Here is a 56,169-nt window from a genome sequence, read left to right on the forward strand (position 1 = left end):
CTTCCTGTTCCTTCAGGATGCCGATGATCTGTTCCTCGCTGAACCGGCTGCGCTTCATAGGTCCGTCTCCGTAGATGGCGGACTCTACCCAAATTTGGAGGAGTTTTCCGGTCGCAGGTCAAGCGTCTGCTTCGGGTCAGGAACTGCCGCTCCTGGGCGGCATCTTCGCGCCAGAAACGGACGCACCTCACGCATATCAATCAACCGGTACAGGGAGAAAGCCGTCCACACGGTTTTGGGCGGAGACGTGCAACCGGCGCCAACCGACGCCAGATGCAAGAGTTTTCGCACGTATTCGCATACCACTTTGCTGAGAACGGAAGGTATAATGAATGACAAAAGCGAATCGCTTTCCAAGGAGCAGTGTGTGTCACCCAAACTGAAATCATACGATAAAAAACGGTCGGCCCAAACGGAGCTCTTCCAGGAGGTCTCGTCAGCCAATATAGAACTTATTTTTACGTATAATTATGATCATATAGACGCATGTTTGTTCGGCGCCAAAGCCGTTTCGTACAAGACCGTCACAGGCAAGATTGAAGTGTTTTTCTTCTCGCAGGGCGCGGGCCGTGTCGAGAACAATGTCCATCATAGAGATGTATTCTCTACTATTTTATAGCTTGAACTCGAGTATCTGGAATTTAAGAGTTACCGAAAATTACTGGAGGTTATCGCAGAACTATACCCCACGAACCCTCCGGAAGTGTACGAAGCCGCTGAGAGGATATTTGCCTTCGCCTCAGGAGACCCAGATCTCGGACGCCGATTCGTAGATGAGGTTGTTAAATGCGGAGCATGGGATGATGCCTTTATCCCACTACTTGAACTCCCGGAACGGCTCGCAAATCTCTCAACTCTGGTTAAGCAGCGGTCAAATCACGAGCTAGAAGCGGATTTAATGTTCGGTTGGATTTTCGCGGCACAGGGCTATCAATTCAGCGCAAGAAAATCCGCATCGGGCTTGATCATAGAAAGCGCCGAAATAGACAGCTCGATAACTAGTTTGCAGAAAAAGCATCCTGATAGCGCAAATCCTGCCCTCTACAAGGAGATGAACGCTAGAGTGCTGTCTAAGATTTCGCCTAGCCTGAGGCGGTTCCGTGATATCGAAATACCGAGTGAATTTAAGGCAAATTGAGCATCCTCTCCATAGCGTCGGGGAATCTTGCTGATTGTCCTCCTTGGGGCGGGATCTGTCGAACCACTGGGAGGATGAATGACGACAAATTGATTGCCGGACGGGTTTCCGGATGAGATCGGCAATGGCAGCTCCTGGCGCGATGCGGAACACCGACCACTATACGCTTTCACCTCACCGGCAGAGAGATACCACGTTGGGCGCGTCCCCGCCCCCATGCAGAAACTGTCCGTAACGATCCGCTACCCACGACCGTCCAATGGACATCGGGTGCGGATTGGCCGCGCCGTCGGACGGAGAAAACGGACAATGTCCCTGACGATGCTGGAGAAGGAACTCGTAGCGGTGGCAGCCTCGGTGGCCGCGGGCTGCCGCCCCTGCACCACCTACCACCTCAAGGAGGTGCGGCGGGCTGGCGCCACCGACGCGGACATCGAGAAGGCGGTGGCCGGCGCCGTCTGCGTGCGCAGCAGCGCCACCGAAGGCATGCGCCGCCATGCCTTGGGCCTGGAGCCCGCGCAGGATGGGTGCGGCTGCGGAACGACGGACGCTCTGGCCGAACTGGTCGCCATCGGCGCCTCGCTGGCCGTCAACTGCACCGCCAACCTCGACAAGCACCTCGCCGCCGCAAAAGCCGTGGGCGTGCCACAGGCGCACCTCGACGAGGTGGCGGCTCTGGCGGCGATGATCCGCAGCAAGGCCATCCACCACGTCGAGACGGCGCTCGGCGCCCCAGGCGGGCATCCCGCGGCCGGCTGCGCGCCCACGGCCGCCCCCGCCGGCTGCTGCTGACCCCACCCATTCCCCACCCGGCCGCGCAACCCGGCCGACGGCGTCCGCACCCGAACGGTGCGGGCGCCGTCCGTGCTGCGCGTGGCCTGCCCACGGAGGCCCCCCATGTCCGACCCCATCCTGCTGGCCCACGCCGAGGCCGGCGTCGCCACCCTGACGCTCAACCGACCCGACGCCTTCAACACCCTGTCCCTCGCCCTGCTGGGCGAACTGGAGAACGCGTTGGCCGCCGTCGCCAATGACCCGGCGGTCCGCGTCGTCGTCCTGGCCGCCAACGGCCGTGCCTTCTGCGCCGGCCACGACGCGAGGGAGCTGCGCGCGCAGGAGGGGCGCGACGCGGTCGCCGCCCTGTTCGCCCAGTGCACGCGCGTGATGACCGCCATCGTGCGGCTGCCGCAGCCGGTGATCGCCAAGGTGCAGGGCGCCGCGGCTGCTGCCGGCTGCCAGCTGGTGGCGAGCTGCGACCTCGCCTGCGCTGCCACGACCGCCCGCTTCGCCACTCCCGGCATCAACCTCGGCCTGTTCTGTTCGACGCCGGGGGTGGCGCTGGCCCGCTCGGTCGGCCGCAAGGCGGCGCTGGAGATGTTGCTGACGGGCGAGCCCATCGACGCCGTCGCGGCCGAGCGCCTCGGGCTGGTCAACCGCGCGGTGCCGCCCGAACAACTGGACGGAGAGGTGGCGGCGGTGGCGGCGCTGCTCGCGTCCAAGTCGCCCTACGCCCTCAAGCTCGGCAAGGCGGCGTTCCACCGCCAAGTGGAGATGGGCCTGGACGACGCCTATGCCCTCGCCGGCGGCGCGATGACGGACAACATGCTGACCGCGGATGCGGCGGAGGGCTTCGACGCGTTCCTCGCCAAGCGCCCGCCCGTGTGGACGGGGCGCTGACGGCCCGGCCGGTCCCGGAGGGCTTTGGCCGTCCGGGACCGGGTGGGCGTCACTGGCAGAACGCTCCCCACCAAGCCATGGCGATGGCAGGCCCTTGGTGGAGCGTCCACGCCAGCGCGAGCACGGCGGCGCCCACGGCCGCCAGGGCCACGCGGACGGTCGTCCTCATGCCGTCGCCCGCGCCGGCGCGCCCGTCCGGATCGGCACGTTGACCACGGCGGCGACAAGGCTGAGGGCGATGGCCAGACCCCAGGCGCCGTCGTAGGAGCCGAGCCGGTCGTAGAGAACCCCGCCCAGCCAGCCGCCCAGGAACGCCCCGAGCTGGTGGGCGAGGAAGACCACGCCGCCCAGCATCGACATGTTGCGCACACCGAAAAGGTCGGAGACCGTTCCTTTGGTCAGCGGCACGGTGGACAGCCAGAACAGGCCCATCACGGCACCGAACGCGTAGGCGCTCCACTGCGTCACCGGGAGGAAGACGAAGGCGGCGATGATCACCGCGCGCGCCAGATACAGCCAGGCGAGCAGCATAGGCTTGCGCCAGCGCCCGCCCCACCGCCCGGCGAGATAGGCGCCGGCAATGTTGAACAGGCCGATCAGCGCCAGCACCGTCGAGCCGACCTCCACGGGAAGCCCCTGATCGTTCAGGAACGCCGGCACGTGCGTGGCGATGAACACCACCTGGAAGCCGCAGACGAAGAAGCCCAAGGACAGCAGCAGGAATCCCCGATGCCGCAGGGCTTCGCGGATCGCCGCGCCGGCCGTCTCACCCGCCGGCGCGGCGCCGACGGACTGTCCCCGTTCCGAGAGCGGGACGGCGAGCGGAACCATGAGGACCGTGGCCGCCGACAGGGCGAGCAGCGCCCCCGGCCAGCCCAGCAGGTCGATGCCGACCAGCGTGCCGGGCAGCATGACGAACTGGCCGAAGGCCGCCCCGCCCATGGCGATGCCGAGCGCCAGACTGCGCCGCTCCGGCGGGACGGCCCGGGACACCGCTCCCAGCACCAGCGGGTAGGTCGTCCCGCTCAGGCCTAGCCCGACCAGGACGCCCGCGCCGAGGACGAAGACGGTGGCTCCCTGCGGCTGCGCCATGACCAACAGGCCCAGCACGTAGAGGACCGTGCCGGCGATGATCACCCGGCCCGCGCCGAAGCGGTCGGCCGCCATCCCGGCGAAGGGCTGCGACACGCCCCAAACCAGATTCTGCAGGGCGATGGCGAAGGCAAAGACCTCGCGGCCCCAACCGCTGTCCATCGACACGGGCTGGAGGAACAGGCCGAAGGCGTGCCGGACGCCCAGCGAGACCGCCAGGATGGCGGAGGCGCAGACGAGCACTGCCAAGGCGCTGTGAGGGCGTCTGGGGCGGGGCATGGGATCTTCCGGGCGGGGAGCGAGCAGGGCTTTCGGGATCGGGACGTCCAGCGGCTCGGCGCTCATGGCGTGCCCCCCGCGCGGGGAGTGCAGGGCACGGCGTCACGGCCCAGGGCGAGGGAGCAGTGCCGCCCCAGCCGCTCGCGCAGGGCCGCCCGCGCCCGGTGCAGCAGCACCCGTGCGTTGCCGTCGGCGATGCCGAGTGCGGCGGCGACCTCAGCGTGGCTGGCGCCGCCGATGTCGTGAAGGGTCAGCACCTCCCGCTGGCGGTCGGGCAACGCCATCAAGTGGTCGGCGATGCAGGCGCCCATCTCGTCCTTCATCAGGGCGAGCACGACGTCTTCGTCCTCCGACGGCATCGACTCCAGCGCGTTCTCCTCGGCGCCAATCTCGCGGCGCGTGGCCGCGCGGCGGAAGTGGTCGCGCAGGACGTTGAGCGCAATGGCCGACAGCCAGGTGAGCGGCTCGGCGCGGCCGGCGAACCCAGCCGGCGAGGCGATGGCGCGCAGGAGCGCCTCCTGCACGACGTCGTCGGCGAGGTCGGCGTTGCCGACGACGCGCACGACGAAGCGGTGCAGAGCCGCCCGGTGCAGGGCGAGGTCGGGGGGTGGCGTTGGGGCTGTCATGCCGTCTGTCCTTCGTTGGTCCGGCGGGCCTGAACGGCACCGCTGTCCGTCAGACGGAATGGCGGGCCGTCCCGTTACACGGTCAGATCAGCCCCAGGGCCTGCAGGACGCATACGGTGGCCAGCGCGGCACATCCCTGGAGCGCTGAACCGACAGTGAGGACCCGCATCGCCGATACGTCATCCTTGCCGGCGAAGGCGTCCTGCCGGACCAGCCAATACAGGCTGTCGTTCGGCGTGATCGACACGAAGGCGCCCGCGCACATGGCCAAGGCCGCGGCTTCGGGCGACACCTGAAGCGACGGCAGCAGGGCGGAGACGATCCCGGTCGTCCCGGCGAACGTCGCCATGGAGGACCCCTTCAGCACCTTGAAGGTCGCCGTGAAGACGAACAGGGCCGGCAGGACGAGCCCGGTCGAGACGAGGGCATCGGCATAACGCGCCACCGGCAAGGTCTCGGCCAGCATCGCACCCAAGGCGCTTGCCGCGCCGATCGTCAGCAGCAACGGCGCGGTGCGCCGCATCCCGCTGTCCAGTGCCTGGGCGCGCTCGTCGCCCGACAGCGGCAGCAAGGAGACCACGGCGGCCATGAGCAGCGCCCCCTTGGGACTCACCAGGAAGCCGGGCAGCGGCGGCAACTCTCCGAAGCGGCCCAGGACGAGCCCCAGGGCCAGCAGCCCGAGGATGGTGGCGAGCGGCGCCAGGACGCGCCCACCCAGCCGGCCGGCGGCGCCCTGGGCACGATCGTCCGCCACCTCGAACCGCCGCGCGAAGAGCAGCCCGACGCCCCAGGCGACGAAGAACACCGGCACCGCCGCGACCGCCAGCCGCACGTCGAACCCGCCGAGCCCGGTCGCCACGATGGCCGGGCCGGCCGGCACCAGGAGCTTGAAGCCCGCGTAGGCGCCGAACAGCATCGACAACTTGCGCGTCCCCGCTACCGACGACAGCGCGGCGTAGGCCGTGTCCGGGCAGGCCATGCCCGCGCCCGCCAGAGGGGCCAGAAGGGTGATAGCGCGCCCCGACCCCGCCTGGACGCGCGAGCGCGACAGGGACGCCGCCAGGACGAAGGCGGGGATCAGGATCAGCGCGTACTCGGCCAGCGAGGCGCCGAAGCCGGCGTCAAGCGCGTGCAGCAGGGGCTTTCCGCCCAGCCCGGCCGCCATGCCCAGGGCCAGGGCGGCCAGCAGCATGACCAGCGGCAGCGGGACGGACAGCAGCGCCCCGATGGTGGCGGGTGACCGGCCTTCTGTGGCGACTTCGCTCATGGACGCGTCCTCGGTGCGGGGATAGGATCTGCCATGAGCTTAGGTGCCCGCGGACCGGCGCCAAAACGACTAAAGGCCACAGTCTTTATGAGTCCAACTCATGCCAAACCCGGCCAGCCGTCGCTTCTGGCAGTGCGTGCGTTCGAGGCGGCGGCCCGGTTGGGCAGTTTCACCCAGGCCGCCGAAGAGCTGCGGCTGACCCAAAGTGCCGTGAGCCGGCACGTCCGCACGCTGGAGGACTGGTTCGCCATCCCGCTGTTCACGCGGCGCGGCCGGCAGGTGGCGTTGACGGAAGCTGGCCGGGGCTATTTCGCCCGCGTCGCCGAGGGGCTGGACTGCATCCGGGCCGCCAACGACGCCATGCTGTCGCGCGGCCGGCGCGAGGATCAGGTGACCCTCTCGCTGCTGCCCTCGGTCGCCGCATTGTGGTTGGCGCCCAGCCTGCCCGACTTTACCGCCCGCCATCCCGGCATCGACCTGCGCATCCACGCCAGCCGGGCTCTCGCCGACCTGCGGCGCGACGGCATCGACCTCGCGATGCGCTATGGGCAGGGCGGATGGCCGGGCATGCAGGCCGAACTCCTCGCCCGCGAGATGCTGACGCCCGTCTGCACGCCGGCCTTCGTCGAACTCCACGGCATCACCGCCGACCCGGCGTCGCTGGCCGGCGTGCCCGTGCTGATGGACGACATCCCCAGCGGCTGGCCGAACTGGCTGGAGGCCGCAGGGCTTGAGGCGCCGCGGATGCGCTTCGGCACGCGCTTCGACGAGGGGGCGAGCCTTTACCGGGCCGCCGCGGCTGGGGTCGGGGTGGCGCTTGGCCGCTCGCTCCTGGTCGAGCGCGACCTCGCCGAGGGGCGCTTGGTGGCGCCCATCCCGATCCGCGTTCCCTCGGCCTGCGCCTACTGGCTGGTGCGCGCTGACGGACAGGTGCAAGGCCGGGCGGCGGCCATCCTGGCGGATTGGTTGCGGGAGCGCATGCGGCTCGCCACCGCCTGCGGGATTTGTTCCCCGACCTGAGAGGCCCACGGCCGCCGGTGGCGTCATCCGGCCTGGGCGACGGGAGGCGGGGCGTCGCCAAACCTTCATATTTCGACGCTTCTAGAAATGTCGATATTGAAGTAAGGTTTGTCGGCCATTCACACGACGCCTGGGACCGCACCCCGCCATGGACAAGAAGGACGCGCTTGCCGCGCTGACGGCCCTGTCACAGGAGACGCGGCTGGATATCTTCCGCCTGCTGGTCCAGGCCGGGCCGGAGGGGCGCCCCGCCGGGGCGATCGCCGAGGCCCTGGGCGTGGCGCCGGCCACGCTCTCCTTTCACCTGTCGAACCTCACGCACGCAGGCCTGATCGTGCAGCGGCGCGAGAGCCGGTCGCTGATCTACTCCGCCGACTTCGACCGCATGAACGCGGTCGTTGGATTCCTGGCGGAGAACTGCTGCGGCCGCGCCACCCCCGCCACCGTGTGCGAGCCGGCCTGCGCACCGGACACCGCCACCTCCCGCTGCGGCTGAAACGGAGACCACAATGACCGCGGACCCCGTCTACAACGTGCTGTTCCTGTGCACGCACAACAGCGCGCGCAGCGTCATGGCCGAATACCTGCTGAACCGGGAGGGCCGGGGCCGTTTCCGCGCCTTCAGCGCGGGCAGCCAGCCGTCCGGGCGCATCAACCCATACGTCCGCGACCTGCTGGAGCGGCTCGGCTTCCCGACCGCCGACCTCCGCTCCAAGACCTGGGACGCGTTCGCCACGCCGGACGCGCCGCGCATGGACTTCGTGTTCACCGTCTGCGACAACGCCGCCGGAGAGGTCTGCCCGATCTGGCCGGGCCAGCCGGTGACGGCCCATTGGGGGTTCCCCGACCCGTCGTCGGCCACCGGCACCGATGCCGAGAAGGCCGCCTTCACCACCGACGTGTTCCGCCAGATCGAGCGCCGCATCCAGGCCTTCGCGAGCCTTCCCATCACCTCGCTCGACCGCCTCGCCCTCAAACGCACGCTGGACGCGATGGGCCAATGACCAGCCTCGGACGGACCCCGGACATGACCGCTGACATCCACGCCGCCCCGGCGGCCCGCCCCGGAATGGGCACCTTCGAGCGTTACCTGAGCGTCTGGGTGGCGCTGTGCATCATCGCCGGCATCGCGCTCGGGCACCTGGTGCCCGGCGTCTTCCGGGCGGTGGCGGCTGCCGAGGTCGCCAAGGTCAACCTGCCGGTGGCCGTGCTGATCTGGCTGATGATCGTGCCGATGCTGCTGAAGATCGACTTCGGCGCCCTGCACGAGGTGACGGAGCACTGGCGCGGCATCGCGGTGACGCTGTTCATCAACTGGGCGGTCAAGCCGTTCTCGATGGCGCTGCTCGGCTGGCTGTTCGTTGCCACGCTGTTCCGCGGCCTGCTGCCCGCCGACCAGATCGACGGCTACATCGCCGGGCTGATCCTGCTGGCCGCCGCACCCTGCACGGCCATGGTGTTCGTCTGGTCGAACCTGTGCGGCGGCGAGCCGAACTACACGCTGAGTCAGGTGGCCCTGAATGACTTGATCATGGTCTTTGCCTTCGCGCCGATCGTCGGCCTGCTGCTGGGCGTCGCCTCCATCACGGTGCCCTGGAACACGCTGCTGTTGTCGGTGGTGCTCTACATCGTCACCCCCGTCATCGCCGCCCAAACCTGGCGCCGCAGCCTGCTCGCCTCGGGCGGTGAGGCCGCACTGAAGCGGACCCTGGACGTGATCCAGCCGATCTCCCTGGTGGCTCTGCTGACGACGTTGGTGCTGCTGTTCGGCTTTCAGGGCCAGCAGATCCTGGCCCAGCCGTTGGTCATCATGGTGCTGGCCGTGCCGATCCTGATCCAGGTCTACTTCAACGCTGGGATGGCCTACTGGCTGTCACGCCGGTTTGGGGTGGCTTGGTGTGTGGCAGCCCCGGCGGCGCTCATCGGGGCATCGAACTTCTTCGAGCTAGCGGTCGCCGCGGCCATCAGCCTGTTCGGGCTCGGGTCGGGCGCCGCGCTGGCCACCGTGGTAGGTGTGCTGGTCGAGGTGCCGGTGATGTTATCGGTGGTGCGCATCGTCAAAGCGACCAAGCCCTGGTACGAAAGCGCCCGCGGGGCCTGACGCCACTCCTGCCGGAACAGAGCGGTCGCGCGAGAGCAGTCAGGGGCCGGGCGGCGGCGCGGCGGAAAGGAGCACAATGGGAGGCACCGGACGGGATGGACCGCAGGCGGCGTCCGATTTTTCGGGCACCGGGAACCGTGTGGCCGGCAGTGGGAGAACGTCATGGCGTACCGACTGCCGCCACTGAATTCGTTGCGCCTGTTCGAGGCGGCGGGGCGGTATCTGAGCTTCAAGCTCGCTGCCAAGGAACTGCACCTCACACCCAGCGCTGTAAGCCACGGCATCCTATCGCTGGAAAGCTGGCTCGGCATCCCGTTGTTCGTGCGCGCTACACGGAGCCTGACGCTGACCGAGGCGGGCGCCATCTATTTGCGCCATGTCCACGAGGTTATCGAGCAACTCGCGATCGTGACCGACTCCCTTCCCGGAAGGCGCCCGAGCGACCGTCTGTCGGTCAGCGTTCCGCCCACCTTCGGGTTGCGCTGGCTGATCCCGAATCTGCCCGCCTTCAACGGCCGGCATCCCGACATCGAGGTGTCCGTCCACACCGGGCACCATCACGTGCAGTTCCCGCGCGACGGCTTTGATCTAGCCATCCGCATGGGGCGGGGCGATTGGCCGGATCTGCACGCCGAATGCTTGGTGATGGAAAATCTCGTCCCGGTCTGCGCGCCCGCACTTGCCGGTTCGTTGCGCACGTCGGAGGACCTCGCCGACGCCACTCTTCTGCACGTGGTGGAAGTGTCCGAGGATTGGGCGGCTTGGACACGGCTCGCCGGGTTGGAAGCTCCGCCGCTGGATCGCGGCATGCGGTTCGACACCGTCCACATGGCACTGGAAAGCGCGGCGCTTGGCTTGGGCGTGGCGATCGGCCGCCTGCCGGTGGTGGCGCAGGACATCGCCGCGGGCCGCCTCGTTCCCGTCCTCGGACCGCCGGTCCGCTGCTCTACGGGTTATTGGCTGGTGACCAGCGCCGACCTGCTGGCACGGCGGGAGGTTGCGGAGTTCCGCAAGTGGATTCACGAATCGGTTGGGCAGGCAGCTGCAGCGACGATTACTGCGCTATCTGAATGAATATAATTCACGCATAGGTGAATTCGTCGCGTTTGTCAGGCGGCGGCTCCTACCGGAAACTCACCACCCTACTTTCCGGAGCACAGGGAGTTCGCCGATGCCGGTCGCTGCGTCCCGCCTCACCCTTCTGATCATCAGCAGCAGCATCGTGCTGGGTATCGCGCTGGGCAGCCGACAGGCCTACGGTGTGCTGATCGGTCCTTACACGGCAATGCACGCGTGGCCGATCGGCGCATTCGCCTTCGTGCTGGCGCTTCAGAACCTGCTGTGGGGGGTGGTCCAGCCCTTCACATCTGCTATCGCCGACGAATGGGGCGCTCACTGGGTCGCCGCCGTCGGCGGACTGCTGCTCGCGCTCGGCCTCGCCACGACGGCGTTCGCCGACAGCCAGTGGGTGATGCTGGTCGGTTCCGGCATCCTGGTGGGTATCGGCCTGAGCGCTACGAGCTTCGCTCTGGTGCTCGGCGTCGTCGGGCGGGCCGCGCCGCCGGAACGGCGCGGGTCGGCAATGGGGCTGGTCGGCATGTTCGGATCCGGCGCCACCATGGCGATGTCGCCGATGGCCGACTTCGTCACCCAGCAGTTCGGCGCCCAGGCCGCTCTACTGGTCCTCGCCGGGCTTGGCTTGGCGATGGTGCCGATGGCGCTGCTGATGCGTGTCGGGGACGGTGGTGCGACCGCCTCGGTGGCCGTCAGCCGGCCCGGCCTGCGCCAGACGGTGAGCGATGCGTGGTGCCACTCGGGTTTCCGTTGGCTGACCCTGGGCTTCTTCGTCTGCGGCTTCCACGTGGCGTTCATCGGCATTCACCTGCCGGGCTACCTGTCGCTCTGCGGCATGCCGGCCGCCCTCGGCGGCATCGCGCTGGCCGTGCTGAGCGGCTTCAACATGCTCGGCAGCTGGGGATGCGGCGTGCTCGCCCAGCGGTACCGTCCGAAACAGGTGCTGAGCCTGCTATATCTGCTGCGCGCCGTGGCGATCATCCTGTTCGTGACGCTGCCCGTGTCGGTCGGATCCACGCTGGTCTTCGCCGCGGTCATGGGCATGATGTGGCTGGGAACCGTGCCGCTGACCAACGCCCTGATCGCGGGCGTTTTCGGCACGCGCTACATGGCCACCCTGTTCGGGATCGTCTTCTTCAGCCACCAGGTCGGTTCGTTCTTCGGCGCCTGGGCGGGAGGCGTTGCCTTCGATTTCACAGGGTCCTACGACGCCGTCTGGCACTTCAGCGCCGCCATCGGCGTGCTGGCCGCGGCGATCCACCTGCCGATCAAGGATGCTCCCTTGGCCGCCTACGCCTCGGCGTGAACGGCTGAACACAACATGAAACCGCGCAGGAGTGAATGATGACGGGCACCCCGACCGAGTGGTGGGCGAAGGGTCTGCTGTTCGAGAACTGCAACTGCCAAATCGTTTGTCCCGGACATTTCCATTTCAGCCAGCTCTGCACGTACGAGCGCTGTATCGGCTACTGGGGCATCAATTTCCGTGAGGGCGACTTCGGTGGTGTGCCGCTGGAGGGGCTGAACGCGATCATCATCTACGACACGCCGCAGCACATGGCATCCGGCAACTGGATCATCACCACTTACGTCGACCACCGCGCCACCCTGGAACAGCAGCGCGCCATCGAACGGATCATCAGCGGCGAGGCCAACGGGCCGTGGAAGATCCTGGCGCAGTTCGTCGCCGAGCGGAAGGAGACGCGGCTGGTGCCCATCGCGTTCAGCGACGAGGGCAAGGTCAAGACCCTGACCGCGGGCACCTTCTTCAAGAGCGCCATCTCCTGGCTCAAGGGCCGCGACCGGGAGAGCGACGTGCGCGTGGTGAATTCCTACAACCAGATTCACAACTCGACCCAGGTCCTGGACATGGGCAGTACCGAGTACACCGAAGCCCCCTACAACCTCGTCACCAAGAACACCCACTCTCTGCATTCACATTTCTCCTGGAGCGGGCAGTTCTGAGGCTGGAAGGGAGCAACGCGATGAGCATGGATATGGCGGTCGCCGTGCCGAAGCGGCGCTCTCTGGTGCTGAAGGCGCTGCTGGCTGCGCTCACAGTGACTGCCTGGGTTTACATAAGCCTGGAGGTTCTGGACGGCGTGAACGCACCGCCGGGGACGGCGGGCGCACACCATCACCACCGCACGGCGCATTGGGGAGCCCTGACGCTCTGGGGGACCATGTCGATGTGGATGGTGATGATGGTCGCCATGATGGTCCCAGTGGTGTTCCCATGGGTTGCAACTCTTGCCCGTCTTGACCGCGGCGCACCGTCAGGCGCCCGTCGTCCGGTGACTGCGGCGGCCTTCCTGGCCGGGTATTTCACGGCATGGCTGGGGTTCTCGATAGGCGCCACGGTGCTGCAATGGTACCTGTCCGTCACCGGGGTGCTGTCGTCGCAGATGATGGAGGACGGATTGGCGCGGGGGGCAGCGTTTATTTTGCTCGGCGCCTACCAGTGGAGCCCGCTGAAGAATTCTTGCCTTACCCACTGCGAATCACCCTTTACCTTCTTCCTGTCCCGCTGGCGCGACGGCCCATGGGGTGCCCTTCTCATGGGGGGGCACCATGGCCTGTATTGCATCGGCTGCTGCTGGCTGGTGATGCTGGGCATGGTCACCGTCGGCGCCATGAGTTTCCCGTGGATGGTCGGCTTCACGCTGTTCATTCTGCTGGAGATGTACGTGGCGGAACTGCGCTGGGTGTCGCGTGCCGCTGGCGCAGTACTGATCCTCGCGGGATTGGCTTCGGTGGCCGTTGCGCTGTGACGATGCTGCGAACCTTCCCGCACCCACTCCTTTACGGCAATGGAATCGAGTTCCGGCCGATCACGGAGGGGGACAACGAGGTTAGCGGGATTGGCTACACTGTAAATCGGCATCGGCTCAGCCCCCGATCAGCGTCCGTTTGACCCCGCCTGGGCTAACGAGTGCCTTTGGAATACAATAGCTTGGCGTGAATGACCCTCTGCCGAGGGAGGGTCATTGGGCCGCGCCGATTCACAGTCAGCTTGTGGCGCAAAGCGGAACACCAGCGGCTCCGGAATCGTCGCTCATCTTTTCGTGACACAGGGCCGCCAGCAACCAGCTGGTGGCCCTGTTCGCTTTTCTGAATGCGAAACCCAGACGTTTCCGCTTAGGTAACGTTACCCATAAAATGAGAACGGGCGGCACCTCGCGGCTCCGCCCGTTCTCATCTTATGTGTCCCAAGTCTCACATTATGGGTCGAACCACACCTGACACGACAGGAAGACGCCTACACGTCCAGGTTCGACACTTTCAGCGCGTTTTCCTGGATGAACTCGCGCCGTGGCTCGACCACGTCGCCCATCAGGGTGGAGAAGACCTCCTCCGCCTGATCGGCGTGGTTGACGCGCACCTGCAACAGCGACCGCTTGGTCGGGTCCAGCGTCGTTTCCCAGAGCTGCTCCGGGTTCATCTCGCCAAGGCCCTTGTAGCGCTGGATGGTCACGCCGCGACGGCCCAGTTCCATCACCACCTCGAACAGCGCCATCGGGCCGGTGACCGCGCGCAGTTCCTTCTGCTTCTCGAAGGCACGGCTCGGCTGCTCGAACGAGCGCTTGAGGTCGGCCGCCATAGCGTCCAGCTTGCGCGCTTCGGCGCTCTTCAGCAGGTCGCCGTCCAGGCGGTGGCGGTGGGTGACGCCGCGACGGCTGCGGATTAGGGTATAGCCCCCCTCCGGCAGCGCCTCTCCACGCCAGCCGCCCTCGGAATCCTGGGCGTTGAGACGGCCGGCAACCAAGCCGGCGACTTCCGCCGCCTTCGCGGCGTCGTTCACCAGCGCCACCGACAGGCCGCCGACGATGGAGGCCTGCTCGATGACCGCCAGATTGCCTGCCTTGCGGGCCAGTGTGTCGATGTGATGGCGGCCCGACCGCGCCTTCTCGACCAGATCGCGCAGCGGATCGCCGTGCAAGATCAAGCCGTCCGGCAGCGTCACCGACAGGTCGCTCAGCGCCGCCTCGATCAGGTATTCCTCGAGCGCCCGGTCGTCCTTCAGGTAGCGTTCCTTGGCGTTGCCGCGCTTGATCCGGTACAGCGGCGGCTGCGCGATGTACAGGTAGCCGCGCTCGATCAGTTCCGGCATCTGGCGGAAGAAGAACGTCAGCAGCAGCGTGCGGATGTGGCTGCCGTCCACGTCCGCATCGGTCATGATGATGATCTTGTGGTAGCGCGTCTTTTCGACGTTGAACTCGTCGCGGCCGATGCCGGTGCCGAGCGCCGCGATCAGCGTGCCGATTTCCGCCGAGCTCAGCATCTTGTCGAAACGCGCGCGCTCCACGTTCAGGATCTTGCCGCGCAGCGGCAGGATCGCCTGGAACTGGCGCGAGCGGCCCTGCTTGGCGGACCCGCCGGCCGAATCGCCCTCGACGATGAACAGCTCCGACGCCGCCGGGTCGCGCTCCTGGCAGTCGGCCAGCTTGCCCGGCAGCGACGCCATGTCCAGCGCACCCTTGCGCCGCGTCAGTTCGCGCGCCTTGCGCGCCGCCTCACGCGCCGCGGCGGCTTCGACCACCTTCTGCACGACGCGCTTGGCGTCGGCCGGGTGTTCCTCGAAATACTGGGCCAGCGCTTCGCCGACGATGGCCTCGACCACCGGCCGGACCTCCGACGAGACCAGCTTGTCCTTGGTCTGGCTGGAGAATTTCGGGTCGGGGACCTTCACCGAGAGGACGCAGGTCAAGCCTTCGCGGGCATCGTCGCCCGACAGGTTGACCTTCTCCTTCTTGGCGATGCCGGACTCGTTGGCATAGTTGTTGATCGCCCGCGTCAGCGCGCCACGGAAGCCGGCGAGGTGCGTGCCGCCGTCCTTCTGCGGGATGTTGTTGGTGAAGCAGAGCGTCGTCTCGTGGTAGCTGTCGTTCCACTGGAGCGCGCATTCCACGGTGACGGTGCCGCCGTGCTCGGTCTGACGCTCGGCCTTGATCGAGATGGCCGGCTTGTGCAACGCCACCTTGGAACGGTCGAGCCAACCGACGAACGCCTCCAGCCCGCCCTCGTAATGAAGGTCGATCACCTTCGGCTCGACGCCGCGGGCGTCAGTCAGCACAAGGCGCACGCCGGAGTTCAGGAAGGCCAGTTCGCGCAGCCGGTGTTCCAGCGTCGCAAGGTCGAATTCGGTGTTGGTGAAGGTTTCCTTGGACGGCAGGAAGGTCACTTCCGTGCCGCTCAGGATCTTGCCGTTTTCCAGCGTCGGAGCCGGGCCGACGTCGGCCAGCGGCGCGTCGGAGGTGCCATGGCGGAAGCGCATGGTCCACTCGCGCCCACCGCGCCAGATGCGCAGGTCGAGCACCTCGGACAGCGCGTTCACCACCGAGACGCCGACGCCGTGCAGGCCGCCCGACACCTTGTAGGAGTTCTGGTTGAACTTGCCGCCGGCGTGCAGCTGGGTCATCACGACCTCGGCGGCGGAGATGCCCTCCTCCGAGTGGATGTCGGTCGGGATGCCGCGGCCGTTGTCGCGCACGGTCACCGAGCCATCGGCGTTCAGCACCACCTGAACGGCGTCGCAGTAGCCGGCCAACGCCTCGTCGATGGCGTTGTCCACGACCTCGTAGACCATGTGGTGCAGGCCCGAGCCGTCGTCGGTGTCGCCGATGTACATGCCGGGGCGTTTGCGAACCGCGTCCAAGCCGCGCAAAACGGTGATCGACTCGGCGCCGTATTCCTCCTGCGGGAGGACGGGTTTCAGTGCTTCTTGTGCCATGGCTCGATTATAACAGAGATCGGTCAAAATATGGTGCTTTGCGGTGTGATTCGCCGCATTTTTTTGTGGTCCTACCCCGGCCTTACGTGCGCGTCTTCCACGCGAAAGCGTCGGGCGTCGTCGCCCAGGGGATCGAAGACGGCGGCGTCGGTGCCGGTCATCCAGGCCTGGCTGCCGAGCGCCAGGATCTCGCCGAACAGCGCCTCGCGGCGGTCGGCGTCGAGGTGCGCGGCCACCTCGTCCAGCAGCAGCAGCGGCGCCGCCCCGCGTTCCGCCGCCAGCAGGCGCGCGTTCGCCAGCACGATGGCGATCAGCAGCGCCTTCTGCTCGCCGGTCGAGCACAGGCCGGCCGGCATGTCCTTGGCGTGGTGGCGCACGGACAGGTCGCTCTTGTGCGGGCCGACCGCGGCGCCGCCGGTCTCGGCGTCGGTGCGGCGGCTGGCGCGCAGGCTGGCGCGCAGGGAATCCTCGGCGGCGAGCGCCGGGCCGTCGTTCAGCCACGCCTCCACCGCGCCCTCCACCGCGAGGTCGGCGCCGGGGAACGGGCCGACGGCGCGGGCGCAGGCCGAGCGCAGGCGCTGCACCACGTCGCGCCGGGCGGCGGCGACGGCGATGCCGGTGGTGACCATCTGGTCCTCCAGCCCCGACAGCCAACCATCGTCGAAGCGGCCGTCGCGCAGCAGCCGGGCGCGTTCGCGCAGCGTGTGCTCGTAGCGCGACAGGCGGCCGGCGTGCGCCGGATCGAAGCCGAAGACGAGGCGGTCGAGGAAGCGGCGCCGGCCGCTGGAGCCCTCCAGGAACAGGCGGTCCATCTGCGGCGTCAGCCAGACGATGGCGACGTGCTCGGCCAGCGCAGTCTGGCCCTTCACCGGATGATCATCGATGCGGACGACGCGGCGATCTCCCTCATGGGCGCCGTCGCGGCCGGTGCCGATGTCGACGCTGCCGCGCGGGGTCCGGACCGTCGCCGCCACCGCCCAGCCGGCATCCGGGGGCGAGCCGATGCGCTCGATTTCGGAGAGCTTGGCGCCGCGCAGGCCGCGGCCGGGGGCGAGGAAGCTGATGGCCTCCAGCAGATTGGTCTTGCCGGCGCCGTTGGGGCCGATGAGGGCGACGGGGCGGCGGTCCGGCTCCAGGCGCGCGTGCTCGTAGCCGCGGAACCGCGTCAACGTCAGACGCGTGACCGCCAAGGCTTCAGCCGCCGGCACTTCCTGAACCCGTCTTGCTTCGAGCACTGATCCGTTCCGTGAGAGGGACAGCGGCCTGCCCCTCTCTCAGGGTCAGACGCGCATCGGCATCAGCACGTACAGCGCGGTGCTGTCGGCGACGTCGCGGATGATGGTGGGCGACGCCGCGTCCGCCATCGTGAAGCGGGCACCCTCGCCCTCGATTTGTTGAGTGATGTCCAACAGATAGCGGGAGTTGAAGCCGATTTCCAGGGGGGTGTCCTGGTAATTGGCCTCCAGTTCCTCGGTGGCGCTGCCGGCTTCCGGGCTGGTCGCCGACAGGGTCAGCGTGCCGCGGCTGACGGCCATCTTCACCGCCCGGCTCTTCTCGGTCGAGATGGTGGCGACACGGTCCACCGCGGCGGCGAACAGGCGGGCGTCCACCTCCATCACCTTGTCGTTGCCGGTGGGGATGACGCGCTCGTAGTCCGGGAAGGTGCCGTCGATCAGCTTGGAGGTGACGATGATCTGGTCGAAGGCGAAGCGGATCTTGTTCTCCGACAGCGAGATCTCGATGCGGTCGCCCGCCTCGTCGATCAGCTTGCGGATCTCCATCACGGTCTTGCGCGGCACGATAACGCCGGGGATGCCCGAAGCGCCGTCCGGCAGCGGCATCTCGACCCGCGCCAGCCGGTGGCCGTCGGTGGCGACGGCGCGCAGCACCGGCAGGTCGCCGGTGGCGGCGGCCGTGCGGGCGGCGTGCACGTAGATGCCGTTCAGGTAATAGCGCGTCTCCTCGGTGGAGATGGCGAAGCGCGTGCGGTCGACCAGCGCGCGCAGGTCGGCGGCCGCCAGCGCGAAGCTGTGCTTCAGGTCGCCGCCGGAGAGCTGCGGGAAGTCCTCGACCGGCAGGCAGGACAGCTTGAACTGCGAGCGGCCGGAACGCAGCGTCAGGATCGCCCCGTCGCCGGACACGTCCAGTTCCACCTGGCTGCCGTCCGGCAGCTTGCGCACTATGTCATAGAGCGTGTGCGCCGGGGCGGTGGTGCCGCCGGGCCGGGTGACGGAGGCCGGGACGGTCTCCACCATCTCCAGATCCATGTCGGTGGCGGCCAGCGACAATTCGCCGTCCCTGGCCTTCAACAGCACGTTGGAGAGGATCGGAATGGTGTTGCGGCGTTCCACCACGCTCTGCACGTGACCGAGGGACCGGAGCAGGGCGGCGCGTTCGATGATGATGTTCATGCGGATCGTCTGTCTTGCGCGGGTCGAGAGATGGCGGATTGCCGGTGGCGAGACCGCACACCGGCCGTAAGATTCGGCCCGCAGCGGGCGCGCATGATACCACAACGCGCCGTGCGTCGAACCAAATTCGTCGCGAAAGGGGTGGTTCCGGCCTCGAACCTCATGCCATCCGCGCTTCGTACAGCCGCAGCAGCCCCACGAGATCGGCGCTCTGCCAGTGGCGGGAGCGGCCAAGCTCGACGCGGATGGCGTTGATCAGGCAATCGATAACGAACTGCGCCTCCGGCGCGATCTCCGCCTCGCCCTCCAGGTAATGGCGCACCACGCGTTGCAGGCCCTGGCTGACGGCACTGACCCACGGCGCCACGTCGGCGCCGAGCGCCCCCAGCAGCCGGTTGATGCGGACGATGTGTTGCATGCGCGCGGGCAAGGTCTCGTCGTCGTCCTCGGCCTTGGTGGCCTGGATGAAGGCGATGCCGGCGTCCTCGACGATGCGGGCCCTGGTCGTCGCGATCTCCGGGCTGGCGTAGCCGATGCCGCTCAGCGTGGCGCCCCAGGCCCAGACGAATTCCAGCAGCCACACCACGTCGTCGTGGTCGGGCGCCGGGGCATTGCGGGCCGCCGCCGCCGCGTGCGTGCGCTCGATCACCACCGGCAGCACCGTGACGACCAGCAGGCGCGTCACTTCGTTCAGCAGCGCGCGGACGCGCGGGCCGAGCAGCCGGGTCGCCATCAGGCCGCCGGCGCTCATGGCGGTCAGCGACTGCTCGAAGCGCCGGCTCGCCTCGTTCAATGTCTCGCGCACCGGACGCGACAGGGACAGCGCGTTCCCGTCGTTGACCGACATCTCGCCGAACACCGCGCGGACCAGATCGTTGATGGCGGCGCAGCAGGCGGAGAAATGGCCGAACACCGCCTGATGCAGCGGGTGGCTGTCGCTGACCGCCGGGCCGCCGTACTCGCGCACATAGCGCACCACCACGTCGTAGCGGCGCTTGACGTTGAGGGTCAGCAACGGCGGCAGCCAGACCACCGGGTCTTCGACGTTGCGGTCCGGGCAGGCCATGTGCATGCGGCGCATGAAGCCGACGACGATGGCCGCCTGCCCGTCCACCTCCGCCGCCGCGATGTCGCCGGAGGACGGCGTGTCGGACAGGTCCTGGCGCATCTGCTCCATGAGCGGCAGCACCGCCTCATTCTCCTCCAGCACCGAGCGGACGAAGGCGAGTTGCGTCACGTCGATCGGCGCCTTGTGGGTCAGGTGCGGGCTGCGCTGGCGGGCGTCGCGCAACGCCTCGCGGTTGGCGACGATCAGGAACTCCTCGGCGGTGCGGCGGGTCTTCAGCGCCTGTGTCAGGAAGCGCACCGCCTCGTCGCGCATCAGCGAGCGCATGACCATGGCGTCCTCCGACACCAGCACGCGGTCGAGCAGTTCCTCCTGCGACATCGCGTCCAGGCGTTCCTGCACCCGCATGGCGGTTTCCGGGAAGGCGAAGCGCGTCAGCGCGTGCCACATGCCGCCCATGTCCACCCGCTGAAGCAGGCCGGGAATGGGATCGCGGGCGCGGTAGAGGATGTGGTCGTCGATCAGCAGCGGCTCGAACAGGCCGGTGAACAGGCGCCGGGCCTTGAATGGGCGCAGCTTGTTGAACTGCTCCACCAGCGCGTCGCGCAGGGCCTGCGCGCGGGTGCCGTTCTGCGCGTTGGTGCTGTCGATCTCATCGATGACGGCGCGCAACGCGTATTTGGGCACGCGATTGACCAGTTCGTCCACCTGCTTGCGCAGATGGGCATCCTGGGGCTTTCCCTCGCCGTCTTGGGGCCGTTTGGTCATCCGCTCCTGTCGGTCGTCGCGTGGCATCGCGGCTGGCCTGTCACCTTATTATCGAACCTGATTATTATTCGTTCGTTACCAGAGCAAGCCCACGAGACGTTTGGTCGCAAATCGGTGGTGATACACAGTAATAATCATACCGTGTTGTGTCGAGAACGCCACAGGTGCATATATTGAGCGGGCTTTTGCGCACCCGATAACTTAGTTTGCGAACCATTGTGCAGTGCACATTTGAGGCGGCCTATGACCAAAGCAGAGCTGGGGTGGGACGACTCGTACAGTCTCGGCCTCCCGGAGATCGATGCCGAGCACCGGAAGCTCGACGCCGTGTACAACACGATTCGCGCTTCGCTGGAAGGCGGGGACGGCGTGGTGGACCTGCAGACGCTGTGCGGGGAGCTGCTGGCCTTCACGCGCGAGCACTTCGCGCGCGAGGAGGAGATGATGGCCGCCCACGCCTACCCGGACCTGGAGGCGCACCGCAAACTGCACCGAACGTTCCTCCAGCAGATCGAGGACATCTGGACCTTCGTCCGCACCGGCGGCGAGCCGGACGACTATCTCGGCCGCTTCCTGGTGCTGAGCTTCATCGGCCGGTGGTTGAAGATGCACACCATGGTCGTGGACCGGCGGTTCGGCGAATGGCTGGCCCTGCACGTCCGCAAGGAACTGCCGGAAGGGGTGGAGTGATGCCTCACCCTGCCTCCGCTTGCGCCTCCACCTGCGCCTTCAGGCCCTCGCGGTAGCTCGGGTACTTCAGCGCGTAGCCGAGCTTGCTCTTGATGCGCTCGTTCTTCACACGCCGGTTGTCGGCCCAGAAGCTCTTGGCCATCTCCGACAGCTCGGCCGCCTCGTACGGCACCAGCGGCGGCGGCTCGACGCCCAGCAGTTCGGCGGCGTAACAGATGACCTCCTGCGGCTCGGCCGGTTCGTCGTCGCAGACGTTGTAGACGGCGCCGGGGTTCATCGTCGCCATGGAAGCGCGCAGCGCACCGGCGATGTCTTCCACATGGATGCGGCCGAACAGGTGACCGGGCTTGTCGATTCGCTTGGCCTCGCCGGCGCGCACCTGATCGACGGCGCTGCGGCCGGGGCCGTAGATGCCCGGCAGGCGGAAAATGTGCAGCGGCGCGCCGTACTGGCGGTAAAGGGCGAGCCAGCCCTTCTCCGCCTCGACCCGGCGCTTGGCGCGCTCGCTGGTCGGGCGCAGCCAGGACGCCTCGCTCACCCACTCGCCCTTGCTGTCGCCGTAGACGCCGGTGGTGGAGAGATAGCCGACCCACTCCAGGCTGACCAGGCCGGCGATGTCCGCGGCGTGCACGGCGTGGACCGGGTCGCCCTTCTTGTCGGGCGGGACGCTGAGCAGCAGGTGCGTGGTGCCCTTCAGCGCCGCCTTGGCGTCGGGCAGCGGGTGCTCGCGGTCGAAGACGAACGCCTCGTAGCCCAGCGCCTCCAGCTCGGCACGCTTTTCCGCGCTCTGGCAGGTGCCGGCGATCCGCCAGCCCTCGGCCGCCAGTTGCTTGGCGAGCACGCCGGCTGTGTAGCCCAGGCCGAAGACGAACAGGCGGGGAGCGGCGGTCATGCGGGGCCTCTTGGCAGGCACCTCTTGATTGTCGGGTGCGCGATGACCGAGTGTAGAGCCACCATGATCCGACGCAAACATTTCCCTTGGGCTTTCAGCCCCTTCGTCGCCCTGCCGCTTCTGCTGGCCGGCCCGGCGCTCGCCGCCGCCCCGGACAGCGAAGAGCTGAAGGCGTGCCTGACGCTGGCCGAGGCGCAGCCCGACGCCGCCCTGGAGCGCGCCAAGGGCTGGGAGGACAAGGGCGGCGGCAACCCGGCCAAGCTCTGCTCCGCGCTGGCGCTGTTCCACCGCGGCGACTTCGCCGAGGCCGGGCGGCGGTTGGAGGACTTGGCCACGACGCTCGGGCATGAGGACAAGCGGGCCGGCGCCTCGCTCCTCGGGCGGGCCGGCTGGGCGTGGCTGCGGGCCGGCGACAACGCGCGGGCCGAGCGGCTGTACAGCGCCGCCCTGGAATACCAGCCCGGCGACGCCGATCTGCTGGTCGACCGCGCCATCGCGCGGGCGGAGGGCGAGCGCTTCTGGGACGCCATCGACGATTTGAACGCGGTGCTCGCCAAGGACCCGAAGCGGGCGGACGCCTGGATCTACCGCGCCGCCGCCCACAAGGCGCTGAGCAACAACCGCCAGGCGCTGGCCGACGTGGCGCAGGCGCTGGAACTGAAGCCCGGCGACCCCGAGGCGCTTCTGCTGCGCGGCAACCTCAAGGCGCTGATCGGCGATGGCAAGGGCGCCAGCGACGACTGGAAGCTGGTGGTGCGCGTCGCCCCGGACTCAAGCCCGGCCCGCGTGGCGCGCAGCAACCTGGAGGGCATAGAGCGCTCCGGCGGCGCTCCGAAGAGCGCGCCGGCCCCGGCGCCGAAACCTTAGATACAGTTTTCCGACCGCCCTGAAGCCCCTCCCCCCTCGCGGGGGAGGGGTTGGGGAGAGGGGAATAGCCGCCGGCAGGCGGCGGACGAGTCTTTATCTTCCGGCCATCCGGCCGTAACCACCCTCTCCCCAACCCCTCTCCCGTCAAGGGAGAGGGGCTTCACGAGGGAACGCAAACAGTCTTAGACCGCTCAAGCGGCCCGGCGCCGGCCGCTGAGCAGGTGCCAGAGCACCGCCGCCGGAATGCCCACGATGGCGAGCGCGCTCAGGCCCATCGCGAACGCCGCGCTCCAGGCGAAAACGTAGGCAAGCGCGCCGGTGACACCGCTGGCCTGCGCGATCAGCGAGACGAAGAAGTCGCTGGACAGCGGCAGCACGCACAGCAGCGTGTAGGCGATGAACGCCAGGGTGACCTTGGAAGGGCCGGCCGGCAGGCCGGCGTCGCTCATGTCATAGGTGTTGACGGTCATGGAAACTCCCGAGGATGCACATCTTTCTTTTGCCCCCTTGTCTCAGGGCACTTGAACAAAATCAAGAACACCCCTTGATCGAAGTCAAGGCAAATTGACGCGGCCCGTGCAGCGAGGCGTCAGCGGCACAGATGTGGAAGTGGTGTCGGAGTCCCGGCGCGGCAAGCGCCCGCCCGCGGCTTGTGACCGTCAGAAATCCAGATCGGCGTAGTGCCGGGGCGGCGGGACGCCGGGGACGGTGTCGGCCAGGAGTTGGCGGAAGCTCGGCCGCGACTTGATGCGGGCGTACCAGTCCTTGGCCTCCGGGCACTCGTCCCAGGGCACGTCGCCGATGTAGTCGACGCAGCTCAGCGCCGCCGCCGCCGCCAGATCGGCCAGCGAGAAGCTGCCCCCGGCCAGCCACGCCCGCCGCTCGGCCAGGAAGGCGATGTAGTCCAGATGGTAGTGGATGTTGGCGAGGCCGGCGCGGATCGCCGGGGCGTAGGGCTGGCCCTGGCCGGAGATGCGCTTCACCAGCTTCTCGCCGACGAGGTTCTCGATCACCTCGCGGTCGAACTTGCGCAGGAACCACGCGGAGATCCGCCGCACCTCGGCGCGGCCCGCCACTTCCAGCGGCAGCAGCGGCACGGCCGGATAGGCTTCCTCCAGGTACTCGATGAGGGACCAGCCATCGGCGATCACCGTGCCGTCGTCCTCGACAAGCACCGGCACCTCCCCGGCGGGGTTCAGCGCCAGGAAGTCGGTGCGCCGCTCCCACGGCTTCTCGTGGACGACGTCGAACTCCAGGCCCTTTTCGGCCAGAGCCAGACGCGCCAGACGCGACAGGGGGGAGAGGGGGTGATGGTACAGGGTCCGCATGCCGGGCTGGACTGTAGCGCAAGCTTACCGATGAAAACAGCCTGCTTTCGGGGGATTCAGTCGGCCTTGCGATAGAGGACGTGCGCCTCGCGGTCGTCGCTGGCGCCGGGCACGGGAATCCAGCCATTGTGCTCGTAAAAGGCGCGGGCGGCGGCGTTGCGGGCGGCGCAGGTGAGCTGGGCGCTGCCGCGCAGCTCGCGCAACGCCTCGCGCAGCAGCATTGTGCCGATGCCGCGCTGCTGCCAGACGGGGTCGACGAAAAGCGTGTGGATGAAGCGCTCGGGCAGGTCGATGGAGACGAAACCGACCACCTCGTCGTCCACCTCGGCGACGAGCACCAGTTCGTCCTCGACGCAGTCGTAATAGTCGTCCAGGCCGAAGCGGTCGGCCGGCTGCCAGGGGAAGGCCTTGCGCCGGGCATCCAGGAAAATGTGGGCACACCGCGAGCCATCCGTCACGGTGGCGCGCCGCATCACGATCCGCAGGCCCTTAGCGAACGGCATACCCCCGCTCCTTTCGTAGCGACTCGCGATCAAATTGCCCTATCAACCGTTCTGAATCGATATTATTCCGCATCCCCCCGCGTGAACAGGGCACCTGGGACATAGGCCGAATCGAAAACGGCGGCCCCGAGTAAACGGGACCGCCGTTTTGATTGCCTCGATCGTTGGCGGATTACTCCGCCGGGATCGCCTGCGGCATGGAGGTGACGGGCACCTCCAGGCGGCTCAGCATCTCCTTCGGCACGATCTGCCAGAACTTGGGAGCCACGCGCTCCCAGTCGTTCAGCAGCTGGGCGGCGAAGCGGCTCTGCGTCTCCTCGACGTGCTCCTCAATAAGGCGCTTGAGCTGGTCTTCGTAGTGCGCCACCTCGACGCGCTGGAAGATGATGCTCTCGTCGTTGACACACAGCGGGAAGCTGCCGTCCTCGTCGTAGATGTAGGCCATGCCGCCGGTCATGCCGGCGCCGAAGTTGTCGCCGACCTTGCCGAGGATCACCGCCACACCACCGGTCATGTACTCGCAGCCGTTGGAGCCGCAGCCCTCGACCACCACGCTGGCGCCCGAGTTGCGCACCGCGAACCGCTCGCCGGCCTGACCCGCGGCGAACAGCTTGCCGGCCGTCGCACCGTAGAGGACCGTGTTGCCGATGATCGTGTTCTTGTTGCTCTCCAGCGGCGAGGAGGTGGTCGGACGCACGACGATGGTGCCGCCCGACAGGCCCTTGCCGACGTAGTCGTTGGCGTCGCCCATCACCTCCAGCTTGATGCCCTGCACCGCGAAGGCGCCCAGCGACTGGCCGGCAGTGCCGCGCAGGCGGACCGTGATGTGGCCGGGCTGGAGCCCGAACATGCCGAACTTGCGGGTGATCATCGACGACAGCCGCGTGCCGATGGCGCGCTGCGTGTTCCGCGCGTTGTAGGCGAGCTGCATCTTCTCGCCCTCTTCGAACAGCGGGCGGGCGTCGGCGACGATGCGGGCGTCCAGCGTATCCGGCACCTCGTTGCGGCCCTGCATGGTGCAGTAGCGCGCGTTCTCGCCCGGATCGACCTGCGCCAGCAGCGGGTTGAGGTCGAGGTCGTCGAGGTGCGCGGCGCCGCGGCTGACCTGATGCAGCAGGTCGGTGCGGCCGATCACCTCGTTGAGCGAGCGGAAGCCCAGCGAACCGAGGATCTCGCGCACCTCTTCCGCCAGGAAGGTGAAGAGGTTGACGACCTTCTCCGGCGTGCCGGTGAACTTCTCGCGCAGGGCGGGGTCCTGCACGCACACGCCCACCGGGCAGGTGTTCGAGTGGCACTGGCGGACCATGATGCAGCCCATGGCGATCAGCGACGCCGTGCCGATGCCGAACTCTTCCGCACCCAGCATGGCGGCAATGACGATGTCGCGGCCGGTCTTCAGGCCGCCGTCGGTGCGGAGCCGCACGCGGTGGCGCAGCTTGTTCAGCGTCAGGACCTGATGCACCTCCGACAGGCCCATCTCCCACGGAGCGCCCGCGAACTTGATGGAGGTCTGCGGCGAGGCGCCGGTGCCGCCGGAGTGGCCGGAGATCAGGATGACGTCGGCGTTGGCCTTCGCCACGCCGGCCGCGATGGTGCCGATGCCCGAGCGGCTGACCAGCTTCACCGTGACCTTGGCCTCGGGGTTGATCTGCTTCAGGTCGTAGATGAGCTGCGCCAGATCCTCGATCGAGTAGATGTCGTGGTGCGGCGGCGGGCTGATGAGCATCACGCCCGGCGTGGCGTGCCGCAGCTTGGCGATCATCTCCGTCACCTTGAAGCCGGGCAGCTGGCCGCCCTCGCCGGGCTTGGCGCCCTGGGCGACCTTGATCTCCAGCTCACGGCACTGGTTGAGGTACTCCGCGGTGACGCCGAAGCGGCCGGAGGCCACCTGCTTGATGGCCGAGTTCCAGTTGTCGCCGTTCTTGTCCGGGCGGAAGCGCGCCGGGTCCTCGCCGCCCTCGCCCGAGTCGGACTTGGCGCCGATGCGGTTCATGGCGACGTTCAGCGTGCCGTGCGCCTCGGGGCTCAGCGCGCCCAGCGACATGCCCGGCGTGATGAAGCGCTTGCGGATGGCGGTGATCGACTCGACCTCGTCCACCGACACCGCCGGCTTCAGCTTGCGGAACGCCAGCAGGTCGCGCAGCTGCATCGGCGGCCGCTTGTGGACCATCTCCGAGTACTTCTTGAAGGTCGAGTAGCTGTCGTCCTGCACCGCCTGCTGGAGCGTGTGGATGACCCCACCCTCCCAGCCGTGCCGGTCGCCCGACTTGCGGAAGCGGTAGAAGCCGCCGACCGGCAGCGCCAGCGCGTCCTCGCCGTAGGCGATGGCGTGGTGCTCCAGCACCTTCTTCTGGATGCCGGTCAGGCCGATGCCGGAAATGCGGCTGACCATGGCCGGGAAGTGCTCGGCGATCAGGGCGCGGGACAGGCCGATGGCTTCGAAGTTGCAGCCGCCGCGGTACGAGCTGATGATCGAGATGCCCATCTTGGACATGATCTTCAGCAGGCCCTCGTCGATGGCCTTCTTGAAGCGGACGAGGCAGGTCTCCAGCGCGATGTCGCCGAACAGACCGCGGCGGTGGCGGTCGGCGATGCCTTCCTGGGCGAGGTAGGCGTTCACCGTCGTCGCACCGACGCCGATCAGGACCGCGAAGTAGTGCGTGTCGATGCACTCGGCCGAGCGGACGTTCAGCGAGGTGAAGGTGCGCAGGTTCATGCGCACGAGGTGCGTGTGCACCGCGCCGGTGGCAAGGATCATCGGGATGGCGGCGCGCTTGGCGTCCATCGCCTCGTCGGTGAGGATGACGTGGTTGGCGCCGCCGCGCACGGCGTCCTCCGCCTCCTGGCGGATGCGCTTCAGCGCGTCCTTCAGGGCGTCCGGGCCGCCGTTCACGTCGAACGTCGCGTCGATCTCCGCCGCGGTGTCGGCCATGTAGGCGCGCATGGCGCGGAACTCGGCCGTCGTCAGGACGGGGGATTCGAGCTGGAGCAGACGCGTCTGCGCCTCGTCCTCTTCAAGAATGTTGCCGAGGTTGCCCAGGCGCGTCTTCAGGCTCATCACCCGGCGCTCGCGCAAGCTGTCGATGGGCGGGTTGGTGACCTGGGAGAAGTTCTGGCGGAAGAAGTGGTGCAGGCCGCGGTACCGCTCCGACAGCACGGCGATGGGGCTGTCGTCGCCCATCGAGCCGATGGCCTCCTTGGAGTCCTCAACCATGGGATGGAGGATCAGCTCCAGATCTTCCATGGTGATGCCGAAGGCCATCTGGCGCTGGCGCAGCGCCGCCTTGTCGAGATCGGCCGGCTCACCCTGCTGCGAGGCCTTCTTGACCAGCTCGTCGAGATGCGTGATGTGCTTGACCCAGTTGCCCCACGGCTTCTGGGCGGCCAGCAGATCCTTGATGCCGTTGTCGTTGTAGAGCTTGCCGGTGCCGAGATCGACGGCGATCATCTGCCCCGGACCGAGGCGGCCCTTCTCGATGACCTGTTGCTCGTCGATCTTCACCATGCCCGTCTCCGAGCCGGCGATGATCAGGCCATCGGTGGTGATGGTGTAGCGCATCGGGCGCAGGCCATTGCGGTCCATGCCGCCGACCACCCAGCGCCCGTCCGTCATGGCGAGCGCCGCCGGGCCGTCCCACGGCTCCATGACCGAGTTGCAGTAGCCGATCAGCGCCTTGTGCGACTCCGGCGTGGTCTGCGAGCTGGTCAGCGCTTGCGGCACCAGCATCATCTTGACCATCGGGGCCGAGCGGCCGGCGCGCACCAGCACCTCGAACACGGTGTCGAGCGCACCGGAATCCGACAGGCCGACGCCGATGACCGGCTTGATGTCGGCCATGTGGGCGCCGAACACCGGATGCTCCATCCGCGTCTCGTGCGCCTTCATCCAGTTGACGTTGCCCTTCAGCGTGTTGATCTCGCCGTTGTGGGCGAGCATGCGGAACGGCTGCGCCAGCGGCCAGGTCGGGAAGGTGTTGGTCGAATAGCGCTGGTGGTAGATGGCGAAGTTCGACTCGAAGCGCTCGTCCGTCAGGTCGGGATAGAAGGTCGAGAGCTGCTCGGCGAGGAACATGCCCTTGTAGATCAGCGAGCGCGCCGACAGCGTGCAGATGTAGAAGTCGTTGATCTGCTCGCCCCGCACCGCCTTTTCGATGCGGCGGCGGATGACGTAGAGGTCCAGCTCGAACTGCTCGTCCGAGACGCCCTTGGAGTTGCCGACGATGATCTGCTCGATCTCCGGCCGGGTGGCGTTGGCCTTTTCGCCGATGATGTCGACGTTGATCGGCACCTGACGCCAGCCATAGATGTAGTAGCCGAAGTTCAGGATCTCGGTCTCGACGATGCAGCGGCAGGCCTCCTGCGCGTCGAGGCTGACGCGCGGCAGGAAGACCATGCCGACCGCGAGGTTGTTCTCCGGCGGGGTGTGGCCGATGATGCGGACGTGGTCCTTGAAGAACTTCTGCGGCACCTGGACGTGGATGCCGGCGCCGTCGCCGGTCTTGCCGTCGGCATCGACGGCGCCGCGGTGCCAGACCGCCTTCAGGGCCTCGATGCCTTTCTCGACCACCGAACGGCGGGGCTTGCCGTCGATCGCGGCGATGAAGCCGACGCCGCAGGCGTCGTGCTCCTCGACGATGTCGGCAAGGTCGGCAGCGGTCAGCCGATCCACGTTGGCGCGGTACTCGGCAACGAACTGCTCACCCTGGTTCAGCATCTCGGTCATCGGTGGACCCTTTCAGTCTTAAAGTCGCGGGGCCATCGGCCCCGGATGTCGTAGGTTGGGCCAAGCGCAACGCGGCCCAACACCGTTTCCATGGCAAGGTGTGTTGGGCCGGTTGGCCCAACCTACGCGTTATTCCGCCGCGTCGGCGTAGGCCACAGCCTTCGCCTTGCAGTAGGCGTGCATGGAGTCCGCGGCGTCGCGGCCGTCGCGGATCGCCCACACCACCAGGGACGCACCGCGGACGATGTCGCCGGCGCCAAACACGCCGTCGATGCTCGTCATCTTGGTGCGCGGGTCGGCGGTCACCGTGCCCCAGCGGGTCACCTTCAGGCCCGGCTCGTCGAACAGGTCCGGCAGGTTCTCCGGGTCGAAGCCCAGCGCCTTGATCACCAGATCGGCGTCGATGGTGAACTCTGAGCCTTCGATGACCTGCGGGGTCTGGCGGCCGGTGGCGTCGGCCACACCCAGGTGGATGCGCACGGCGCGGACACCCTTGACCACGCCATCACCGACAAACGCCTCGGGCGCTGCCTGCCAGATGAACTCGACGCCCTCTTCCTCGGCGTGCGCGACCTCGCGCTGCGAGCCGGGCATGTTCTTGCGGTCGCGGCGGTACAGGCACTTCACCGAATTGGCGCCCTGGCGGATGGCGGTGCGCACGCAGTCCATGGCGGTGTCGCCGCCGCCGATGACCACGACGTTCTTACCCTTGGCATTGAGCGAACCGTCGTCGTAGGCCGGCACCGAATCGCCCAGGTCCTTGCGGTTGGAGGTCGTCAGGTACTCCAGCGCCGGCACGATGTTGCCCAGGCTGGCACCCGGCGCATCGAGGTCGCGCGCCTTGTAGACGCCGGTGGCGATCAGCACGGCGGCGTGCTTGCGGCGCAAATCGGCCATGGTGGCGTCGCGGCCGACCTCGAAGTTGGCGTGGAACACCACGCCGGCATCGGCCAGCAGCTGCACGCGGCGCTGCACCACGTCCTTCTCCAGCTTGAAGCCGGGGATGCCGTAGACCAGCAGGCCGCCCATGCGGTCGTAGCGGTCGTAGACGTGCACCTCGTAGCCCTTGGCGCGCAGTTCCTCGGCGGCGGCGAGGCCGGCCGGACCGGCGCCGATGATGCCGACCGACACGTCCAGCTCACGCGACGGCGTGCGCGGCTTGACCCAGCCCTGCTCCCAGGCGGTGTCGTTGATGTAGCGCTCGACCGAGCCGATGGTCACCGCGCCGTGGGTCGACTGCTCGATGACGCAGTTGCCCTCGCACAGCCGGTCCTGCGGGCAGATGCGGCCGCAGATCTCCGGCAGGTTGTTGGTGGCCTGGGACGCCTCGTACGCCTCCTCCAGCCGGCCCTCGGCGGTCAGCTTCAGCCAGTCGGGGATGTTGTTGGAGACCGGGCAATGCACCTGGCAGAACGGAACGCCGCACTGTGAGCAGCGGTTGGCCTGCTCGTTGGCGCGCTGGTCGGTGAAGCGGGCGTAGATCTCGCGGAAGTCCTGGCGGCGCTCGGCGGCGGTGCGCTTGTCGGGCATGCGCTGTGCCGTGTGCACAAAGCCCAACATCTTCTGCTTCGCCATGACCCCTGCTCCTCGCGCTCGATCGGCGGCAGGGCCCCATGGGGGTGGCGCTGCCGCGGTGGAAATCATCGACCGCGGACAGCGCGGTCGTCTCGTCATATACCGTATGAAGACAGGACTCGCGAGCAAAAAATCGCCGATAGGTCATGCAAGCTGCCATATTTGTGGCATAACGATTCCACCCACCGGATTTCCGGAATCACGCTCGCGAAGGAGAAAGAAAATTAGTCCCAAACCGGACCTATAGCCTTCTTTGGGGTACCGAACCATCCCCATCGCCATCCGGAAAGCGCCCTGCTATAAGCCAACAGACGCCTGTGCACCGCACCATAGACGCGCACACGGGCACCCCATCTTGTGACCCCATCGAGCGCCAAAGCCCATGTTGCATGAATATTTGGATGCCACGATCCTCGGCCTCGTCGAAGGGCTGACCGAGTTCCTGCCCGTCTCCTCGACGGGACACCTGATCCTGTTCGACGATCTGCTGGGCTTCGAGGGCCCACCCGGCAAGGTGTTCGAGGTGGTGGTGCAGTTGGGCGCCATCCTGGCGATCGTCGTCCTGTATTTCAGCCGGCTCTGGAACGTGCTGATCGGGTTGAGGGACGATCCGCGCTCCTGGCGCTTCACCATCGCGGTGCTGCTGGCCTTTCTGCCGGCCGCGGTGCTGGGCGCCCTGCTGCACGGTTACATCAAGGCGGTGTTGTTCAACTCCACCGTGGTCAGCGTCGCGCTGATTGTCGGCGGCATTGCCATCCTATTGGTCGAGCGCTTCCTGCCGACGCCCCGCTACCATGAGGTGGAGCGCTTCACCGCTCCACTGGCGCTGAAGATCGGCTTCTGCCAGTGCCTGGCGATGGTGCCCGGCGTGTCGCGCTCGGGAGCGACGATCCTCGGCGCCCTGCTGCTTGGCGTGGACCGGCGGACGGCGGCGGAGTTCTCCTTCTTCCTGGCGATCCCGACCATGTTCGGCGCCACGGTGTACGACCTCTACAAGAACTGGAAGGTCATCAACCTCGACAGCGCCTCGCTGATCGCCGTTGGCTTCGTGGTGGCCTTTCTGGCGGCCATCGTGGTGGTGAAGGCCTTTGTGGACTTCATCGGCCGCTACGGCTTCGCCCCGTTCGGCTGGTACCGCATCGCCGTCGGCACGTTGATCCTCGGCCTGCTGTACCTGTAAGGACGATGCCCCAACGAAAAAGCCCCGGCCGAGCGGCCGGGGCTTTTTTCATGGGCGGATGCCCGCCGTATCAGGCTTCGTGGGCGCTGATGTCGCGGGGCGCCGGGTGATAGCGGCCACCGACGATGAAGCGGTGCAGATAGGTCGGCAGCACCACCTCGGGCGCGGTCGGCGCGATGCCCAGTTCCGCGAAGCCCGGCAGTTGGCCCGAGCAGACGTTGTCCGTCTTCAGCAGCTCGACCTGATCGCGGGTCAGCAGCGGGGCGATGAGCGGCACCTTCTCCAGAATGCTGCCCAGCGCCTCGGAAGCGCGCCAGGGGATCGGCAGCAGCAGGACGTGCTTGCGCTCGACCTCCTTCAGCATGAGCTGCATCAGCTCCTTGAAGGTGTAGGTGTTCGGCCCGCCCAGCTCGTAGACGCGGCCCTTGGAGGCGTCGCTGTTCAGCACCGCCTCGATGGCCTCGGCCAGATCGCTGACGCTCACCGGCTGGAAGCGGGTCTTGCCGCCGCCGATCAGCGGCAGCACCGGCGAGATCTGCGCCATCGCCGCGAACTTGTTGAAGAAACGGTCCTCGGCGCCGAACACGATGCTCGGGCGCAGGATGGTCGCGTCAGGGAAGGCCGCCAGAACGGCCTTGTCGCCGGCCGCCTTGGTGCGCGCGTAGGCCGAATCCGACTTGGCGTCGGCGCCCAGCGCCGAAACGTGCACGAGACGCTGCGCGCCGGCCTCTTTGGCCAGCCGGGCGATGCGCGACGGCGCGTCGATGTGCACTGTCTCGAACGACCAGGGCGCCGTCTCGTACAGCGCGCCGATCAGGTTGATGACGATGTCCGCGTCCTTGACCGCGCGCGCCACCGAGGCGTCGTCGCGCACATCCACCGCCCACGGCACGATCTGGCCGACCGCGCCGGTGGTCTTCAGGAAATTGGCCTGCGCGGGACGGCGCGAGGCGATCCGCACGATGGTGCCGGACTTGGCGAGGCGCCGGATGAGATGGCGGCCGATGAAGCCCGATCCACCGAACACCGTGGCAACCCGATAGCGATAGGACATCGACCTTCTCCCGTGCCGTTCCGACTTTGCGCCCACCCCTGGAAAACCATGAACGGGGGCAGGCTTTTGCTCCGACCGGCGATGCTTATATAGAAACCGCGCGCCGAGGGCTAGGCCCCTGGCGCGTCCGTGCGCAGCGTTGCCGACGGCCCAGTAAAAATTTCTGCTCGAAAGCGCAAAATCGTGTTGACGAGGGTTCGTCACAGCGATACATAAGCGGCCCACACCGAGCCCAGGTGGCGGAATTGGTAGACGCGCAGGTTTCAGGTACCTGTGGCAGAAATGTCGTGGAAGTTCGAGTCTTCTCCTGGGCACCAATTCGACGGCGACGCCGCGTGCTTCTTGCACCGCGGCGTTTGTCGTTTTTGGACCCCGCTTCGGGGTCCTGACCTGATCTGCGGAGGCTGGCGTGCCCATCGACCTTCATGACGGCGATCTTCCGGACGGACTCGATCTGAAGGCGGGCGCGCGCGGCGGCGCCATCGCCATCGACACCGAGACCATGGGCCTCAACCCGGCCCGCGACCGGCTGTGTCTGGTGCAGCTGTCGGCCGGCGACGGCGCCGTCCACCTCGTGCAGTTCCGCCGCGGCCGCTACGACGCGCCGAACCTCAAGCGGCTGCTGACCGACCCGGACGTGACCAAGCTGTTCCACTTCGCCCGGTTTGACGTGGCGGTGATGCAGGCCTATCTGGGAATCGTCTGCCAGCCGGTGTACTGCACCAAGGTGGCGTCGAAGCTGGTGCGCACCTTCACCGACCGGCATGGCCTCAAGGATCTGTGCAAGGACCTGCTGGGCGTCGATCTGTCGAAGCAGCAGCAGTCGTCGGACTGGGGTGCGGACGAACTGTCGCCCGAGCAGATGAAATACGCAGCCTCCGACGTGCTGCACCTGCACGACCTGAAGGAAAAGCTCGACGTGATGCTGGCGCGCGAGCAGCGCACGCACCTCGCCGAAGCCTGCTTCCGCTTCCTTCCCGCCCGCGGCGCTCTGGACCTGGGCGGCTGGGAAGAACCGGACATTTTGGCGCACTGACGAGGTAAGAATCCCGTCATAGGTTTGACCCGCAGCCCCTCCATCGGCATACTGCCGCCGCGAGCCGTTGGCCCGCGGGACGCTGGAAGGCCGGGTACCGAGACCGACCACGAGACCGAAAAGCAAGGGCGGCTGCAACCTTGAACAAACCGATCGATTGCCGGACCACCCAAGAGCCGACGGACACGCCGGCCGCGTCGCCGCTGTCCGGCGTTGCGTCCGGCCCCGCCTCCGACCGCGACTGCGCCAGCGCCGCCCGCGTGCTGCGGATGGAGGCCGAGGCGCTGATGACGTTGGCCGATGGCCTGAACGGTGCGTTCAGCGAGGCCATCGCGCTGCTGTCGGGCGTCACCGGCCGAGTCGTCGTCAGCGGCATGGGCAAGAGCGGCCACGTCGCGCGCAAGATCGCCGCGACGCTGGCCTCCACCGGCACCCCGGCGCTGTTCGTCCACCCCGGCGAGGCCAGCCACGGCGACCTGGGGATGATCGCCCGGCAGGACGCCGTCATCGCGCTGTCCAACTCCGGCGAGACGAGCGAGCTGAGCGACATCGTCGCCTACACCCGCCGCTTCGGCATCCCGCTCATCGGCGTCACCCGCCGCGCCGGCTCGCCGCTGGCCGAGCAGTCGGACGTGGCGCTGCTGCTGCCGGCGACGCCCGAGGCGTGCCCGCTGGGGCTGGCGCCGACCACCTCCACCACCATGATGCTGGCGCTGGGCGACGCCGTCGCCATCGCGCTCATGGAGCGGCGCGGCTTCTCGGCCTCGGACTTCCGCGAGATGCACCCGGGCGGCCAGCTCGGCCGCGCGCTGCTCAAGGTGACGGACGTCATGCACAAGGGCGACACCATGCCGCTCTGCCGCGAGGACACGCCGTTCAGCGAGGTCATCCTGGAGATGACCGCCAAGCGCCTGGGCTGCGTCGGCGTGGTGGACGATGCGGGGCGGCTGGCCGGCATCATCACCGACGGCGATTTGCGCCGCCACCTCGACCCCGGCCTGCTGGCGCAGCAGGCCCGCGTCATCATGTCCCCCAGCCCGAAGACGATCCGCCCCAAGGCGCTGGTCGCCGAGGCGCTGCGCATCATGAACGAGAAGACGATCACGACGCTGTTCGTGGTCGATTCCGAGATCAATTCCGGTCGCCCGCTCGGCATCGTGCACATCCACGACTGCCTGCGCGTCGGCGCGGCCTGAAGGACGGAGACACCGGGCATGCACGCTGACCATCTGGTTCGGGAGGAGCGGAAACTCTCCGCCAAGCCGCAGGACCGCGCGGTTCAGGCGTCGGCCCCGGTTTCAGACGTGCACCGCCGCCGCGTCACCCGCCCGGTCAGCCGCGCCTACAGCCGCATCGTGACGCTGATGAAGCTGACGCTGCCGGCGCTGGCGCTGGCGCTGGTGGCGCTGGTCGCCGCGTGGCCGACGCTGAACGAGCTGCCCAAGCCGCGCATCACCGCTGACAAGGGCCAGCTGGAAATGATCAATCCGCGCTACTTCAGCACGGACGAGAAGGACCAGCCCTACTCGCTCACCGCCAAGCGCGCCGAGCAGTCCTCCGACCAGCCGGGCATCGTTGTCCTCGACAAGCCGGTGGCGGAGATGACGGAGACCGCCGGCACCTGGGTGACCATGCGTTCCGAGCGCGGCTGGTACGACCAGAACACCGGCATCCTGAAGATGCGCGGCGCGGTCCACGTCCAGCGCGACGACGGCAGCGAGTTCACCACCGAGGAAGCCTATTCGGACGTCCAGAAGGGCACCGCCTGGGGCGACGTGCACGTGGAGAGCCAGGGTCCGCAGGGCGTCGTCCTGGCCGACGGCTTCCGCATGACCGAGCGTGGCCGAACCATGGTGTTCCTCAACTCCTCCAACGCCAACGTCCAGTCGGCCGAGACAGCGGGGAAGAAGAAGTGATGAAGCCGCACCTTCCTCCGGCAGCGCTCGCGCTGGCCGCGGGCCTGATCTTAGCGGCGGTTCCGGCGTCGGCGCAGATGCTGCCCGGCGGCCCCGGCGGCCAGCCGACCGACATCAACGCCGATCAGGCCATCGAGTGGCACCAGGACGTCAAGGCTTACGTGGCGCGCGGCAACGCCTCGGCGAAGCGCGGCGAAACCACGCTGTACGGCGACGTGCTGACCGCCTACTACCGCGAGTCGCCCGGCAAGGGCAACGAGGTGTTCCAGATCGTCTCCGACGGCCACGTGCGCCTGATCAGCCCGACCCAGCAGGTCTACGGCGACCATCTCGTCTACGACATGGACAAGCAGGTGGCCGTGGTCACCGGCAAGGATCTGAAGCTGATCACCCCAACCGACGTGGTCACCGCCCGCGACACGCTGGAGTACTACGAATCCCAGGGCTTCGCCGTGGCGCGCGGCGAGGCGGTGGCGGTGCGCACCGACCGGCGCCTGCGCGCCGACGTGCTGATCGGCCAGTTCTCCAAGGGACCGGACGGCAAGTCGCAGATGAACCGCATCGACGGCTCCGGCAGCGTGGTGGTCACCACGCCGACCGACGTGGCGCGCTCGGACAAGCTGGTCTACTCCGTGCCCGACAACACGGCGGTGCTGTTGGGCTCGGTGCACATCACCCGCGGCGACAACCAGCTCGACGGCGACGCCGCCGAAATGAACATGGCCACCAAGGTCAACCGGGTCATCGCCGGTCCGGCCACCGGCGGCCGGGTCAAGGGCCTGCTCATCCCCAACGATTTGCAGGCCGAATCCTCCCCGCCCGCTCCGGCAAAGTCCGGGGCGGGGCGGTGACTCAGCGGATCACGCATCCCATGGCGATCGACGTGGACGCCCGAACCGACGCGCGCATTTCCGGCACCGGCCCCGGCGAGGGCCGCGGCGGCGAGGAACAGCCCCAGCCGCAGGAAGGGCTGGTGGCGCTCAACCTGGGCAAGACCTTCAAGAAGCGCCCGGTCGTGCGCGACGTCTCGGTCAGCGTGCAGCGCGGCGAGGCGGTGGGCCTGCTCGGCCCCAACGGGGCAGGCAAGACGACCTGCTTCTACATGATCACCGGCCTGATCACCGCCGACGTCGGCACCATCCTGCTGGACGGCCAGGACATCACGGCGCTGCCCATGTACCGGCGCGCGCGCCTCGGCATCGGCTACCTGCCGCAGGAGGCCTCGATCTTCCGCGGCATGTCGGTGGAGAACAACATCCGCGCCGTGCTGGAGGTGGTGGAAAGCGACCGCGACGCCCGCGAGGCGATGCTGGACGAGCTGCTGGCCGAGTTCTCCATCACCCACCTGCGCCGCGCCCCGGCACTGGCGCTGTCCGGCGGCGAGCGGCGGCGCGTGGAGATCGCGCGGGCCCTGGCCTCGCAGCCGCACTTCATCCTGCTGGACGAGCCGCTGGCCGGCATCGACCCCATCGCGGTGGGCGACATCCGCGAGCTGGTCAGCCACCTGCGCGACCGCGGCATCGGGGTGTTGATCACCGATCACAATGTGCGAGAAACTTTGGACCTCGTCGATCGGGCATACATTTTGCACGATGGTATGGTACTAATGGAGGGCGAGCCGGCGGAGATTGTGGCGCACGAGGACGTGCGTCGGGTCTACCTCGGCGATCGGTTCAGCCTCTAGGTACACCCCGTCCCCGATGGCGATCTCTCAACGTCTCGACCTCCGCCAGGCCCAGACCCTGGTGATGACGCCGCAGTTGCAGCAAGCCATCAAGCTGCTGCAACTGTCGAATGTCGAGCTGTCCGATTTCGTCGACCGCGAGATCGAGCAGAACCCGCTGCTCGAACGCGACGACGGCGAACGGCCGGCCGGCGACGCCACGGAAGCCCGCGAGCGCGAGCCCGACGCGGATCCGCGCGAGTCCGAGTCCGCCGGTCCGCCCTCGGACGGGCGCACCCGCGACACGGTGGAGATGACCAGTTCGGAGACCATGGGCTCGTCCTCCGACGCGCCGCTCGACACGGATTTTGAGAACGACTACGCCGATGACCGCTTCTCGGACGGCAGCGACGGCTCCACCGACGTCTACGGCCAGTGGAACGAGCGCGGCGGGCGAGGCTTCGAGGAGGACGACAGCAACTTCGAAGCGCGGCTGTCCACCGACAAGAGCCTGCGCGACCACCTGATCGAGCAGCTCAACATCGACCTGCCGCTTCCCGCCGACCGCCTGATCGGTCTGGCGCTGATCGACATGCTGGACGAGGCCGGCTGGCTGGGCGCCGATCTGGAGGCGCTGGCCGGGCAGCTGGGCACCACGCAGGAGCATGTGGAGCGGGTGCTGGGCATCGTCCAGCGCTTCGACCCGCCGGGCATCTTCGCCCGCTCGCTGAAGGAATGTCTGGCGATCCAGCTGCGCGAGAAGAACCGCCTGGACCCGGCCATGGCGGCGATGCTCGACAATCTGGAACTGCTGGCGGCGCGCAACCTGCCGGCGCTCATCAAGGTGTGCGGCGTCGACGCCGAGGACGTCGCCGACATGCTGGCGGAGATCCGCAAGCTGAACCCCAAGCCGGCGCTCGCCTTCGACCACACGCCGGCGCAGCTCGTCACCCCCGACATCCTGATGCGCGCCAGCCCCGGCGGCGGCTGGCTGATCGACCTGAACCCCGACACGCTGCCGCGAGTGCTGGTCAACCACCGCTACTTCTCGCGCGTGGCCGGCACCGCCAAGACCAAGACCGACAAGGAATACATCACCGAGCGCTTCCATTCGGCCAACTGGCTGGTGAAGTCGCTGCACCAGCGCGCCACCACCATCCTCAAGGTGGCGACGGAGATCGTGCGCCAGCAGGACGCCTTCTTCACCCACGGCGTCTCGCACCTGCGCCCGCTGATCCTGCGCGACATCGCCGAGGCCATCGGCATGCACGAGAGCACGGTGAGCCGCGTCACCACCAACAAGTTCATGGCCACCCCGCGCGGCGTGTTCGAACTGAAGTACTTCTTCACCTCGGCGATCCAGGGCGCCGACGGCGGCGCGTCCCATTCGGCCGAGGCGGTGCGCCACCGGATCAAGCAGATGATCGACGCCGAGCCGGCCGACGACGTGCTGTCCGACGACAAGATCGTCGATATTCTGCAGAAGCAGGGCATCGACATTGCGCGCCGGACGGTGGCGAAGTATCGTGAGGCCATGCGTATCCCGTCATCGGTGCAACGCCGCCGTGCCAAGATGTCACGCATGTAGCCCGAATGCCCCAATTCGGGTTTCGTTGACAGCCCGGACGGCCCCGACTATGGTCCCGGTCCGCACGCGGCGGCGCGCCGCCAACACAGTCCCTTGCGGGCAAAAAATCGGAAACTTCCCAAGATGCAACTGACCGTCAAAGGCAAGCAGCTTGACGTTGGCGATGCCCTGCGCACGCACGTCGCTGAAAACCTGAACACCCTCGTCGGCAAGTACTTCACCAAGCCGATGGAGGCGACCGTCGTCCTCTCGCGCGACGCCCACCTGTTCAAGGCCGACATCCAGGTCCGCGTCGGCCGCGGCATCGTGCTCCAGAGCGTCTCGGAAGCCGGCGAGCCGTACCCCGCCTTCGACACCGCGTGCGAGAAGCTGCACTCGCGCCTGCGCCGCTACAAGGACCGCCTGCGCGGCCACCACGCCGCCGAAGCCGGCGCGGAAGAGCCGACCCCGGCCCGCTATCAGGTCCTGGAAGCCGAGCGCGACGACCACCAGGTCGAGGCCGAGGCCGGCAACGGCAAGGCCTACCCCATCGTGGTCGCCGACATGCAGACGCACATCGACACCCTGACCGTGAGCGAGGCCGTCATGCGCATGGAACTGGCCGAGGCGCCGGCGCTGATGTTCCGCAACCGCGGCAACGGCGGCCTGAACATGGTCTACCGTCGCGCCGACGGCAACGTGGGCTGGGTCGATCCGGGCCTGGAGAAGGCCGGCGCCTGATCCCGGGGCGCTGGTCCGCGGTTCCCAGGTCATGCACGACCTCATCACCCCGCAGTCCATCCTCGCCAACCTGAAGGCCGGCTCGAAAAAGCAGGCCCTTCAGGACATGGCGCGCCGGGCTGCGGAGCTGACCAATCAGCACGAGCGGGCGGTCTTCGACGTCCTCCTGGAGCGTGAACGGCTGGGCACCACCGGCGTGGGGCATGGCATCGCCATTCCCCACGGCAAGCTGGCCGGCCTGGAGCGCGTCCACGGCGTCTTCGCCCGCCTCGAACGGCCCATCGACTTCGACGCCATCGACGAGCAGCCGGTCGATCTGATCTTCCTGCTGATCGCCCCCGATCACGCCGGAGCCGATCATCTGAAGGCGCTGGCCCGCGTGTCGCGCCTGCTGCGCGACCAGAGCATGTGCGAAAAGCTGCGCGGCTCCGACAGCGCGGATGCGATCTACGCCCTGCTCACCCAGCAGGACCCAAACCACGCCGGGTGACGTGAGTGTCGGGAGGGCTGCAAGGCCCTCCCGAGCCCACGCTGGCAAAGTCGGCATGGCGATACAATCTGTGTTGCGGTACACTCACCGCATGCAGACCGCCTTGCGCAAGCCCTGGATCTCCCCTGAGGATTACCTGACGTACGAGCGTACGGCAGACGTACGCCATGAGTATGTCGATGGCGAAGTGTACGCCATGGTCGGCGCGACCCGGCGCCACAGCACCATCACATTGAATTTGGCCCGAAATCTCCAGCCATCAGCTCGCCGTCGCGGCTGTGAGGTTTATGCCACGGACGTTAAGGTGCGAGTCGAAGCAGCCAACGCCTTCTATTACCCGGATCTGGTCGCCACCTGCGACGCGCGGGACGACGACCCCTATATCGTCCAATCCCCTTCGCTGATCGTCGAAGTTCTATCGGCATCGACCGAGGCCATCGATCGGCGCGAAAAGCGCATGCATTACCAGACGATCCCGAGCCTGCGCGAATTCCTGCTCGTGGCTCAGGACGAGCAACTCATCGAGGTCTACCGCCGCACCGCGTCGGGATGGATCTGCGAGATTGTCCGCGAGGGCGAACTAGTGCTGGAAAGCGTCGGCGTGGCCGTCGCCCTGGACGACATTTACACCTGAGTGCCAGACATTGGGCCGCCCTTCGGATGACCTAATCCATTGAAACTGCGCAAAAACTCCGTTGCCTAAGGAATTGTGATGCGGCGGATTGTCTTAGTGCATTGCGCCTTGCTGGCCTTGCTCAATGGCGGCCTTGCGCTTGCGTCTGATCTAGGCGGTGATTGGCAAAAGGATGCAAGGTTGCGCCAGGTGTTTCCCCCCAAGGTTCACCTCGGGTGGGGCGCGGGCTTCGTGTTCGCACTGGAGACCTGCGGCTTTTCGGAAGAGGGCGGAAAGCTTCGCACCGATATCGAAAAGAGTTTGGACCGCTGCATTGGAGATGTCGGACATCGCGAGGAACTCATACCGAAGGCGCTTGATGTCTTCCATCAAGCGCCTTCGGTTTAAACCCGACAGCTCAATGCATAGCATTGAGCGAAAGGGTGATACGGCCGGCCGATCATGGAAGCATTCATGCGCCGGCCGTATCAGATCCTTTTTTCGCGATGAATTGGAGAAGGCATCCGCCCATCTCCGGAAGGCAATACTCAACGACGACGGGGCTAACGCGAAAATAAACGCGTCGTGCCAGAGCGCAGAATTGACAAATATCATCGAAATTTTGCAAATAATGCAGGAACCCGATTGCAAAGATTTTGGACTTAGGTAGCTAGCACCAATCAGCGGCCGCAGTTCAACAACCTCTTGCCCTGCGCCAACCCTCCCCCGTGAGGCGGGGAAGGGAACTCCGTTGCGTGCCGGGAAAGCCCTCCCCTGCACAGAGCAGAGGGCAGGTGGGGGCACGTGTCCCCGTTACACCTTCTCCGCCCAGCCCAGATAGTTCACGTCCAGATCCTTGGCGTTCAGGCGGAAGCTGTCGCTGAACGGGTTGTACGTCATCCCCATCAGCTCCTTCACCGCCAGCCCGTGCGCACGTACACCCTGGGCAATTTCCGACGGACGCAGGAACTTGCGCCAATCGTGCGTGCCGGGCGGCAGCCAGCGCAGGATGTACTCCGCGCCCACGATGGCCATGGCGTACGACTTGGGCGTACGGTTCAGCGTCGCGAAGAACAGCACGCCGTGCGGCTTCAGCAACGCCGCGCAGGACTTCAGGAACAGGTCCACATCGGCCACGTGCTCCAGGATCTCCATCGCCAGCACCACGTCGAAGCGGCGGTCCTCGGCGGCCAGCGCCTCGGCGGTGGCGACGCGGTAGGTCACGTCCGTGCCGGTCTCGGCGGCGTGGGCGGCGGCCGTCTTGACGTTGCGCTCCGACGCATCCACGCCCAGCACGTCGGCCCCCATGCGCGCGACAGGCTCGGCCAGCAAGCCGCCGCCGCAGCCGATGTCCAGCACGCTCACCCCCTCCAGCGCCCGCGCCGTCTCCGGGTCGCGGCCCAGGCGGTGGCAGACGGTGTCGCGGATGTAGGCGAGGCGCACCGGATTGAACTTGTGCAGCGGCCGGAACTTGCCCGTCGGGTCCCACCATTCGGCGGCCATGGCCGAGAAGCGGGCGATCTCGTCCGAATCGACGGTGCCGGCGGTCGCGTTCATCACTGTGTCCTTTGTGCTCTCAAGCCGAATCAAGTGCGGGGCGACCTTGCTTCGCCCCGCCCGAACGGAGTATGGATACGCCGCCCCGCGCCGGCAACGGTCGAGCGGGGGGATCGGCATGCCGGGCAAATGCGGCGGCGTCAAGATGGTGTGAGGTTATGGCTCGGATCGTCCTCAAGTTCGGCGGCACGTCGGTCGGTGATATCGACCGTATCAAGAACGTCGCCCGCAAGGTCGAGCAGGAGGTCAAGGCAGGCCACCAGGTGGCCGTCGTCGTGTCGGCCATGTCCGGCGTGACCAACCAGCTCGTCAAATACTGCAACGATATCGACAAGCTGCACGACGCGCGCGAGTACGACGCCGTCGTCGCCACCGGCGAGCAGGTCACCACCGGCCTGCTGGCCGTCGCGTTGCAGGCCATCGGCATCCAGGCGCGCTCGTGGGCCGGCTGGCAGCTGCCCATCCGCACCGATGAAACGCACTCCAAGGCGCGCATCGTCTCGATCGACACCACCGAGATCGAGAAGCGCATGGCCGAGGGCGAGGTCGCCGTTGTCGCCGGCTTCCAGGGCGTCGCGCCCAACGGCCGCGTCACGACGCTGGGCCGCGGCGGCTCCGACACCTCGGCGGTGGCGCTGGCGGCGGCGCTGAAGGCCGACCGCTGCGACATCTACACCGACGTGGACGGCGTCTACACCACCGACCCGCGCATCGTGACGAAGGCCAAAAAGCTCGACAAGATCACCTACGAGGAGATGCTCGAGCTGGCCTCGCAGGGCGCCAAGGTCTTGCAGACCCGCTCGGTCGAGATGGCGATGAACCATCGCGTGCGCGTGCAGGTGCTCTCGAGCTTCGAGGAAGCCCCCGGCAGCGCGTTGCCCGGAACTCTGGTTGTTGACGAGGACGAGATCGTGGAAAAGGAAGTTGTGAGCGGCATCGCCTACAGCCGCGACGAGGCGAAGATCACGCTGATCGGCGTGGCCGACCGGCCGGGCGTGGCGGCCAGCATCTTCGGTCCGCTGACCGACGCCGCCGTCAACGTGGACATGATCGTCCAGAACGTCTCGGAAGACGGCAAGTCCACCGACCTGACCTTCACCGTCGGCAAGGCGGACATCGCCCGCGCCGTCAAGGTGCTGGAGGACGCCAAGGACCACCTGAACTACCAGCGTCTGGCGTCGGACGCCAACGTGGTGAAGGTATCGGTGATCGGCGTCGGCATGCGCAGCCACGCCGGCGTGGCGCAGCGCATGTTCAGCGCCCTTGCCGACAAGGGGATCAACATCCAGGTCATCTCCACGTCGGAGATCAAGATCTCGGTGCTGATCGCCGAGGAGTACGCGGAGTTGGCGTTGCGCGCGCTGCACACCGTCTACGGCCTGGACGCCGCCTGAGCGGCCTTGAGGGAGAGCCGGTCATGACCGCATCACCGGCACGGACCCGGCTCGACCAGTTGTGGAGGCGCGGCTGCGCCTTCCTGGGCTCGGAGACGGCCGTCATGGGCGGCGCGATGACCTGGGTGTCGGAGCGCCACCTCGTGTCGGCTATCTCCAACGCCGGCGGGTTCGGCGTGCTGGCCTGCGGCTCCATGGGGCCGGACCGGCTGGCGGAGGAGATCGCGGCGACCCGCGCGCTCACCGACCGCCCGTTCGGCGTCAACCTCATCAACATGCACCCCGAGCTGGAGCGGCTGGTCGATGCCTGCCGCGAGCAGGGCGTGGGCCACGTGGTGATCGCCGGTGGCCTGCCGTCCGGCCCGGTCATCAAGCGCATCAAGGACGGCGGCGCCAAGGCCATGGGCTTCGCGCCCGCGCTGGTCGCCGCCAAGCGGCTGATCCGCCACGGCATCGACGCGCTGATCATCGAGGGCTCGGAAGCCGGCGGCCACATCGGCCCGGTTGCCACGTCGGTCCTGGCGCAGGAGATCCTGCCGGAGGTCCGCGAGATCCCGGTCTTCGTGGCCGGCGGCATCGGCCGCGGCGAGGCCATCGTCTCCTGCCTGCAAGCCGGCGCGGCCGGCGTGCAGCTCGGCACCCGCTTCGTCTGCGCGTCGGAATCCATCGCGCACGCCAATTTCAAGCAGGCGTTCATCCGCGCCTCGGCGCGCGACGCACAGCCGTCGATGCAGATCGACCCGCGCTTCCCGGTCATTCCCGTGCGGGCGCTGGCCAACGCCGGCACCCGGCATTTCGTGGAGATCCAGCGCGAGCTGATCGCCAAGGTGGACCGCGGCGACCTGAGCAAGGACGCGGCGCAGCTGGAGATCGAGCATTTCTGGGCCGGCGCGCTGCGCCGCGCGGTCATCGACGGCGACGTCGAGAACGGCTCGCTGATGGCCGGCCAGAGCGTCGGCCTGGTAACCTGCGAGCAGCCCACCGCCGAGATCATCGCCGAACTGCTGGCCCAGGCCGAAACCGCGCTGGGCGGGCGCCTGCCCGAGGCGTTGTGGCAGGTTCCGGCCGCCGTGGTCTGAGGGCTGTGGCTTAACAGCCTGGATCAGGAACCCACGGCGCGATTTGGCCGTAAAGCTTGCATTCGACGCGCCATCCATACGACTCTTGCACTTGCCGCCGTTGGGCAGAATTGAGCGCGCCATGGACACGACCGAGCGAGAGACGATCGCAACGTTCGAAGGAGCGGATTCCCGCCGCCTTCTGGCGCGCCTGCGCGACGTCATGGCGGCCGGCGGATCGGGGCAGGACCGCCTGAACGAGATCGTCGGGATGATCGCCTCCGAAATGGGCGCGGACGTCTGCTCCTGCTACGTCATGCGGGCCGGCGAGGTGCTGGAACTGTTCGCCACCAAGGGCCTCAACCAGTCGGCCGTGCACAAGACGCGCCTGCGGGTCGGCGAGGGCATCGTCGGCGACATTGCCGCGCACGCCCGCGCCATGGCACTGGACGACGCGCCGTCGCACCCCAGCTTCGCCTACCGCCCGGAAACCGGTGAGGACCCCTTCCAGTCGCTGGCCGGTGTACCGATCCTGCGCGGCGGCAAGGTGCGCGGTGTCCTGGTGCTCCAGCACAAGGAGCGCCGGCACTACGCCGAGGAGATCGTCGAGACCTTGCAGACCGTCGCCATGGTCGTGGCCGAACTGGTCGCGGCCGGCGAACTGGTCAGCCCGCAGGAAATCTCGTCGCAGGGCGACCCGGTGCTGATGCCGGCGCGCCTGTCGGGCGTCGGGCTTAACCCCGGCCTCGCCATGGGCGTGGCGGTGGTGCACCGGCCGCAGGTGACCATCCGCCAGATGATCGCCGAGGACGAGGGCTGCGAGCAGGAGCGCCTGACCGAGGCGCTGGCCGCCATGCACAGCGCCATCGACGACCTGCTGGCCGCCGCGGCGCTGGCCGGGCTGGGCGAGCCGCGCGACATCCTGGAAACCTATCGGATGTTCGCCGAGGACCGCGGCTGGCTGTCGCGCATCCGCGAGGCGATCCGCATGGGTCTGACCGCCGAGGCGGCGGTGCAGCAGGCGCAGAACGACACCCGCGCCCGCATGAGCCACATGACGGACCCGTACATCCGCGAACGGCTGGCCGACCTCGACGATCTGACCAACCGGCTGCTGCTGCACCTCGCTGGCAAGAAGTCGGAGGCCGACGGCGTCGCGCTGCCGGACGATCTGGTGCTGGTGGCGCGCTCGCTCGGGCCCGCCGAGCTGCTGGACTACGACCAGCGCCGCCTGCGCGGCGTCATCGTCGAGGAGGGCTCGCCCTCCAGCCACGTCTGCATCGTGGCGCGCGCGCTGGACATCCCGGTGGTCCAGATCTCCGACGCGCTGAACCGCATCGAGGCGGGCGACCCGCTGATCGTCGACGGCGACCACGCCACCATTTTCGTGCGCCCGGCCGAGGACATCCAGGACGCCTTCACCGAGAGCATGGTGCTGCGCGCCCGGCGCGAGGAGATGTACGCGCAGACCCGCGCCCTGCCTTCGGTGACGCGCGACGGCGTGCCGATCTCCATCCAGCTCAACTGCGGCCTGCTGATCGACCTGCCGCACGTGCATGCCAGCGGGGCGGAGGGCATCGGCCTGTACCGCACCGAGATCCCGTTCATGGTGCGCGCCACCTACCCGGACGTGGGCGTGCAGACCGACCTCTACGCCCGCATCATGGACGAGGCGGCCGACAAGCCGGTGGTGTTCCGTACGCTGGACGTCGGCGGCGACAAGATGCTGCCCTACATGAGCTCCGGCGAGGAGGAGAACCCCTCGCTGGGCTGGCGCGCCATCCGCATCGGGCTCGACCACCCCTCGCTGCTGCGCCAGCAGCTGCGCGCGCTGCTGTGCGCGGCGGCCGGGCGGCCGTTGTCGGTGATGTTCCCCATGGTCGCCGAAGTGGCCGAGTTCGATGCCGCCCGCAACATCCTGAACCTGGAGATGGAGCGTCTGGTCGAGCACGGCCGCGAGCCGCCAAGCAGCCTGCGCGTCGGCGCGATGATCGAGGTGCCGTCCTTGCTGTTCCAGTTACCGGCGCTGCTGCCGCGGGTGGATTTCGTCTCGGTCGGCTCCAACGACCTGACGCAGTACGTGTTCGCCGCCGACCGCGGCAACCCGCGCACCGCCACCCGCTACGACCCGCTGTCGCCGCCGATGATGTGCCTGCTGCGCCGTCTGGTCGAGGCGTGCAACGAGGCCGAGGTGTCGCTGTCGCTGTGCGGCGAGATGGCCGGGCGCCCGCTGGACGCCATGGCGCTGATCGGCATGGGCTTCCGCTCGCTGTCCATGGCGCCGCCCTCGGTCGGCCCGGTGAAGACCATGCTGCGCTCGCTCGACGTGGCGGCGTTGCGCCAGTACATGCAGGGCCTGTTCCTGCGCCCCGACCACAGCCTGCGACCGAAGCTGAAAGCCTTCGCCAAGGACCACGGGGTTTTGATCTAGCACCAGATAACATTGCCATCCCCGACGCCGTTTTGTTACTAAGGCTCAGGCTGGAGGGCGTGTATAACGCCGACCGACGCAGTCTCCGGCTGCTGCACGCACGATACGGCTGATCCCATGGGCGAACGCAAGCAAACGGTCTCCACCGCAACCGAGTGGGACGGCACCGCCGATCCGGCCAGCGTCGCCGCGACGTTGCGCACGGCGCGCGAGCACCTCGGGGTCGAGCTGCGCGACGTCGCATCGATGCTGCGCATCCGCTACGTCTACCTCCAGGCGATCGAGGACGGCCGCTTCGACGAGCTGCCGGGCACCGCGTACGCCACCGGCTTCCTGCGCTCCTATTCCGAGTACCTGGGCCTCGACCCCGAAGCCGTCCTGCGCCGCTACAAAGACGAGGCGGCCGGCCGCGTCGGCAAGCAGGAGTTCTACCTTCCGACCCCCGTCGCCGAGGGCCGCGTGCCCGGCGGCACGGTGCTGCTCGGCACGCTGGTGCTGGCCGGCATCGTCTATGGCGCTTGGTATTATCTGTCGGCGACCGACCGCTCGGTGGCCGACATGATTCCGGTGCTGCCGGACCGGCTGGTGTCGCTGCTCGACAATCTGCCCTGGAACTCCAACAGCCAGCCGCAGACCGCGGCCACGGCCGAAGCGCCGGCAACTCCGGCCGCGCCTGCGCCTGCACCGGTGACGGTGACCCCGCCGGCCACGGTCGCCGCGGCGCCGATCGTCGCCCCGCCCGCGCCGGGCGGCACCTCGGCCAGCCCCACCCCACCCCCGCCGGCCGCAGCCACCCCGGTACCGCCGCCCGCCCCGGTCGCCGCCCCCGTCCCGCCGCGCCCGCCGGCTGTCGCGCAGCCGGCCCCGCAGACGGCTCCACAGACGGCCATGATCCCGCCCTCGCCGCACGGCGAGGAGGACGAGGCCGACATGGCGACGCAGCAGCCGACCCCGCTGTCGCCCACCGCTGCACCGGCGGCCGCGCCCCAGCCTCCGGCGACGCAGGCCGACGCGAACGGCAAGGTCTACGGCAGCCAGAACACCAACGCCCGCATCCAGGTGCGCGCCGTTCAGGACAGCTGGATTCAGGTGCGCGACTCGCAGGACATCATCTTCACCCGCGTGTTGAAGGCGGGCGACACCTACCGCGTGCCCGACCGGCCCGGCGTCCGCCTGCGCACCGGCAACGCCGGTGGCTTGGTGATCGTCGCCGATGGCGTCGCCGGCCAGCCCATGGGCTCGGTGGGGCAAGTGCTGCGCGACGTGCCGCTGGACGGCACGAGCAAGCCGGCGCGCTGACGCGCTCTTGAATCCGGGGCAGCCGACCGCACTTCAGGCGTGAAGCCCGTTCCAGCCCGCGAAGGCCCAATTCCATGACCGTGCGTTCCTACCGCCAGATCCAGCGCCGCCCCTCCCGGCAGATCCGCGTCGGCAAGGTGCTCGTCGGCGGCGACGCGCCGATCTCCGTGCAGACCATGACCAACACGCCGACCACGGACGTGAAGGCCACCGTCGAGCAGATCCAGGCGGCCGAACGCGTCGGCGTCGACATCGTGCGCGTCTCCTGCCCCGACCAGGAGTCGGCGCTGGCGCTGAAGGAGATCGTGCGGCAGGTGGACGTGCCGGTCGTCGCCGACATCCACTTCCACTACAAGCGCGCCATCGAGGCGGCGCAGAGCGGGGCCGCCTGCCTGCGCATCAACCCCGGCAACATCGGCTCGGCCGACCGCGTGCGCGAGGTGGTGAAGGCCGCCAAGGATTACGGCTGCTCCATGCGCATCGGCGTCAACGCTGGCTCGCTGGAGCAGGATCTGCTGGAGAAGTACGGCGAGCCCTGCCCCGAGGCGATGGTCGAGAGCGCGCTCAACCACGCGCGCATTCTGGAAGACCACGATTTCCGCGAGTTCAAGATCTCGGTCAAGGCGTCGGACGTGTTCCTCGCGGTGGCCGCCTACCAGGGCTTGGCCGAGGCGTGCGACTACCCGCTGCACATCGGCATCACCGAGGCCGGCGGCCTGCGCGCCGGCACGGTGAAGTCGTCCATCGGGCTCGGCATGCTGCTGTGGTCGGGCATCGGCGACACCATCCGCGTCTCGCTGTCGGCCGAGCCGGCGGAGGAGGTGCAGGTCGGCTATGAGATGCTGAAGTCGCTGGGCCTGCGCCGGCGCGGCGTCACGGTGATCTCGTGCCCGAGCTGCGCGCGGCAGAACTTCAACGTCATCAAGACGGTGGAGGTGCTGGAGCAGCGTTTGGCGCACATCACCACGCCGCTGACGCTGTCGGTGATCGGCTGCGTCGTCAACGGCCCCGGCGAGGCGCGCGAGACCGACATCGGCCTGACCGGCGGCGGCAACAACACGCACCAGATCTACCTGTCCGGCGTCACCGACCACCGCCTGAAGGACCAGGACATCGTCGACCACCTCGTCGGTCTGGTCGAGAAGAAAGCCGCCGAGATCGAAGCCGCAAGGGCCGCGGAGTCCCAGGCGGCCGAATAACAACCAAGGACACACGGATTGGGCCACGGATTACACGGATGGATTTGAAGAATGAGAATCCGTGCCATCCGTGCTTAAATCCGTGAAATCCGTGTGAATGTTGTTGTTCGCCGAAAGGCTTGGAGCTGCCCAAGCGTGACCGCTTTCTACCTCGTCATCGGCGCCAGCCACCGGACCTGCTCGGGCTCGCTCCGCGACTGGCTCGCGACCGAGGAGGCCGAGGTGCCGGACATGCTGGCGCACCTCAAGGCGGCAGGCTTCGAGCAGGCGCTGTGGCTCAGCACCTGTGATCGCGTCGAGGTGCACGCCGTCCACCCCCGCCCGCTGGAGGCGGCGCTGGACGCCGCCGCGGTGATGGCGGAGCGCTTAGGCGTCAGCGCCGAGGATCTCGCCGACCAGCTCTACACCTATGTGGGCGACGTGGCGGTGCGCCACATCTTCGCGGTGGGCTGCTCGCTGGACAGCCAGATCGTCGGCGAGCCGGCGATCCTCGGCCAGCTCAAGGCGGCGCACCGGCACGCGGTCGCCGCCGACATGACCGGGCCGGAGATGGAAGCGGTCCTCCAGGCCGCCTACACCGCCGCCAAGCGTGTGCGCAGCGAAACCCCCATCGCCGAGGGCGCCACCTCGATCATCGCCGCGGCGGTGCAGGTGGCGCGTGACCTGCACGGCGACCTCGGGCGCTGTTCCGGCCTGCTGATCGGCCTGGGCGACATGGGTGCCCTGGTGCTGGACGGGCTGAAGGAGGCGGGCCTGGGCCGGCTGACCGTCGCCGCCCCGGTGGACCGCCGGGCCGAGGCCATGGCCCGCCGGCAGGGCGGCCACTTCGTCCCATGGGCGGAATTGGACGGGGCACTGGCCACCTCCGATATCGTGGTGACCGCGACCGGGCTGGGGCGCTATATCCTTTCCCGCGACACGGTGAAGGCGGCGCTGAAGAAGCGGCGCTACCGGCCGGTGTTCGTGGTGGACGCGGCGATCCCCGCCGACGTCGACCCGGCGGTCGCCAAGCTGGACGGCGCGTTCACCTACGACCTCGCCGATCTGGAGCGGGTGGCGCTGGAGGGGCGGGCCGGGCGCGACGCCGCGGTGCGGTCGGCCTGGGACATCGTCGAGGAGGCGGTGACCGGCTTCGCCCGCGACCGTGCCGCACGGGCCGCGGTGCCGGCGGTGGCGGCGTTGCGCGCCCACTTCGAGCAGGAGCGTCGGCGCCTGCTGGCCGAGCACGGCGGGCTGGACGCCGGGGCGGCGACGCGGCTGCTGATCAACCGGCTGCTGCACCACCCGTCGGAGGTGCTGCGGGCGATGGCGGCGGATTCCGACGGCGGCGGGCTGCCGGAGCACGCCGCGGCGGAACGCCTGCTGTTCCAGCTGTTCCGGCTGGACGAGAATGCCAAGACCGAGCCCCTGAAAACGGGGCCTCTGGAGACTAAGGAAGAGCGAACGTGAGCCTGGACGAGAAATTCAAAAGGGTGCTGGCCCGCCATGACGAGCTGCGCGACGCGCTGGCGGCGGGCACGGCGGACTCCGGCGCGTTCGCCAAGCTGTCCAAGGAATACTCGGACCTGGAGCCGATCGCCGCCGCGATCGCCGAGCTGAAGAAGGCCAGGGCGGAGGCCGCGGATCTCGCCGCGATGATCGCCGATCCGGCCGGCGACGCCGAGATGAAGGCGCTGGCCGAGGAGGAGTTCCAGGACCTTTCCAAGCGCGTCCCCGATCTGGAGCGCCGCGTCCAGGTCTCGCTGCTGCCCAAGGACGAGGCGGACGAGAAGAACGCCATCCTCGAAGTGCGCGCCGGCACCGGCGGCGACGAAGCCGCCCTGTTCGCCGCCGAACTGTTCGAGATGTACCGGCGCTACGCGTCCTTGCGCGGCTGGCGGTTCGAGGTGATGGACGTCAGCGAGTCGGCCATCGGCGGCTACAAGGAGGCCATCGCCAACATCACCGGGCGCGGCGTCTTCGCGCGGCTGAAGTTCGAATCGGGCGTGCACCGCGTGCAGCGCGTGCCGCAGACCGAGACTCAAGGGCGCATCCACACCTCCGCCGCCACCGTCGCCGTGCTGCCCGAGGCCGAGGAGGTGGACATCCACATCGACGACAAGGACCTGCGCATCGACGTGTACCGCTCGTCGGGTCCGGGCGGCCAGTCGGTGAACACGACCGACAGCGCGGTGCGCATCACCCACCTGCCGACCGGCCTCGTGGTCATCCAGCAGGACGAGAAGAGCCAGCACAAGAACAAGGCCAAGGCGCTGAAGGTGCTGCGCTCCCGCCTCTACGACCAGGAACGCGCCGCCAAGGACGCCGTCCGCGCGGCGGACCGCAAGAGCCAGGTCGGCTCCGGCGACCGCTCGGAGCGCATCCGCACCTACAACTTCCCGCAGGGCCGGGTGACGGATCACCGCATCAACCTGACGCTCTACAAGATCGACAAGGTGATGGCCGGCGAAGCGCTGGACGAGCTGGTCGAAGCGTTGATCGCCGAAGATGAGGCCGCAAGACTGGCGGAACTGGGGTGACGACGACGCTGCGCACCCTGCGCCGCGCCTGTGAGGCGCGGCTGAAGGATGCCGGCGTGGACACGCCGGAACTGGACGTACGCCTGCTGATCCAGCACGCGTTGGGCGTCAGCCGCGAGCAGATGCTGTTCGACGCCGACAATCCGGTGAGCGACCAGCAGTCCGCCGCCGTGCACGCCCTGATCGCGCGCCGCGCCACGCGCGAGCCGGTGTCGCGCATCCTCGGCGAGCGGGCGTTCTGGAGCCTGGAGCTGTCGCTCAACGCCGACACGCTCGACCCGCGGCCGGACACCGAAACCATCGTCGAAGCAGCCCTGGAGGCCATCTCCGACCCAACCGCGCCGCTTCGCATCCTCGACCTCGGCACCGGCAGCGGCTGCATCCTGCTGGCGCTGCTGGCCGAACTGCCGAACGCCACCGGCCTGGGCATCGACCTCAGCCCCAGCGCCGTGGACGCCGCCGCCGGCAACGCGGTGCGCAACGGGCTGGCCGACCGCGCCCGCTTCCAGACCGGCAACTGGGGCGAAGGGCTGGCCGGGCGTTTCGACCTCGTCGTCTCCAACCCGCCCTACATCCCCAGCAGCGACATCGCGTCGCTGGATCCGGAGGTGCGCGAGCACGACCCGCTGCGGGCGCTGGACGGCGGTGCCGATGGCCTGGACGCCTACCGCGCCATCGCCGCCCAGCTGCCCGGCCTGCTGGTGCCCGGCGGCGTTGCGGCGCTTGAGGTCGGCATGGACCAAGCGGCCGCCGTGGCGGCGCTGATGGAAACGCACGGCGTGCGCGTGACCGGCGTGTTCCGCGACCTCGGCGGTATCGAGCGGTGTGTCCGGGGCCGTAACGATCGGTGAGGACCGGGTGATTCCGGGGACACCCACAAAAAAGCAGTTGGATTGACGGTCTTTCCTCGCTAGGGTGCGGGACAGCGACGATCCGTGGGTCGGCGGGCGAAGGCCCGGCCGATGCGACCGAGCAAGGTCCCGGACGCCGCGTTCGAATCCCCGAAACCGATCCGCGGCCCTTTGCTGCGGCGGACCCGGCGGCCGGAATGGCGGCCGGCGCGTTGAGGGGGATGCGCTTCTCGAACATGGGGCCACAAGACCCGAATGAGACAAGGACCCAACAACCGACGTTCGCGCGGCCGTGGCGGCAGTGGTGGTGGTAGCGGCGGTGGCGGTGGCGGCGGTGGAGGCGGCAACAACAATGCCGGCCGGCGCCAGAATGTCCCGTTGCGTCACCAGACCTTCGACAGCAACGGCCCTGATGTGCGCATCCGCGGCAACGCCTGGCAGGTCAACGAGAAGTACCTGGCGCTGGCCCGCGACGCCGCGACGTCGGGGGACCGCATCCAGGCGGAAAACTACCTCCAGCATGCGGAGCACTATTTCCGCATCATCACCCAGATCCAGGAATCCGAGAACCGTCAGCGCGACGGCCGCAGCCCCGGCAATAGCCAAAGCCAGCCGCACCAGGGCATGCAGGATCAGGACGAGTACGAGCAGCCCGAGGTCGAAGCCGACTCCGAGGGCAACGAAGAGCGCGCCGCGGCCAACGCCTGACCGGCACGCTCTTCCGATCTATCCCAGTTCGACCGCGTCACCGACGGCCACCCGGCCGCCGGTGACGACGCGCGCGTAAACGCCGCACTGCGTGTGGCCAAAGCCGCGGCGCAGGGCCTGCAACAGGTTCAGCGCCCGCGAACCGCCCTCCGGCGAGCCGGACGGCGCCACGTCGATGGCGGCGCAACGGCCGATGGGCTTCACCACCTCCAGCGTTGCCCCGCCGATGGTGAGCGTCCGGCCGATCCACTCCCGCTCGGCCCAGGGGGCCAGACCGTCCAGCCAGAGGTTGGCGCGGAAGCGGCCGGGATCGACCGGCTCCTTCGTCACGCGCTCGATGTCGTGGACGCTGGCGAGGTTCAGCAGCGAGACCAGCGGCGCCTGGGTGTCGGTGTAGGCTAAGCCCTGGCCTTCGGCGATCTTCGGCGCGCCGGGGGCGGCGCCCGCCATGTAGGCGGCGAAGAACTGCTCGATCAGCATGTGCCCCATGGGCTGGTCCAGCCGGCCGCGGGCGACCTGCCGTCCGTTGCGGCGGATGGTCAGCGTGCGGGTCGCCTCGTCGAATTCGGTTTCCAGCGCAGCCAGCTTCTCGTTGCGCAGCAGGGTGAAGAACTCGGACTTCGGCCGCCAGCCTTCGTGCTCCACCTCGGCGGCGGGGCCGTGCAGCAGCGCGTAGGCGCGATCGAAGGGCAGCGTCTGCCCGGCCGTGAGATCGACGGACGGGAGTTCCTCGGCGCTCAACCCCTTGACGGGGTAGCGGCGGATGGCGGCAACGGTGGTCATAGCCTAGTATCTGTTGCGGCTTACCCGCCTCTGTCAACCGCGCTGCAACATAAGAATCACCAGCGCTCCGCCAAAGGCACCAGACCGCGGTACTCCGCGAGCCGCCGCAGCGTCGCCGCCGTGGTGCCCTCCGGCAGCCGGTCGAGCGGGAAGAACGCCACGTCGAGGATCTCGAACCCGTCCGCTTTCGGCGTGCCGCTCCAGCTCTCGGCAACGAAGAGCGCCACGTGGTCGCTGGCACCGCTGCCGAGGCGCGCGTACATGCCCAGCGGCTGCGCGGCGCTCTCGACGGTCAAGCCCACTTCCTCGCGCACCTCGCGCTTCATGGCCTGGACCAGCGTCTCACCCTTGTCGACGCCGCCGCCCGGCAGATGCCAGCCGGCGATGTAGCTGTGCCGGATGAGCAGCACGCGGTCGCCGTCCACCCGCCGGTCAATGATGATTGCCCGCACGCCCATGGTGAGCGGCCGCGCCACCCGGTGCCACGCGTTGCGGGCGCGCCAAGCGATGCGGAGCGGGTTCAGCGGGTTTGGCATGGCGCGGGTCGGCAGCGGGATGTCGGTCATTCCGGTAAGGCCGTGTCGATCGCTTGGCGGAACGCGTCCAGGTCGGCGCGGAGCGCAGCCAGGGCGCCGGGAACGGCGTCGGCGATGGCGAGCACCCGTTCCTCGTCGAGATCGCCAACGTAGCTGTTCCGTTCGCGGTGCCGGAAGGTGCGCAATCGATCGAGTAAGGTCACGGTCGGCGCAGACAGAAAGGCGGGGCGCAGGTCCGGCAGGGGTACCCCCATTCGCATCAAGAGCGTGCGGTGCCAGGACTCGTCCTTCGGAACGGAGCCGTCGATGGAGCTGGCCACCAGCTTCATCATGCGCTCGGCCCCGGAATAGACCTTCTCGATGCCGGAGGCGATGGCGCCGACGCCCATCCAGCGGCCGACGCGGTCGGCCCGCATGCCGGAATCGCCGCGATAGCGCTGCACCGCGGCGGCAAGGAGCTGCCCCTCATCGTCCACGCGCTGCCATTCCAGGTCGAGGTCAACGAAGATCGGGTGCACGCACGGCCTCCGCCAACACCCGCTGCCGGAACGGCTCCCGCAGCTCGTCGAGGTAGACGACGTCGAAGGGCAGATCCTCCATGCAGGCCTCGACCCCGCCCTCAAGGGCGTAACGCAGCGCGCGCGGACAGGACAGCACCAGGAAATCGACGTCCGAATGGTCGCGGAAGGTGCCGCGGGCCAGCGATCCGATCACCGCCGCCTCGACCCCCTGCCCCGTCAGCCAAT

Annotated in this window: 53 protein-coding genes, 1 tRNA gene and 1 pseudogene (1 of these 55 only partly in view); 36 read left to right on the forward strand and 19 right to left on the reverse strand. The window is 68.0% G+C overall.

The features are described from left to right. The 4 genes from ACSVDD_RS22590 to ACSVDD_RS22605 all read left to right on the forward strand — a co-directional run. On the forward strand, positions 1 to 619 hold a 619-nt coding region (locus tag ACSVDD_RS22590; RefSeq protein ID WP_448191658.1), incomplete at its 5' end, for a hypothetical protein. A gap of 84 nt (positions 620 to 703) precedes the next feature. After that, a complete protein-coding gene (locus ACSVDD_RS22595; protein WP_448191659.1) occupies positions 704 to 1,138 on the forward strand; it encodes a hypothetical protein in 435 nt (144 codons plus the stop codon). Positions 1,139 to 1,447: 309 nt separating this feature from the next. Next, complete coding sequence (locus ACSVDD_RS22600) at positions 1,448 to 1,930, forward strand: carboxymuconolactone decarboxylase family protein (protein ID WP_448191660.1); 483 nt, start codon at positions 1,448 to 1,450, stop codon at positions 1,928 to 1,930. Positions 1,931 to 2,035: 105 nt separating this feature from the next. Beyond that, positions 2,036 to 2,815, forward strand: a complete 780-nt coding sequence (locus ACSVDD_RS22605; protein WP_448191661.1) for an enoyl-CoA hydratase — start codon at positions 2,036 to 2,038, stop codon at positions 2,813 to 2,815. A gap of 165 nt (positions 2,816 to 2,980) precedes the next feature. On the opposite strand, the gene ACSVDD_RS22610 is transcribed toward ACSVDD_RS22605, so the two are convergent. From ACSVDD_RS22610 to ACSVDD_RS22620, 3 genes are all read right to left on the reverse strand, one after another. Further along, a complete protein-coding gene (locus ACSVDD_RS22610; RefSeq protein ID WP_448191662.1) occupies positions 2,981 to 4,252 on the reverse strand; it encodes an MFS transporter in 1,272 nt (423 codons plus the stop codon). Continuing rightward, entirely contained in the window at positions 4,249 to 4,812 is a 564-nt protein-coding gene (locus ACSVDD_RS22615; protein ID WP_448191663.1) for an RNA polymerase sigma factor, read from the reverse strand. Before ACSVDD_RS22615 ends, ACSVDD_RS22610 begins: the two co-directional genes overlap by 4 nt. 82 nt (positions 4,813 to 4,894) lie before the next feature. Further along, positions 4,895 to 6,079 carry a GntT/GntP/DsdX family permease gene (locus ACSVDD_RS22620; RefSeq protein WP_448191664.1) on the reverse strand — a complete coding sequence of 395 codons (1,185 nt, stop codon included), beginning with the start codon at positions 6,077 to 6,079 and terminating at the stop codon, positions 4,895 to 4,897. Between the two features lie 87 nt (positions 6,080 to 6,166). Here ACSVDD_RS22620 and gcvA (ACSVDD_RS22625) point away from each other — a divergent pair, with 87 nt between their 5' ends. From gcvA (ACSVDD_RS22625) to ACSVDD_RS22660, 8 genes are all read left to right on the forward strand, one after another. Beyond that, positions 6,167 to 7,099 (forward strand): transcriptional regulator GcvA, encoded by a 933-nt coding sequence (gene gcvA / locus ACSVDD_RS22625; protein WP_448191665.1) that lies wholly within the window; start codon positions 6,167 to 6,169, stop codon positions 7,097 to 7,099. A gap of 148 nt (positions 7,100 to 7,247) precedes the next feature. Next, complete coding sequence (locus ACSVDD_RS22630; protein ID WP_448191666.1) at positions 7,248 to 7,595, forward strand: ArsR/SmtB family transcription factor; 348 nt, start codon at positions 7,248 to 7,250, stop codon at positions 7,593 to 7,595. 13 nt (positions 7,596 to 7,608) lie between these two features. After that, on the forward strand, positions 7,609 to 8,103 hold the full coding sequence (locus ACSVDD_RS22635; protein WP_448191667.1) for an arsenate reductase ArsC: 495 nt from the start codon (positions 7,609 to 7,611) through the stop codon (positions 8,101 to 8,103). Between the two features lie 23 nt (positions 8,104 to 8,126). Beyond that, positions 8,127 to 9,200 carry an ACR3 family arsenite efflux transporter gene (arsB, locus tag ACSVDD_RS22640; RefSeq protein ID WP_448191668.1) on the forward strand — a complete coding sequence of 358 codons (1,074 nt, stop codon included), beginning with the start codon at positions 8,127 to 8,129 and terminating at the stop codon, positions 9,198 to 9,200. Positions 9,201 to 9,362: 162 nt separating this feature from the next. After that, positions 9,363 to 10,274 (forward strand): transcriptional regulator GcvA, encoded by a 912-nt coding sequence (gene gcvA, locus ACSVDD_RS22645; RefSeq protein ID WP_448191669.1) that lies wholly within the window; start codon positions 9,363 to 9,365, stop codon positions 10,272 to 10,274. A gap of 97 nt (positions 10,275 to 10,371) precedes the next feature. Then, positions 10,372 to 11,580 carry an MFS transporter gene (locus ACSVDD_RS22650; protein ID WP_448191670.1) on the forward strand — a complete coding sequence of 403 codons (1,209 nt, stop codon included), beginning with the start codon at positions 10,372 to 10,374 and terminating at the stop codon, positions 11,578 to 11,580. A 38-nt stretch (positions 11,581 to 11,618) separates the two neighbouring features. Continuing rightward, positions 11,619 to 12,239, forward strand: coding sequence for a DUF1326 domain-containing protein (locus tag ACSVDD_RS22655; RefSeq protein ID WP_448191671.1), 621 nt, complete (start codon positions 11,619 to 11,621; stop codon positions 12,237 to 12,239). Between the two features lie 20 nt (positions 12,240 to 12,259). Further along, a complete protein-coding gene (locus ACSVDD_RS22660) occupies positions 12,260 to 13,045 on the forward strand; it encodes a DUF2182 domain-containing protein (protein WP_448191672.1) in 786 nt (261 codons plus the stop codon). A gap of 488 nt (positions 13,046 to 13,533) precedes the next feature. Here the strand turns inward: ACSVDD_RS22660 and gyrB are convergent, their stop codons facing one another. From gyrB to ACSVDD_RS22680, 4 genes are all read right to left on the reverse strand, one after another. Further along, the gene (gyrB, locus tag ACSVDD_RS22665; RefSeq protein WP_448191673.1) at positions 13,534 to 16,005 is read right to left on the reverse strand and encodes a DNA topoisomerase (ATP-hydrolyzing) subunit B; all 2,472 of its coding nucleotides are present in this window, start codon (positions 16,003 to 16,005) and stop codon (positions 13,534 to 13,536) included. 71 nt (positions 16,006 to 16,076) lie between these two features. Further along, positions 16,077 to 17,195, reverse strand: a complete 1,119-nt coding sequence (recF, locus tag ACSVDD_RS22670) for a DNA replication/repair protein RecF (RefSeq protein WP_448191674.1) — start codon at positions 17,193 to 17,195, stop codon at positions 16,077 to 16,079. A 90-nt stretch (positions 17,196 to 17,285) separates the two neighbouring features. After that, entirely contained in the window at positions 17,286 to 18,416 is a 1,131-nt protein-coding gene (gene dnaN, locus ACSVDD_RS22675) for a DNA polymerase III subunit beta (RefSeq protein ID WP_448191675.1), read from the reverse strand. Between the two features lie 160 nt (positions 18,417 to 18,576). Continuing rightward, positions 18,577 to 20,250, reverse strand: a complete 1,674-nt coding sequence (locus ACSVDD_RS22680; protein WP_448191676.1) for a hypothetical protein — start codon at positions 20,248 to 20,250, stop codon at positions 18,577 to 18,579. A 243-nt stretch (positions 20,251 to 20,493) separates the two neighbouring features. Between ACSVDD_RS22680 and ACSVDD_RS22685 the strand changes: the two genes are divergently transcribed. Beyond that, positions 20,494 to 20,940 carry a bacteriohemerythrin gene (locus ACSVDD_RS22685; RefSeq protein ID WP_448191677.1) on the forward strand — a complete coding sequence of 149 codons (447 nt, stop codon included), beginning with the start codon at positions 20,494 to 20,496 and terminating at the stop codon, positions 20,938 to 20,940. 4 nt (positions 20,941 to 20,944) lie between these two features. Here the strand turns inward: ACSVDD_RS22685 and ACSVDD_RS22690 are convergent, their stop codons facing one another. Further along, positions 20,945 to 21,832, reverse strand: coding sequence for an SDR family oxidoreductase (locus ACSVDD_RS22690; RefSeq protein ID WP_448191678.1), 888 nt, complete (start codon positions 21,830 to 21,832; stop codon positions 20,945 to 20,947). A gap of 63 nt (positions 21,833 to 21,895) precedes the next feature. Here ACSVDD_RS22690 and ACSVDD_RS22695 point away from each other — a divergent pair, with 63 nt between their 5' ends. Next, entirely contained in the window at positions 21,896 to 22,699 is an 804-nt protein-coding gene (locus ACSVDD_RS22695; protein WP_448191679.1) for a tetratricopeptide repeat protein, read from the forward strand. 191 nt (positions 22,700 to 22,890) lie between these two features. On the opposite strand, the gene ACSVDD_RS22700 is transcribed toward ACSVDD_RS22695, so the two are convergent. The 5 genes from ACSVDD_RS22700 to ACSVDD_RS22720 all read right to left on the reverse strand — a co-directional run bounded on the left by ACSVDD_RS22700 (position 22,891) and on the right by ACSVDD_RS22720 (position 30,828). Beyond that, on the reverse strand, positions 22,891 to 23,169 hold the full coding sequence (locus tag ACSVDD_RS22700; protein ID WP_448191680.1) for a hypothetical protein: 279 nt from the start codon (positions 23,167 to 23,169) through the stop codon (positions 22,891 to 22,893). A 189-nt stretch (positions 23,170 to 23,358) separates the two neighbouring features. Continuing rightward, positions 23,359 to 24,027, reverse strand: coding sequence for a glutathione S-transferase family protein (locus ACSVDD_RS22705; protein WP_448191681.1), 669 nt, complete (start codon positions 24,025 to 24,027; stop codon positions 23,359 to 23,361). A gap of 56 nt (positions 24,028 to 24,083) precedes the next feature. After that, positions 24,084 to 24,530, reverse strand: a complete 447-nt coding sequence (locus ACSVDD_RS22710) for a GNAT family N-acetyltransferase (protein ID WP_448191682.1) — start codon at positions 24,528 to 24,530, stop codon at positions 24,084 to 24,086. Positions 24,531 to 24,702: 172 nt separating this feature from the next. Then, complete coding sequence (gene gltB, locus ACSVDD_RS22715; RefSeq protein ID WP_448191683.1) at positions 24,703 to 29,253, reverse strand: glutamate synthase large subunit; 4,551 nt, start codon at positions 29,251 to 29,253, stop codon at positions 24,703 to 24,705. A gap of 129 nt (positions 29,254 to 29,382) precedes the next feature. Then, positions 29,383 to 30,828: an NAD(P)-dependent oxidoreductase gene (locus tag ACSVDD_RS22720; RefSeq protein WP_448191684.1), complete on the reverse strand. Its 1,446-nt coding sequence runs from the start codon at positions 30,826 to 30,828 to the stop codon at positions 29,383 to 29,385. A 382-nt stretch (positions 30,829 to 31,210) separates the two neighbouring features. On the opposite strand from ACSVDD_RS22720, the gene ACSVDD_RS22725 reads away from it, so the two are divergent. Further along, a complete protein-coding gene (locus ACSVDD_RS22725; RefSeq protein WP_448191685.1) occupies positions 31,211 to 32,008 on the forward strand; it encodes an undecaprenyl-diphosphate phosphatase in 798 nt (265 codons plus the stop codon). 70 nt (positions 32,009 to 32,078) lie between these two features. Here the strand turns inward: ACSVDD_RS22725 and ACSVDD_RS22730 are convergent, their stop codons facing one another. Next, complete coding sequence (locus ACSVDD_RS22730; protein ID WP_448191686.1) at positions 32,079 to 33,062, reverse strand: complex I NDUFA9 subunit family protein; 984 nt, start codon at positions 33,060 to 33,062, stop codon at positions 32,079 to 32,081. 230 nt (positions 33,063 to 33,292) lie between these two features. Here ACSVDD_RS22730 and ACSVDD_RS22735 point away from each other — a divergent pair. The 11 genes from ACSVDD_RS22735 to ACSVDD_RS22785 all read left to right on the forward strand — a co-directional run bounded on the left by ACSVDD_RS22735 (position 33,293) and on the right by ACSVDD_RS22785 (position 41,496). Next, positions 33,293 to 33,379: transfer RNA gene (locus tag ACSVDD_RS22735), tRNA-Leu, on the forward strand. Between the two features lie 92 nt (positions 33,380 to 33,471). Then, entirely contained in the window at positions 33,472 to 34,098 is a 627-nt protein-coding gene (locus tag ACSVDD_RS22740; protein ID WP_448191687.1) for a ribonuclease D, read from the forward strand. 269 nt (positions 34,099 to 34,367) lie between these two features. Next, positions 34,368 to 35,294, forward strand: a complete 927-nt coding sequence (locus ACSVDD_RS22745) for a KpsF/GutQ family sugar-phosphate isomerase (RefSeq protein ID WP_448191805.1) — start codon at positions 34,368 to 34,370, stop codon at positions 35,292 to 35,294. Positions 35,295 to 35,312: 18 nt separating this feature from the next. Then, positions 35,313 to 36,014, forward strand: a complete 702-nt coding sequence (lptC, locus tag ACSVDD_RS22750) for an LPS export ABC transporter periplasmic protein LptC (protein WP_448191688.1) — start codon at positions 35,313 to 35,315, stop codon at positions 36,012 to 36,014. Next, a complete protein-coding gene (locus ACSVDD_RS22755; protein ID WP_448191689.1) occupies positions 36,014 to 36,865 on the forward strand; it encodes an LptA/OstA family protein in 852 nt (283 codons plus the stop codon). Before lptC ends, ACSVDD_RS22755 begins: the two co-directional genes overlap by 1 nt. A 20-nt stretch (positions 36,866 to 36,885) precedes the next feature. Further along, positions 36,886 to 37,698, forward strand: a complete 813-nt coding sequence (gene lptB / locus ACSVDD_RS22760) for an LPS export ABC transporter ATP-binding protein (protein WP_448191690.1) — start codon at positions 36,886 to 36,888, stop codon at positions 37,696 to 37,698. A 16-nt stretch (positions 37,699 to 37,714) separates the two neighbouring features. Further along, positions 37,715 to 39,265, forward strand: a complete 1,551-nt coding sequence (gene rpoN / locus ACSVDD_RS22765) for an RNA polymerase factor sigma-54 (protein ID WP_448191691.1) — start codon at positions 37,715 to 37,717, stop codon at positions 39,263 to 39,265. A 123-nt stretch (positions 39,266 to 39,388) separates the two neighbouring features. Continuing rightward, complete coding sequence (gene hpf, locus ACSVDD_RS22770) at positions 39,389 to 39,985, forward strand: ribosome hibernation-promoting factor, HPF/YfiA family (RefSeq protein WP_448191692.1); 597 nt, start codon at positions 39,389 to 39,391, stop codon at positions 39,983 to 39,985. Positions 39,986 to 40,016: 31 nt separating this feature from the next. After that, positions 40,017 to 40,475 (forward strand): PTS IIA-like nitrogen regulatory protein PtsN, encoded by a 459-nt coding sequence (ptsN, locus tag ACSVDD_RS22775; protein WP_448191693.1) that lies wholly within the window; start codon positions 40,017 to 40,019, stop codon positions 40,473 to 40,475. A gap of 91 nt (positions 40,476 to 40,566) precedes the next feature. Continuing rightward, the gene (locus ACSVDD_RS22780) at positions 40,567 to 41,109 is read left to right on the forward strand and encodes a Uma2 family endonuclease (protein ID WP_448191694.1); all 543 of its coding nucleotides are present in this window, start codon (positions 40,567 to 40,569) and stop codon (positions 41,107 to 41,109) included. A gap of 78 nt (positions 41,110 to 41,187) precedes the next feature. Next, on the forward strand, positions 41,188 to 41,496 hold the full coding sequence (locus ACSVDD_RS22785) for a hypothetical protein (RefSeq protein ID WP_448191695.1): 309 nt from the start codon (positions 41,188 to 41,190) through the stop codon (positions 41,494 to 41,496). Positions 41,497 to 41,901: 405 nt separating this feature from the next. Here ACSVDD_RS22785 and ubiG read toward each other — a convergent pair whose 3' ends face one another. Then, positions 41,902 to 42,645 (reverse strand): bifunctional 2-polyprenyl-6-hydroxyphenol methylase/3-demethylubiquinol 3-O-methyltransferase UbiG, encoded by a 744-nt coding sequence (gene ubiG, locus ACSVDD_RS22790; RefSeq protein ID WP_448191696.1) that lies wholly within the window; start codon positions 42,643 to 42,645, stop codon positions 41,902 to 41,904. 158 nt (positions 42,646 to 42,803) lie between these two features. On the opposite strand from ubiG, the gene ACSVDD_RS22795 reads away from it, so the two are divergent. The 10 genes and pseudogenes from ACSVDD_RS22795 to ACSVDD_RS22840 all read left to right on the forward strand — a co-directional run bounded on the left by ACSVDD_RS22795 (position 42,804) and on the right by ACSVDD_RS22840 (position 54,104). Beyond that, positions 42,804 to 44,039, forward strand: a complete 1,236-nt coding sequence (locus ACSVDD_RS22795; protein ID WP_448191697.1) for an aspartate kinase — start codon at positions 42,804 to 42,806, stop codon at positions 44,037 to 44,039. Between the two features lie 23 nt (positions 44,040 to 44,062). Further along, positions 44,063 to 45,118, forward strand: a complete 1,056-nt coding sequence (locus tag ACSVDD_RS22800; protein ID WP_448191698.1) for an NAD(P)H-dependent flavin oxidoreductase — start codon at positions 44,063 to 44,065, stop codon at positions 45,116 to 45,118. A gap of 121 nt (positions 45,119 to 45,239) precedes the next feature. Then, a complete protein-coding gene (ptsP, locus tag ACSVDD_RS22805) occupies positions 45,240 to 47,528 on the forward strand; it encodes a phosphoenolpyruvate--protein phosphotransferase (protein ID WP_448191699.1) in 2,289 nt (762 codons plus the stop codon). Positions 47,529 to 47,645: 117 nt separating this feature from the next. After that, a pseudogene (locus ACSVDD_RS22810) lies at positions 47,646 to 47,906 on the forward strand (helix-turn-helix domain-containing protein); the annotation flags it as partial. A gap of 171 nt (positions 47,907 to 48,077) precedes the next feature. After that, complete coding sequence (locus ACSVDD_RS22815) at positions 48,078 to 48,827, forward strand: DUF4115 domain-containing protein (RefSeq protein ID WP_448191806.1); 750 nt, start codon at positions 48,078 to 48,080, stop codon at positions 48,825 to 48,827. Positions 48,828 to 48,901: 74 nt separating this feature from the next. Further along, positions 48,902 to 50,026: a flavodoxin-dependent (E)-4-hydroxy-3-methylbut-2-enyl-diphosphate synthase gene (ispG, locus tag ACSVDD_RS22820; protein WP_448191700.1), complete on the forward strand. Its 1,125-nt coding sequence runs from the start codon at positions 48,902 to 48,904 to the stop codon at positions 50,024 to 50,026. A 135-nt stretch (positions 50,027 to 50,161) separates the two neighbouring features. Then, positions 50,162 to 51,475 (forward strand): glutamyl-tRNA reductase, encoded by a 1,314-nt coding sequence (gene hemA / locus ACSVDD_RS22825; RefSeq protein WP_448191701.1) that lies wholly within the window; start codon positions 50,162 to 50,164, stop codon positions 51,473 to 51,475. Beyond that, entirely contained in the window at positions 51,472 to 52,545 is a 1,074-nt protein-coding gene (prfA, locus tag ACSVDD_RS22830) for a peptide chain release factor 1 (RefSeq protein WP_448191702.1), read from the forward strand. The genes hemA and prfA overlap by 4 nt, the downstream gene beginning before the upstream one ends. Beyond that, positions 52,542 to 53,396, forward strand: coding sequence for a peptide chain release factor N(5)-glutamine methyltransferase (gene prmC / locus ACSVDD_RS22835; RefSeq protein ID WP_448191703.1), 855 nt, complete (start codon positions 52,542 to 52,544; stop codon positions 53,394 to 53,396). Before prfA ends, prmC begins: the two co-directional genes overlap by 4 nt. A gap of 378 nt (positions 53,397 to 53,774) precedes the next feature. Then, positions 53,775 to 54,104, forward strand: coding sequence for a DUF4167 domain-containing protein (locus tag ACSVDD_RS22840; RefSeq protein WP_448191704.1), 330 nt, complete (start codon positions 53,775 to 53,777; stop codon positions 54,102 to 54,104). 18 nt (positions 54,105 to 54,122) lie between these two features. On the opposite strand, the gene ACSVDD_RS22845 is transcribed toward ACSVDD_RS22840, so the two are convergent. The 4 genes in view from ACSVDD_RS22845 to ACSVDD_RS22860 are tightly spaced (at most 56 nt apart) and all read right to left on the reverse strand, a layout consistent with a single transcriptional unit that may run on beyond the window. Beyond that, complete coding sequence (locus ACSVDD_RS22845) at positions 54,123 to 54,887, reverse strand: MOSC domain-containing protein (protein ID WP_448191705.1); 765 nt, start codon at positions 54,885 to 54,887, stop codon at positions 54,123 to 54,125. A 56-nt stretch (positions 54,888 to 54,943) separates the two neighbouring features. Next, the gene (locus tag ACSVDD_RS22850) at positions 54,944 to 55,453 is read right to left on the reverse strand and encodes an NUDIX domain-containing protein (RefSeq protein WP_448191706.1); all 510 of its coding nucleotides are present in this window, start codon (positions 55,451 to 55,453) and stop codon (positions 54,944 to 54,946) included. Beyond that, a complete protein-coding gene (locus ACSVDD_RS22855) occupies positions 55,450 to 55,941 on the reverse strand; it encodes a ribonuclease toxin HepT-like protein (RefSeq protein WP_448191707.1) in 492 nt (163 codons plus the stop codon). Before ACSVDD_RS22855 ends, ACSVDD_RS22850 begins: the two co-directional genes overlap by 4 nt. Next, positions 55,922 to 56,169, reverse strand: partial view of a nucleotidyltransferase family protein gene (locus tag ACSVDD_RS22860; RefSeq protein ID WP_448191708.1) — the 3' portion only. Its footprint extends 88 nt past the window's final position; only the last 248 of its 336 coding nucleotides appear in the window; its start codon lies beyond the right edge, outside the window — the gene reads right to left on this strand; the stop codon is at positions 55,922 to 55,924. Before ACSVDD_RS22860 ends, ACSVDD_RS22855 begins: the two co-directional genes overlap by 20 nt.

The sequence above is a fragment of the Azospirillum terrae genome, assembly GCF_053470425.1.

Excerpts from the sequence above, each read along its gene's own strand:
- ACSVDD_RS22600 (WP_448191660.1), top strand. The coding sequence starts at position 1,448 with ATGTCCCTGACGATGCTGGAGAAGGAACTCGTAGCGGTGGCAGCCTCG.
- ACSVDD_RS22605 (WP_448191661.1), top strand. The coding sequence starts at position 2,036 with ATGTCCGACCCCATCCTGCTGGCCCACGCCGAGGCCGGCGTCGCCACC.
- ACSVDD_RS22610 (WP_448191662.1), bottom strand. The coding sequence starts at position 4,252 with ATGAGCGCCGAGCCGCTGGACGTCCCGATCCCGAAAGCCCTGCTCGCT.
- ACSVDD_RS22615 (WP_448191663.1), bottom strand. The coding sequence starts at position 4,812 with ATGACAGCCCCAACGCCACCCCCCGACCTCGCCCTGCACCGGGCGGCT.
- ACSVDD_RS22620 (WP_448191664.1), bottom strand. The coding sequence starts at position 6,079 with ATGAGCGAAGTCGCCACAGAAGGCCGGTCACCCGCCACCATCGGGGCG.
- gcvA (WP_448191665.1), top strand. The coding sequence starts at position 6,167 with ATGAGTCCAACTCATGCCAAACCCGGCCAGCCGTCGCTTCTGGCAGTG.
- ACSVDD_RS22630 (WP_448191666.1), top strand. The coding sequence starts at position 7,248 with ATGGACAAGAAGGACGCGCTTGCCGCGCTGACGGCCCTGTCACAGGAG.
- ACSVDD_RS22635 (WP_448191667.1), top strand. The coding sequence starts at position 7,609 with ATGACCGCGGACCCCGTCTACAACGTGCTGTTCCTGTGCACGCACAAC.
- arsB (WP_448191668.1), top strand. The coding sequence starts at position 8,127 with ATGACCGCTGACATCCACGCCGCCCCGGCGGCCCGCCCCGGAATGGGC.
- gcvA (WP_448191669.1), top strand. The coding sequence starts at position 9,363 with ATGGCGTACCGACTGCCGCCACTGAATTCGTTGCGCCTGTTCGAGGCG.
- ACSVDD_RS22650 (WP_448191670.1), top strand. The coding sequence starts at position 10,372 with ATGCCGGTCGCTGCGTCCCGCCTCACCCTTCTGATCATCAGCAGCAGC.
- ACSVDD_RS22655 (WP_448191671.1), top strand. The coding sequence starts at position 11,619 with ATGACGGGCACCCCGACCGAGTGGTGGGCGAAGGGTCTGCTGTTCGAG.
- ACSVDD_RS22660 (WP_448191672.1), top strand. The coding sequence starts at position 12,260 with ATGAGCATGGATATGGCGGTCGCCGTGCCGAAGCGGCGCTCTCTGGTG.
- gyrB (WP_448191673.1), bottom strand. The coding sequence starts at position 16,005 with ATGGCACAAGAAGCACTGAAACCCGTCCTCCCGCAGGAGGAATACGGC.
- dnaN (WP_448191675.1), bottom strand. The coding sequence starts at position 18,416 with ATGAACATCATCATCGAACGCGCCGCCCTGCTCCGGTCCCTCGGTCAC.
- ACSVDD_RS22680 (WP_448191676.1), bottom strand. The coding sequence starts at position 20,250 with ATGACCAAACGGCCCCAAGACGGCGAGGGAAAGCCCCAGGATGCCCAT.
- ACSVDD_RS22685 (WP_448191677.1), top strand. The coding sequence starts at position 20,494 with ATGACCAAAGCAGAGCTGGGGTGGGACGACTCGTACAGTCTCGGCCTC.
- ACSVDD_RS22690 (WP_448191678.1), bottom strand. The coding sequence starts at position 21,832 with ATGACCGCCGCTCCCCGCCTGTTCGTCTTCGGCCTGGGCTACACAGCC.
- ACSVDD_RS22695 (WP_448191679.1), top strand. The coding sequence starts at position 21,896 with ATGATCCGACGCAAACATTTCCCTTGGGCTTTCAGCCCCTTCGTCGCC.
- ACSVDD_RS22700 (WP_448191680.1), bottom strand. The coding sequence starts at position 23,169 with ATGACCGTCAACACCTATGACATGAGCGACGCCGGCCTGCCGGCCGGC.
- ACSVDD_RS22705 (WP_448191681.1), bottom strand. The coding sequence starts at position 24,027 with ATGCGGACCCTGTACCATCACCCCCTCTCCCCCCTGTCGCGTCTGGCG.
- ACSVDD_RS22710 (WP_448191682.1), bottom strand. The coding sequence starts at position 24,530 with ATGCCGTTCGCTAAGGGCCTGCGGATCGTGATGCGGCGCGCCACCGTG.
- gltB (WP_448191683.1), bottom strand. The coding sequence starts at position 29,253 with ATGACCGAGATGCTGAACCAGGGTGAGCAGTTCGTTGCCGAGTACCGC.
- ACSVDD_RS22720 (WP_448191684.1), bottom strand. The coding sequence starts at position 30,828 with ATGGCGAAGCAGAAGATGTTGGGCTTTGTGCACACGGCACAGCGCATG.
- ACSVDD_RS22725 (WP_448191685.1), top strand. The coding sequence starts at position 31,211 with ATGTTGCATGAATATTTGGATGCCACGATCCTCGGCCTCGTCGAAGGG.
- ACSVDD_RS22730 (WP_448191686.1), bottom strand. The coding sequence starts at position 33,062 with ATGTCCTATCGCTATCGGGTTGCCACGGTGTTCGGTGGATCGGGCTTC.
- ACSVDD_RS22745 (WP_448191805.1), top strand. The coding sequence starts at position 34,368 with ATGGAGGCCGAGGCGCTGATGACGTTGGCCGATGGCCTGAACGGTGCG.
- lptC (WP_448191688.1), top strand. The coding sequence starts at position 35,313 with ATGCACGCTGACCATCTGGTTCGGGAGGAGCGGAAACTCTCCGCCAAG.
- ACSVDD_RS22755 (WP_448191689.1), top strand. The coding sequence starts at position 36,014 with ATGAAGCCGCACCTTCCTCCGGCAGCGCTCGCGCTGGCCGCGGGCCTG.
- lptB (WP_448191690.1), top strand. The coding sequence starts at position 36,886 with ATGGCGATCGACGTGGACGCCCGAACCGACGCGCGCATTTCCGGCACC.
- rpoN (WP_448191691.1), top strand. The coding sequence starts at position 37,715 with ATGGCGATCTCTCAACGTCTCGACCTCCGCCAGGCCCAGACCCTGGTG.
- hpf (WP_448191692.1), top strand. The coding sequence starts at position 39,389 with ATGCAACTGACCGTCAAAGGCAAGCAGCTTGACGTTGGCGATGCCCTG.
- ptsN (WP_448191693.1), top strand. The coding sequence starts at position 40,017 with ATGCACGACCTCATCACCCCGCAGTCCATCCTCGCCAACCTGAAGGCC.
- ACSVDD_RS22780 (WP_448191694.1), top strand. The coding sequence starts at position 40,567 with ATGCAGACCGCCTTGCGCAAGCCCTGGATCTCCCCTGAGGATTACCTG.
- ACSVDD_RS22785 (WP_448191695.1), top strand. The coding sequence starts at position 41,188 with ATGCGGCGGATTGTCTTAGTGCATTGCGCCTTGCTGGCCTTGCTCAAT.
- ubiG (WP_448191696.1), bottom strand. The coding sequence starts at position 42,645 with ATGAACGCGACCGCCGGCACCGTCGATTCGGACGAGATCGCCCGCTTC.
- ACSVDD_RS22795 (WP_448191697.1), top strand. The coding sequence starts at position 42,804 with ATGGCTCGGATCGTCCTCAAGTTCGGCGGCACGTCGGTCGGTGATATC.
- ACSVDD_RS22800 (WP_448191698.1), top strand. The coding sequence starts at position 44,063 with ATGACCGCATCACCGGCACGGACCCGGCTCGACCAGTTGTGGAGGCGC.
- ptsP (WP_448191699.1), top strand. The coding sequence starts at position 45,240 with ATGGACACGACCGAGCGAGAGACGATCGCAACGTTCGAAGGAGCGGAT.
- ispG (WP_448191700.1), top strand. The coding sequence starts at position 48,902 with ATGACCGTGCGTTCCTACCGCCAGATCCAGCGCCGCCCCTCCCGGCAG.
- ACSVDD_RS22845 (WP_448191705.1), bottom strand. The coding sequence starts at position 54,887 with ATGACCACCGTTGCCGCCATCCGCCGCTACCCCGTCAAGGGGTTGAGC.
- ACSVDD_RS22850 (WP_448191706.1), bottom strand. The coding sequence starts at position 55,453 with ATGACCGACATCCCGCTGCCGACCCGCGCCATGCCAAACCCGCTGAAC.